Consider the following 48,043-nt stretch of genomic DNA (forward strand, 5'->3'; position numbering starts at 1 on the left):
ACTTGGCTGCTGGTGATGTTGCTCCTGTTGCATTGACTGCACCTGCAATCAACGGCTAATCTCGAAGTTTAGCTAAATAAGAAACGCCTCTCAGAAATGGGGGGCGTTTTTTCATGGGATAAAGAATACCAAATAGAGTTTAGTTAAGCGCTTCATTCTCTCTCTGTGACCTCTGCGCCTCTGCGGTTCGTTTGCTGCCATAACCACATCAAAACTTCGTCTATGTTTGTTGCTTCTTCCCCTGGTGGTATAGGGGGACGGTTGACCATAACAACTTTCAGTTTTAGTTCTCGTGCGGCGATAATTTTGGCATAAGTGGCATCACCACCGCTATTTTTGCTGACAATGGTATCAATTTGATGATGGGTTAGGATTGCTCTCTCATTATCCAGGACAAAGGGTCCGCGATCGCACAACAATATTCCCGGCGGTACTAAGGCATTTGGCTCAGGCGGGTCAATCATCCGCATCAGAAACCAAATTTGATTCAAATGAGTAAAAGCACCTATTTCCTGCCTACCAACCGTTAAAAAAACTCGTTGTGACTGATTTTCTAGAACATCTGCGGCTGATTTTATACTATCAACTTCAATCCAGCGATCGCCATTCACTTTTTTCCAAGGTGGGCGAATCAACTTCAGGCGGGGTATGTTTACTGAAATTGCCGCATCAGCCGCATTCACAGCCATCTGAGTTGCAAAAGGGTGGGTAGCATCAATCAACAAATCGATATTCATTTGATGCAGATATTTAGCTAGTCCAGTCACACCCCCAAAACCCCCAATTCGGAAATCACCCAATGGGACTGAAGGTTTACGGGTGCGACCAGCTAAAGATGAGATCACCTCAATTCCCTGGATAGTGGCAACTTTGGCAGCTAATTCAGCCGCCTCTCCGGTTCCACCCAGAATCAAAACTCGCATCATTTTATTTTTCTGGGTTTTGTATTCAAGGAAACAATAACTTTCTCTCTTTGTGTACTTCGCGTCCTTTGCGGTTCGTTAAGAATTACGAAATTAATTCACGAAGGAGACGAACCACAGAGGCGCAGAGAACGCAGAGAAATATTAAGCCAACATTAAAGCTACTTCTTTGGCGAAATAAGTCAGAATTAAATCAGCACCGGCTCGTTTCATGCTGGTTAGAGTTTCCAAAATGATCTTTTTTTCATCAATCCAACCCATGCGTGCAGCAGCTTTAATCATGGCGTATTCACCGCTCACATTATATGCAGCTACAGGTAACTGTGTAGCGTTGCGGACTTGATGGATGATATCGAGATAAGCTAGAGCAGGTTTCACCATGACCATATCTGCTCCCTCAGCAATGTCTAATTCCACTTCTTTTAAAGCTTCTTTGGCGTTAGCTGGGTCCATTTGATAAGTTTTTTTGTCCCCAAATTTTGGTGCGGAATCTAATGCATCGCGGAAGGGGCCATAATAGGCAGAAGCATATTTGGCTGAGTATGCCAAAATTCCCACATCAATATAACCTGCGGCATCTAAAGCCTGACGAATTGCGCCCACTCTGCCATCCATCATGTCAGAAGGTGCAACAAAATTAGCCCCGGCTGCGGCTTGGGAAACTGACATTTTTACCAATACTTCTACAGTGGGGTCATTTAAAATGTTACCCTGGTCATCGATTAAACCATCATGCCCATGATTCGTGAAGGGATCTAGGGCAACATCAGTCATGACAATAATTTCTGGAACTGCTTGTCTGATGGCTTTGACAGTTCGCTGTACCAGTCCATCTGGATTATAGCTTTCAGTCGCAGTTTCATCTTTTAGCTCTTCTGGAACTACCGGAAACAGTGCGATCGCATTAATTCCTAAATTATAAACTTCCTGAATTTCTTTTAACAATAAATCTAGAGAATAGCGATAACAGTCAGGCATAGAAGCAATTTCCACTTTTTGCCCTTCCCCCTCAGTGACAAACATCGGATAAATTAGGTCATTCACACTGAGGGTTGTTTCCCTGACCATTTTTCGTAAAGTTTCAGTCCGGCGCAGACGGCGAGGACGGTAACGAAGTACATTAGTGGGATCAGAAGAGTTCATGGATGGCATAGGTAGAATGGCTGAATAAATTATTTATGATTATACTCTTGCAGAAATCCCTTCTGATCGTTACATTTCTTGGTAATCAGGGCAACTTATATTACCAGGACTAGAGAATTATTTTACCAATGCGATCGCCTGGAATATTCCCAAAGGTAATTTATTTCTGTGGATTCATCTACCAGACCATTTATTGAGAAGCACAAAAATTTGCAGTTAAAGAAATACCAAAATATTAAAATCTATAACCAACACCACCTTGCACAGAAATAGCCGGGGTACTACTATCACGGTAAGCATCAAAAGCAATAATGGCGTTACCAAAAATCACAGTATTACTATTAGGGACAACATAATCAATTCCTGGTTGTAAAGCAAAACTGATTTTGTTGCCCACAGGAGAAGAAGTCTCACCATCAACTAAAACTAAACCTGCTCCCAAGTAAGCATCAGTTTGCCAATTCAGGGGGAGATCGTAAGAAACCGTGGGTACAACTGCGATATTTTGCCCCACTAAAGCTTGAGCGCGGAAAGAAATTGGTAATTTGAGTAGCTTGTAGCGAGCAGCCAAAACACCTCCTACTTGCGCACCATCAGTAAGACCAACAGTCGGACCGACACCAACATAGCTACCATAAGCTACCTGAGCCTGTGCTGGTTGTTGACTAATAGCCAGACTCAAAGCCGAGCTAGCCGCTAAAGCTGTAACTAAATAACCAATATGCTTCATTCCGGATACCTCACACCATCTTGAATTGATCAGTGATTTTCAATACTTATAATATCCCTATTCAAGTTCAATCAGGTGATAAATTACGCAATTCCCGATGCTGAGGGTAGCCGAAGTGCAATCCCCAATCCTACGGACAATTAGAATGCAGACCGCCTTGGGTACAAATATAAGCTATTTGCCTAGCATCTAAATTTTTAGCTTGAGAAAAATCAACTCCTTTAACTACCGCCGAAATTGAGCCTAAATCTGGCATTTGGACAAATTGATCTGCGGGATTTTGTGGCACAGGAGCGAGAACAGTACCTTTAAAATCAGCACCTGCGACATTTGCTCCCCGTAAATCTACAAAACTCAGATCAGCATTTTGTAAGTTAGTATTTTCTAACTTGGCAGAGCGTAAAACAGCACCAGTCAGCCGAGTCGCGCTGAGGTTAGCGTTGCTGAGATTAGCCCGATCTAAATAAGCTCCCGATAAGTCTGCGCCTCGCCAATCAGTATTAGTTAAGTTGGCGTAGGATAAATGTGTACCGATCGCAATTACCCGACTTAAACGCGCCGCAGACAAATTGGCTTCGTTGAATTTAGCATCACCGATATCAGCCCCTGTTAAGCTGGCTTGCTCTAGGAATGCACCCCGCAAATTAGCTCCTACTAGCTGGGTGCTGCTGAGATCAGCGCTAATTAAACGTGCATAGGATAAATTAGCTCTGTTGAGGGTAGCGCGGCTTAAATTGCTGCGGTTCATGATCACGCGGCTGAGATTAGCATCGGTGAAATTGGCTTGTTGCAGTTGAGCTTGACTGAAATCTGCGATCGCATCGTCATAAGTATCCCAGCGTCCATCCTCACCAGTTCCCCGGAAGATACTACCTTTAAAACTCCCTTGGGAAAGATTTGCCGACTTAAAGTTAATTCCCGACAAATCAACGTTATCTAAAACCAAGTTAAAAAATGAGCCTTGGGGAGTACCACCTTGACCTAATTCCACACGACTAAGATCAATACCTGCGGTTTGGGTACTGTAAACACTGAGAATTTTGTTGATTGTCTGCTGGTTAATATGTAACTGCTCTTGTCGTGGTTCTGCTTCTGGAGATCCATTGCTACCCAAAGACCTTAATTCAGCTGCTAAAAACTGATTCTTGTTTTTTAACTCCGGAATAGCTTTCACACCAACACTGGTTAAAGCTTGCTGAATTGTATTCTGGAGGATGGGGTTACTTTCCTTAACCAGAAGGTCTGTGAGAAATTGGATCGACTGCGGATCATTGAGACCACCCATAGCGAGAATGAGACTTTGGCGCTCTTCCGTGGTAAGACCAGAATTAGAACTCAATTTTTCCACCAGTACCAGAAACTTTTGGCTATTTATTTGCTGAGTTTCCCGCCGGGTTTGTTGGGTTTGAATATACACTTGGGTAGCGACTAAAGTTCCTAGCACAGCTACCATGCTGACTAATGCTACCCCGAACAAAGTCTTGCTGGGATTTTGCCGCATCTGTCGCCAGAGGTGAGGCACGTTTGTCGTTTCCCCTGTGACGGTTGACATAGACACAGGCGCTATTTTCTCCCCTGACTGGGGTGTTTGAGATTTATCACCCGGAACAGAGGCAGATAAAGGACGATTAGCATCAATTGTGTAAGTACCTCCCAACCAGTCATGGAAGGCACGACGACCCCGACGTGATGGTAAGGCCAGTCCTTCTCCCAGCACCATTAACACAGCTAAAAATGTGAACAATCCTAAATTTGGAAAAGCAAAACTGTAGCGCCAGAGAATATAGGCAATGGAGACAGGTACAGTGAATCTACCAATTGCTTCCCGCGCCACAACTGCGGGTAAACCAGGAGACTGGCCTAACTCGTTGACAACCCGCACGCCAAATTTCCGTTTAGGAAGGGTACTACCTGTTTTTCCCAGTAGATATAATTGCCACCATGAGAGGGTTGCAGGGGCTAACAAGGCTATAATCCACAAAAAATTAGTGGGGGCAGCAACGTTACGAATACCAGAGCTTACAGGCAGTGCTAAAGGTCGGGCGATCGCTCTTTCAGTGACTACTAATACTGGGTGAAGTGGTACTCGCTTGATATCACTTCTAGAATTGGCATAGACACCAAGTCCAAAAGGAACTAGACCACTAACAACCACTAAAGTCATTTCCGTAGCCCATGCAGCCAAACGCCTAGTATTTAATGGCTGTGACTTGGCTTTTTCTGGTTGATTTGACTGGTTAGGTTGACTAGTATTTGTACTCACAATTGGGGTCGCCATTGCATCGTTCCTTTGAATTTATTTTTAAACATTTAAAATAGGCTATTGTTTTTTCTGCCCATTACCAGATACAAAAAATTTGTACCCAAGATAGAGGAAGAATGCTAACAGTGCCAGAGTAATCACCGATGTAATTAATTTCATCACTGCTTGTAGCATCCCTAATCCCAATAGCACCCCCACACCTGCAACTATCAGTTTAGTTGTGCCGTTCAAATTCTCAAACCAAAGCTGCAATTTAGCTAAATGAGATTTAAAGTTGAGAAATTCCGACTGCAATGGTTGTGTTTTTTTTGATGGTTGTTCCACATCTCCAGATTTAGAGTTAATTTCAGCCTCTAGATTATGGAGGCGACGCTGGAAGTCATCTTGAGGTTGAGGATTCATAATCTTTTACCCTTGACTCTAAGTCACTAGTTCCACAACAAACCTACCAAATCCTGAAAATTATGTTTAGAGGATGTCTGAAAACTGACCTGTCAGCCCCTGGCTTCAGAGGGTGTTTAAACGTAAAAGTCCATAAAAATGATTGTGCGGCTTTGTCCACAGTGATATTATTTAAAATGAAAATAAGCTTCACTGCTATCTATCCTGGTACACAGCAACCCTAATAATCAGAATACATGAGGTGATTCGGAATAATTTCCGGAAAACTATGGCAGTATCTGCAAGTCACATCTCCACAATATGTTCATGCAGGTTTTGGTAGACCAGGAGTCAGAAATTATAGGCGCGTCAGAGTGATAATTATGGGAGTGAGTAGAGGCATAGTTGAAAGTTTCATCGTCTTTTGATTCAGTAAAAATCCTCCGTTTTCAGTTATGAGGTTAGAATAGGAACATAGACAGATGAGCTTCGTCTATTAGGCTAGACTCTTGAGATAAATATATAAATAGTCGGGAGCATAATAATTATGAAGACTCTTAGGCTGCTTACAGTTGTTCCCGTAGCTTTGGTAATGAGCTTGATGTTCAGTGAAACTAATTTGGCTGACGTTCCACGGCTACAAATTCAAGACAATTTAACTTCAGACCCACTAGTTTTAAATGGCAATTCTGGGGGAACAGTTCCTAGTAATTGCGGAAACATCTCAGATACACCCAATCAAGTTATTCAGTTAACCAAGCCACTGCCTTACTTACGTTTAACAGTTGATAGTCCTGGACAGCCAACGCTGCTAATTGACGGACCTGGTGGGCGTTTTTGTGTTTTAGCAGATAGTGACTCTGAAAGCCAGCCGGAACTTACTGGTTATTTCATGGCTGGAGAATACTCACTTTACGTCGGTGATTTATCTCAAAATCAGTATAACTATACCCTCTCAATTTCGCAACAAAATCAGCCAGTCCAGTAGTTTTTGTAGTTGTTGATGAGTATATGGTGTAGGCTGTTTAATAAATATTGGGCGGTGTAGGGCTGGGAAAAAATAGCTCTACAGCAGTATCATGGGCATTTACCAAAGCTTCTTGGGGATTCTGGCTAATATTTCTGGTAGTACTTCTATGACCATAAATGACCAGCTTTAGCATCAAGATAATGGCATCAATGATACAACTATCAGGGCTAATGGTTAAAGGACACTGATAAATTAGGCGATCGCATGAATAAACCATGCCAGTAATTATACTTCTATCGGAATTGGTAATAATTTATATAAATTCTTAATTAACAGGGTTTTCATATTTGCTTATCTAGGAAAATCTGTGTTTTAAAGTAATGACATTCTCCCGGCTATTTACTCTATGTCTAGCAGAAAAAAAACTATATATTTGAGTAGAATTTCGCCAATCTTCTGATCTAAATTTGCCATCTGGGAATATGCGAATACCTTAAATAGAAGGTAAATCAAAAAACCTAGATGTTAGCGAAGCCAGCAGTTAAGGGATGTCTGCATGACAGTTTTTCCTCAAATTGAAAAGTGAGTATAATCTTATTGACTCCATAATGATGAGGGGTAATTATAGTTTTACTTATTACAGAGAAAAACTTTTGTATATTGAATATGATATGCAAGGGATTAGGGAAATGAATCAAATTGTGATCAACGATACAACTCTGCGTGATGGGGAACAAGCTGCGGGTGTGGCTTTTAACTTAGAAGAGAAAATAGCGATCGCCCAACTACTTGATGCTATGGGAGTTCAGGAGTTAGAAATTGGGATTCCCGCAATGGGTGAAGCAGAACAACAGGCGATCGCCACAATTGTTGATTTAGGATTACAAGCTAAACTTTTGGGCTGGAACCGCGCCGTAATCTCCGATATTCAAGCTTGCATAGATTGTGGTTTGCAGCGAGTGCATATATCCATCCCTGTCTCTGAAACCCAAATAGCTGCTAAATTTCAGGGTAAATCAGCAGTAGTTTTACAAAAACTGCAAGATAGTATCAACTTTGCCCTTGATCATGGATTGTTTGTTTCCGTAGGCGCAGAAGATTCATCTAGAGCCGAGGTAGGATTTCTCTTAGATGTAGCCCTTTACGCCCAAGAATCCGGTGCATCCAGGTTTCGCTTTTGTGACACAGTAGGGATTCTCGATCCTTTCACCACTTACACACAAGTTGAACAATTGGTGACAGCATTATCCATCCCAGTAGAAATGCATATGCACAATGATTTTGGTTTAGCAACAGCCAACACCCTCGCCGGAATCAAAGCGGGTGCTTCATCAGTCAACACCACAGTCAATGGTTTAGGTGAAAGATCAGGAAATGCAGCCTTAGAAGAAGTCGTCATGGCTCTCAAACGCATCCATAATACTAATTTAAATATTGATACTTCTCGCTTACTAGAAATCTCCCGACTTGTAGCATCAGCATCAGGCTACAATGTACATCCTTGGAAAGCCATTGTTGGGGAAAATAGTTTTGCTCACGAATCAGGTATCCATGCTCATGGTGTACTGCAAAACCCTGATACTTACGAACCCTTTGCGCCAGAAGAGGTAGGGGGAGAGCGGCGTTTAGTTTTAGGTAAGCATTCAGGAAGACATTTATTGACTAATCTGTTACAGGAACAGGGTATTTCTCTTAGTCCAGAAGCAATGCAATCGGTATTAGATGCTGTGCGACAAGCTTCCATAAACAAAAAACGTAGTTTAAGCACCGCAGAAATGCTGGATTTAACACAAGCGTATCAGCAGACTCACATTATGGCAGGGAACAGGGAACAGGGAACAGGGAACAGGCTGGAAACTCGCTAATTGTAAGGGTTTCATGATCTGTTTCTGTCCTAACTTCCTTGGCGGTTGCTATATCTCTTTGTGAGGGTACGCTAAATTTCCTGATTTCTAATTCCTTTGTGTACTTTGAGTCCTTTGCGGTTCGTTCTTCCGATCTTGATCAAAATAGTCAGCACCAGAACCATATTTCCAAGCATCAATTAACCGATGCCAATAATATTGTTGTTCACTGGGCTGATTTTTTATCCATGTTTCTAATATAGGAGTTAACCGATATAAGCCAGTATAAATCCCTAAGTTACCGTAGTGTACTATCCAATCTAGTAAGCTGAGTAAACCAACTTGGGGAATAATTTTAGCAATTAATAGAGGATGAAATAAGCCAGTTTTTAACAGGGTTTGGGTCAGTCCCGAAAATTGCACCACATCTTGTAAAAATGGTTTCAATACTGGTGTACCCAGTTGTTGCATTTCTTGAAATACCGCCTGGAGTAGTTGGTTAATTTGCTCCGGGGGGATTTTTTGATTTATCCCCACACTCATGGCTTTCTGGAATAACCAGGTAACGGTGAGATTTGGTTGATAGGGTTGGAGGAGTGCTAAATTTTTGGCGGATAATTGATTTGTTTGCAATGCTTCATGTATCCCAAGTGTTAATCGCTTCAGGTGACGTACCATCGCCCCAAAACCACCAAAACTTAAGGGGGATTGATTCCCACTGCTATCTCCTACGGTTAACAACCGATTCCAAGGCGTGGTGATGGGACTTTGGCGATCGCTGGGAAAGAAGCCAAACAGCGCTCGTTGAAATTGCAATTGGTTTAATTCCACACCTTGATATTCTGGTAGTAATCGCAGATATTCCTCAAACAATGCTTCTAAACTTAGGCGTTGTGGTTCCGCATCCATGTAGGTAAATAAGTAAGTTGTTCTCCCATCTTTTGCGGGGAAGGCTTCCCAAAAGTATTGACATTGATTTTCTAGGGATGTGAAGGAAAATAATAAGTCGCCGGTGGTATTTGGGGGGAAACCTTGGGCGCAACTTCCCACAACTAAGCACAAAGCATCTGGTTTTTTACCTTGGCGTGCTTGCTTGGTGATAGGGGAAAAATTTCCCATTGCGTCGATTAATAAACGAGTGGTGTATTGGTTATTGACTATGACTCCCTGGGGATGAATGATGGCTTCAGTAAAAGGTGTGTTTTCTAACAAATTTCCGCCAAGGGAGATAAATCGGTTTTTTAATGTATCTAGGAGATAAATTGGGTCTACGCCGATATTTAAGACATCTTCTACCCAGATTTCTGTACCACTAGCAAAGCTGACTCGTGCTGGGTTATATTTAGTGGCGATCGCCTGTTCTAATTCTTCAATACTCAGCAAGTCTAATTCCACAAATACATCTAATTCTGGGCGAGAAATATTCCATTCCTGTTCTCTTCCCCGTAAAATTCCCCGTTCCATTAACGCCACCCGCAGTCCCTTCACCGCTAAGGCGCAACCAATTAAAATCCCTAAAGTCCCACCGCAAACAATTACATCCCAATCTATAGACTCCAATGGTTCCTGGCTTTCTTTAACTACTGTGGGGACGGGTGCTGTATTTTCTCTCAAAGATGTTAAGAAGCCATCAGCTTGGCGTAAACCGCCTAAAACATCGCCGGGTAATTGAGAGAGAATTGTTTCAGTTAAAGATGGAGACATATTAGATTATTCCAAGCCACTACTAGTTTTCATCGTACATTTCCCATACCTGTTTTACAGAATGGGGAAGCAAGCTATTAGCGGGAATGAAGTTGAAAGGGAAGCCGAATAAAAAGAAAACATCACCAGGACAACTGAATATCCCTTGGAACAATTGGGAAGCAACAGACCCAGAAATTCAGGAAGTGGCTGATAAATTTATTATGGCGAATTGCTATCAAAGACCAGGGGGGAGTGCCAGGTATCGAAAACCTGGAAACCTGGAAACTTCGTAGAAAAGTAGGCAATAAGAAATGTTTATGATTAACTGAAAGCTTTATAGGTTACAATCTACAAGTCTCTGCGCGAGAGAAGAAGAAAGTTGAGAAAGTTGGGCTTGCGTTCCCCATATATTCACTCCATCACTCCCTCCACACCATTTTTTGGGTAGGTGTCCCATTGGGGCTTTTATATTATACTTTACGCTTCCCCCGTCTGATGACCACTCTAATGCGTCTATGATCTTCCACCAATCTTTTCCCTGTGCTTCATAGATACGCTTTTGGACACTAAAACCAAAGCGACCCTCACTATATTGAATCCAAAGTTCGTCAATGGTGCGGAGGTCAGAACAAGGAAATTTTTCAATAGATTCAACATCTAAGCGGCCTTCACGTTCTCGGTTAGCCACCTTGAGCATCATTTTATCTGTTTCCTCATCAGCTTCCTGCCATTTTCCAGCAGCTAAATGTTCTAATAGTTGTCTGTATTGTGGCGGCCATTGGTCTTTAACAACCCTTATTCCTTCCCCATCATTTTTATTTTCTTGAGTCCAACAAGTAAGATGTTTATCATCTTTTGCTGGATATTGTTTTGCTTCTGTTTCTGTTGGTAATCTATAACGAATTAGGTTGTTATCCAAATTAGAATTTAAACTTAGCCAAGCACAAAACCGATTAGCAGCTTGAAAACTAATTCCCGTGACAGGTTGAATAGGATCAATATTATTGAGATCATCTGGTAAAAAACCTTGCTCAATAATATTTATCCCAAAAGTACCTTTGATAGACTCCTCATACTCTGCCCAAGTAATATAACTCTGATCGATTTCTTGGGTTTCATTAATTCTTAATAAGCCATTTAACCTTCTGGTTAATTTTACCTGTGCTGCTATATGGGCAATTTTTGGATCTTGAGATGCCAATCCAGTTTCCAGAATATTTTCAAGTTCTGTCTGTGTTTGTGGTTTTACCTTTTTGCTTTCTTGCAAACAATCATAAGCCAAAGTTAAGGAAGAAACTGTTTGATTTTTTAATGCTGATTCAATTAAATTTGTGGCATCACTTTGAGCAGCATAAAGGCGAATAGTTTCCGCCCACCAAGGATTATCAAAGTTATCAATTAATATTTTTTCTTGCGGCAAATCTTTCACCTGAGACGCAGCTAAATATTCCTGAAAACTCAAATGAGCAAATTCAAAAATACCTTGCTCTCTTTCAACTATTAAACCGCTTACATCTCCAATTTGTTCTAAAAAGTCTCCAGGTGTTAGTATAGTATTAACGATTGTTTGTAATTCCCCAGCAATCAAACTCTCAACTTCTGCTGGTTCAAAAGTGCGAGTTTCCCTTTGCATCAAATCCAGCGCTAAAACCTGCAATACTGATTTATTTTGTTCAGATGTCAGAGGTGCTTTAATTTTCTTCGCTGCTTGTCGAGTTCCCAAAAGCAAATCACAAATTTTCTGATACAGTTCCACCCTGCGTCCTGGTAATGCACTATTGCTATAGTGGACAGTAGCAATCATAGTCACTAAAAGCGGATTTGTTGCCATATTAGCAATAGCACGATTATTAATAATCCGGTCAATTAAATCTGCGGCCTTGTTCTCGGCTTTTGCTTTTACAGCTTGATTATTTTTCCCAGCGCGATTTCTAATTTCTGTTTGCAGATACCAACTATTAATAAATTGCTTCATCTGCTCTAAAGTGAATGGTAGAACTTTTAAAATAATTCCTACCTTATCCACAGGCGCACTACTATAACCATAAGGACGAGAAGTAATAATAAAAGCAGTTTGGCGATAAGTAGCCATTTGCTGGTTTACCCATTCACTTACCCGCGAACGTTCACTATCAGCAACTTCATCTAGTCCATCCAACATGACTAAACATTTGCCATTTTTCAACTGTTGATTAAACCAGTCTGTTTGGGGGTTGAGTTCAGCAAAAGCAGCTTCATTTTTCAGATGTTTAGTAATTAATTCAGGCAAAGTAGGAGGTTGTTGACTGGTAATTTCTTCACGTATATCTCGCAGGTACAATAACACTGGTAAAAATTGCGGTGCTTTATATTTTCTATGACCATTTTTGGCATAGGTCAAAGTTAAATGCTTTAGCAAAGTTGTTTTACCATATCCAGGGGGAGCAACAACAGCCATGCAGCGAAAACTATTTTGTTGAGAAATCGCAGCTAAAAAATCCCAAATTTCTTGATTTTCAGAATTTTGACCGGTGCGTTTACTCGAAACCATTGCACCATCAATATTTTCTAAATTACCTGTTTCAACTTTTAGCGGTACAAATACATCTTCTAAATCTAATACAGGTAAGCCAATTTTGAACCCCTCGGTTTCAAAGTCACAATAAAAATCGACTAATGCTTTTTTATACTTACTCTTAAACCCTGAAAGTTTTTTAATAACTTTTTGCGGTATATCGCCTATTATTTTACCTAACCATCCTCCAAGCTGTCCACCTTTTCCCCCTGGGTCGAGTGCTTTGATAAATTCAGCCTTAAATTCAGCCTTAAATTCATCACTGACGTTAACCCAAATGGAGTAAACAAAAGTAATAAAGCCGGAAATGACAGTTTGTATCCATTGTTCGTTAAGGAGAAAATGGAATGTGAAAACAGATCCCGCACCAGTAGGTAGCAATTTCAATGCCTGTGTAATTTTTTGCATCTGATGGACTTTATGGCAGATATTGATAAAGTTACGGTTAAATACGTCTTTAATAAAACATAAAACGTTAATTTACTTATGGTAATGTGATTTCCTGACTTTTACCGTTTTAATTAACTGTTCTCTGTTTACAACCTAAATCTGATACCAAGCCGTCAAAGCCACAGCCAAAGCATCCGCAGCATCATCTGGCTTGGGAATTTCTTCTAAATCCAACTCCCGCGCTACGGCATCTTGGACTTCAGATTTATCAGCATTACCATAACCAGTTAACGCTTGTTTAATTTGGGCAGGAGTAAATTCTACATAGGGAAGATTATGCTGTGCCAAAGCTAACAAAAGTACACCCCTGGCTTGTGCCACCAGAATAGTATTTGCCATGCGATAAAAAAATAATTTTTCCACCGCCACTAAATCTGGCTGCAACTCCTGTATCACCGTATGCAAATCGTCAAATAAAGTACAGAGGCGCTGTCCCATCTCCATTTTGGATGAAGTCTGGATAATTCCGAAATCAACCATAGTCACGGATGTTTCGGGAATTTTAGCCTGACTTTGCTTGCAAGCAATTAGCCCAAATCCCACAATAGCTAATCCTGGGTCTAATCCTAAAATGCGTTTTTCCATAGTCTCCTGCTAATGCTTCGCCTGTGACGCTGAGAGTGTCAATTTAGCAGCAACACTGGCAAGTTTGACGACTTGCTGCTAATCTAAAGTCCTTAAGAACTTCAGAATTAAACATTTGGTGTGAATACCAAGTGGTGTAAATTTGCTGTTAATTATTTAGTTTGTAGCACTGCTCCGAATCAGGTATGTCAATTGCTTTCCTCAGACAAGCCCTCAATGCCCTGCAAAAGCAGTCGCGCCGCCTCACTTCCTACCGTGTTAACCAGTGGTTCAAGTGGTTATCTCCTGGACTAGCCATCAAGCGCTGGATGTTAATTAGCCTGGGAGGTGTACTGCTGGCAATCTTGGGGTTGGCGATATCGGTGAAGCTAACCCCTATTTTTTGGACTATCGAGTGGTTTAGGAGTTTTCTGGGAGTAATTGCTGAAATTTTACCCCACTATATCAGTGGCCCTTTGGTATTGCTGGGGGGTTTACTTTTGCTGCTGTGGGGACAAACTCGCACCGTAGGCTCAATTACTCAGGTGCTAAGACCAGACAGCGATGAGGAGCTAATTGACGTGCTGTTGGCACATCGTCGCTTGTATCGGGGACCGAAAATAGTAGTAATTGGTGGTGGTACGGGACTTTCTACTTTATTACGGGGTTTAAAAACCTACAGTGCGAATATTACTGCTATTGTCACGGTGGCTGATGATGGTGGGTCTTCTGGGCGTTTGCGTCAGGAATTTGGCGTTTTACCACCAGGGGATATTCGTAATTGTTTGGCAGCTTTGGCGGATGAAGAAAAGTTATTAACAGAATTATTTCAATATCGCTTTAAGGCTGGGGACGGTTTAACAGGGCATAGTTTTGGCAATTTGTTTTTAACTGCCATGACTGATATTACTGGAGATTTAGAACGGGCGGTGGCGGCTAGTTCCAAGGTGCTGGCAGTCCGGGGACAAGTTCTACCGGCTACCTTGAGTGATGTTCGCCTCTGGGCTGAGTTAGATGATGGCCGACGGATTGAGGGAGAGTCTAGTATTCCGAAAGCTGGGGGAAAAATTGTCAAAATTGGCTGTATCCCTGCTGACCCTCCGGCTTTACCCGCCGCTATTAAGGCTATTAAAGAAGCTGACTATATTGTTGTGGGTCCGGGTAGCTTATATACCAGTCTGATTCCTAATTTACTTGTACCAGAAATTGCAGATGCGATCGCTGCATCTACATCTCCTCGCATCTACATCTGCAATATCATGACTCAACCGGGAGAAACTGACGGCTATACTGTTGCTGACCATATTAAAGCTATTGATGCTGCCTGCGGTGCAAGACAGCTGTTTGATGCTGTATTAGTACACAAAAAATCTCCGTCTGAGCAATCACTCAAGCGTTATGCGCAACAAAATTCCCATCCAGTATTCTTGGATAGAGAAGATGTCACCCTCTTAGGACGGCGAATTGTTCTAGCAAATATCTTGCATGAAGATGAAATAGGTTGTGTGCGTCACAATCCCCAGAAATTAGCAAGAGTGTTGTTGCGGTGGTACAGTGGAACTCATCATGGGAAGTAATAAAACGGAAAATATCCCATCTTGACTTGTCCATGAATATTTTACTTGCAGATACAGCAGCAACCCTCCGCTTGGGCATTACACTGGGGCAAAGTTTGACGGCTGGTAGTGTGATTTTATTAGCAGGTGATTTAGGCAGTGGGAAAACTACTTTGGTACAGGGAATTGGTCAAGGTTTAGGCATCACTGAATCAATTGTGAGTCCTACTTTTACTCTGATTAATGAGTACAATACTGGACGTATTCCTCTATACCATTTAGATTTATATCGCCTAGAAACTGCTGAGGTTATAGGGTTGAATATCGAAACTTATTGGGAAGGTATTGAGGTAATGCCGGGAATTGTGGCTATTGAGTGGTCAGAACGAATGCCATATCAGCCAGATAGTTATCTCAGAATTATATTAACTCATGGTGATGACGGTACTCGTCAAGCCCAAGTTACACCCTTTAATTCCACCATTGACTTAGAGAATTTTTGCCGATAGTCGAGGGAGAATTCCACACTCGTTCTATCTACCACTACCGCGCTCATCAAGGAAATTTACTAACATTGTTGTTTTCATTATCCAAAAATTAATGAAATATTCTTCAACATAAAAACTGGTTATGATTGACATCTACTAGCTTTTTGCTGCGGTTAGCTAGGATTGGCGTATTCTCGCAGATGGTGTTGTAGTAGATGAATGTAAATTGGACTCAAACCGCCCCAGAATCTGGCTTTTGCAGGTGATATATAGCAAACTGGCAGAATTTTTAATACTTGTCCTCAAAGGAAATCATATTCAGATGAGAAGTAACATAAATCTGGCCACTGGAGGATTATATTTGTGAATAGGGATGTTAGATGAATTTCTATAACTCAGTAAATACTGGTATTTTTTTCATCTGCTTACACTAAGGTTATTCCTATTGCTTCATTCCTTTGATTATCTCGATAAATAGTGATTAATTTTGTGGGATAGGATGCTAATTTGTCTGAACTTTCTGCTGTTTAATGCCAAATATTAAGATTTTGGGCAAAGTCCCGCAGGGAAATCTCAAACAATCACAAATTTCAGAATTAAGTTTTAAGACCGCACAAATTCAGTACCTAGAAAATTTTTATATGTATCAAACATAGTTTTCACAGAAATTTGCCCGTTTACTTAACCCTACTAATTCTCTACAGTTATTCCGAGAAAAAATCCGGATAGTTAAATACAAAAAGATTGTAATTAAAAGTTAAATGGTTAAATTTGCCGTTGTATTCCTTTAATTTATGTCCGGTCTGAGGATTTTCCCGAGTAATTCGGAATCTAACAACCAAAAGTTAGTGATTGTCAATTAATGAGATTAATTTATTCAACTGATTTATATCAGAAGTTATACTTATATATGTTTTGTATGTAGTCATAAATTTCATTAAAATAATTTCTAGAAACTAGCTATCTAGAATTTTGATTTGACTATAAAGACAATTTAATGTAATGAAAAGTATCACGTCATAATTTCTATGACGCGATCGCTAATAAAATATTATTGTTGTGACAAAAAAGTTAAAGCTTGCTCTCGTACTTCTGTATTTACTCGCCCTTGCTAATAAACAATTTCACCGCCGACAATGGTGGTGACAGCCCATTCTGTGAGATTCCAGCCTTCAAAAGGACTCCAATGACACTTAGTTAAAAGTTCCTCACGTTGCACTGGACAATATGTGTTTAAATTTACTAATACTAAATCAGCATCATCACCAGGTGCGATCGCCCCTTTATTGGGTATGCCATAAGCCACAGCTACAGCCTGAGACATCCATTTAACAACTTGGTAGACAGTACCAGGCAACTGGCTGTAAACAAGTCCTCCTTGTGTTCTAGCCCTGGTTACCGGAAATGTACCTGCGGATCGATGACTCCCGGCAACAAAGTTAACCCTTTTGCGTCAATTTCTGTAGTTGCTGTTGTTGTGGGTATTCAGGGTGCAACTTCAACTATTTGGCGATGGGCAAAGCCCCGCCTGCGGCGATCGCGCGTCAGCACATCCCCCACAATGAACTCACCATCAGGGAGAACAATGCTAGCGCCGCGAATCAATAAACTATGTGGGAATGACATGAGGTTAACAGAATTTAGAGAGATACTTATGCTTTTAGGTTAAACTTGATTGCGACCATAATCATTCATTTTTTCATATCGTCACGGCAAAATTAATTTTTAATTGATAAATTCCCCAAGTCAAATAGTGACTTCAACCAGGAAATCAGAATTTACTCGTTAAGATTAAAGAATATAGTCTTCCCCAACGAGTTCATCACCGCACTTCTCCCTTATCCCAGTAATTTCATGCGAAATCAAGTGTCTGATCACAACTCCACTCAACAACCCGATAATTCCTGGTTCGCCGAACTAGCTAGAACAATTGTATTAAGTATTGTCCTGGCTTTAGGCATTCGTACCTTTGTTGCTGAAGCTCGCTGGATTCCTTCCGGCTCTATGGAACCTACACTCAACGGTACTCCAAACCAGTGGGAGGCAGACAAGATAATTGTGGATAAGTTGAAGTATAGATTTTCTGAACCACAGAGGGGAGATATTGTCGTATTTTCGCCCACAGAAAACCTAAAAAACGAACAATATAAAGATGCGTTTATTAAACGTATTATCGGCTTACCTGGAGAAAAAGTAGAACTCAAGGATGGCCAAGTTTATATTAACAACCAACCCCTAAAGGAAGTCAGTTACCTTACCTCCGAGCAACGCACAGAAGTTGATGTTTGCACATCAGGATCAAATCAAGCCTACTTAGCCCAACCCGAAACTATACCCCCCGATTCATACTTAGTTTTAGGTGATAACCGTAATAGTAGCTATGATAGTCGCTGCTGGGGTGTTGTGCCTCGTGGAAATATCATCGGTCGTGCCGTAATTCGTTTTTGGCCGCTCAATCATATTGGTGGACTGGATAAGTCACCATTGTATCCCCAGAATTAACCAATAATACAATCCCTTCAGTACTGTTGATGGGTGGCGCACTAAATTTTGAGAGTAAGTTCGCCATTCTTCACTCATAGGTTAGTTCTGGGAAACACCCTAATTTCGAGGGATGATTGATCTATGCAGCTAATTTAAATACGCAAGAAATTTCCTAGACCGCCCACAGAATGATCATTTCTCAAAGGATCATCCAATCCCAAAGCTGAATTTATTGCTGAGAATTATCAATAAGTATTAATTTCTACTTAAAATAAAATCATCACAGCAAAATATTTGACTGTGGAGGCTTGACAGACTATTTCCACAGTGAGAACCTAAGTAGTAAGAAATCGGCATGAGAAAATCAAGACTTTTTCTATATTAGAGACTACTTTTTTTAGTTTCGTAAACGCATAATAGAAATGTGACTGATTTGTTAGATCCTTTACAATCTTTGAAAGCAGGAAATTGGTTCAAACTAATCTGCGGAGCCAGCTTCCAACATTTGCCGGCTGTCAGGAGTTTAGCATTAGCCTATACATTGGCAGGTGCTGACTGTATAGATGTGGCAGCTGATCCAGCAGTGATAGCAGCAGCCCAGGAAGGTTTAGAAGTAGCCAAGGATTTGTTTAAGGATGCAAAGGCGCGCGGTTATGGCTATAAAGGCAGCTTACCTTTGTTGATGGTGAGCTTGAATGATGGCGAAGACCCGCATTTTCGCAAAGCAGAATTTAACTCTAGTGACTGTCCCAAAGATTGTCATAGACCCTGTGAAACCATTTGTCCAGCCCAAGCGATCGTATTTAACAGGATAGATGACATTTCGACTCCGCTCAATGTAAACACTTCGGGAGTGGAAGCCCAAAAGTGCTATGGCTGTGGACGTTGCATACCTGTTTGCCCTTATGGTAAAATTTATACAAAGTCATATATGTCCACGACGACAGCGATCGCCCCATTAGTCATGTCACAGGTTGTAGATGCCATAGAAATTCATACGCAAGTCGGACATTTGACAAAATTTCGGCAATTATGGCAAACAATTTCACCGTGGGCAGATCAATTCAAGGTCATAGCCATTAGCTGTCCCGATGGCGAGGGCATAATTGACTACCTCAAAGCAATTACTGAACTAATTACCCCATTGCATGGGTCCTTAATCTGGCAAACAGATGGCCGTCCTATGAGTGGTGATATTGGAGACGGCACTACTTTAGCATCGGTAAAATTAGGGCAGAAAGTTTTGACAGCTAATTTACCCGGATATGTGCAGTTAGCAGGTGGCACTAACAGCTACACCGTTGCTAAGTTAAAGGCAATGGGACTGTTAAAAAGTTCTGAGTACCATCAGCACTATGTTTCCGGGGTTGCCTACGGTAGCTATGCTCGTGTGCTGCTGTCACCAATTCTCGATCAGTTAGAGAATCAGGAGGTTAGTCCAACCAGTGTGAAGGCGAAAGTGCGCCTCGAAGCCGAACCCGAATTACTCTGGCCAGCAGTAAAGCTTGCCCATTCCCTCGTTTCCCAGATCAAGTCACAGCAGGAGCGCTAATCCCTCGTTCACTTCGGCCGCGCTCAGTGTAACCCTTATCTCTAAAAACGTCACCATAGAAAGCATGACGATTAAAGAAGACCTTCAAAAGTTATTGGACATTTTACCCCAAGACCTGCAACAAGTCCTGGAGAGTCATCCCCAACGAGATAGTTTAGTAGAAGTGGTCTTGGATTTAGGTCGTTGCCCAGAGGCTCGCTTTCCTAATCAAGCTGAGTATCTGAGCGAAATACCCGTCACTCAAGCACAAATTGATGATTGCATTCAGCGAGTCGGAACCTTTAGCGGCGATAATCGAGCCGGAATTGAGTTAACTTTACATCGCATCAGCGCTATTCGTAACCGTAGCGGTAGAATTATTGGCTTGACCTGTCGTGTCGGTCGGGCAATATTCGGCACAATTGGTATGATCCGTGATTTGGTGGAAACGGGTAAATCAATTCTCATGCTGGGGCGACCAGGCGTGGGTAAAACTACTGCTTTACGAGAAATTGCCCGTGTTTTGGCTGATGATTTCCACAAGCGTGTAGTAATTATAGACACCTCCAACGAAATCGCTGGGGATGGTGATGTGCCTCATCCAGCTATTGGTCGTGCCAGGCGGATGCAGGTTGGTACTCCCGAACTTCAGCATCAGGTGATGATTGAGGCGGTGGAAAACCATATGCCAGAGGTGATTGTTATTGATGAAATTGGTACGGAATTAGAAGCTTTAGCGGCTCGTACCATTGCGGAACGGGGTGTACAGTTGGTTGGTACTGCCCACGGGAACCAAATCGAAAACCTGATTAAAAACCCCACTCTTTCTGATTTAGTTGGGGGTATTCAGGCGGTGACTTTAGGGGATGATGAAGCGAGAAGGCGAGGCAGTCAAAAGACTGTTTTGGAGCGCAAAGCTCCTCCCACTTTTGAGATTGCTGTGGAAATGTTGGAACGGCAACGCTGGGTAATTCATGAAAGTGTGGCGGATACGGTAGATACTCTGTTGAGGGGTCGTCAGCCTAGTCCACAAACCAGAACCGTTGATGACGAAGGTAAGGTGGCGATTACACGGCAGTTATCAGTGGTTAATGGTCGAGGTGGGCAAGTTGCCCCCAGAGAAGAATCTTTTCCACCAGCGCGACCAACTAATGGCTGGCGTTCATCAGGACAAATGGTAGCATTACCTCCTTTGTCTTTAGAACGGGAGCGGATGACTGGACGTAGTGAGTTTGACCGCTTGCTGGATGAATCCTTTAATCATTCCGAGAGTATCGATGTCAAGACTAGTAAGCACTCAGGGCCAAACGGTGAAGATTTGCCGTTACATATTTATCCCTATGGTGTCAGTCGCCATCAATTAGAACAGGTAATTGGTGTACTAACTTTGCCTGTAGTGTTGACAAAAGACATTGATACTGCTGATGCAATTTTAGCATTGCGATCGCACGTCAAAAACCACGCCAAATTAAGACAAATGGCCAAAGCCCGTCATGTGCCAATTCACATGATTAAGTCTAGTACAATTCCCCAGATTACCCGTGGTTTGCGACGGTTGCTGAATATTGAAGATCCGGAAATGACTGATGACCGAGAATTGCAATTGTTTCTACACAGTGGCACTGATGATGAGATGGATGCCCTAGAAGAAGCCAGACTTGCTGTAGAGCAAATTGTCATTCCCAAAGGACAGCCAGTGGAGTTATTGCCTCGTTCTTCCCCAGTACGCAAAATGCAACATGAGTTGGTAGAACACTATCGACTCAAGTCTGATAGTTTTGGCGAAGAACCAAATCGGCGTTTGCGGATTTATCCAGCGTAAAAGAGGCAGAGGGGCAGGGGGCAGGGTGCAGGGGAGAGGAGGAACGGTTGTTAAGTAATTGAGAGTTTAGAGTAATTTCTAACTCCCCCCTCTTCCTGCTTCTTCCACTGGACTGACTTTAGCTCGATAGAGTAGTTTGTCGCCTTGTAGATAGCCTGTGTAACGGACTTTCACGGTTTCACCTGGTTGGGCTGTTCCGGCGATTAATTGGTGGATTTGGGGATTATAAGGTACTTTTGCTCCTACTGGGGCGATCGCCTGTATTCCCCAATCCTGTAATAATCTTTCTAAGGGTTTCTGCACCAAAGGCACAATTTTAATTGCTGCTAACTGGGGATTTTCTTCAGCTTTCTGGGCTGCTGTCGGCCATTGTAATAATAAAGATTCCAGCAATTGTAAACTCGACTGCTGGAATTCTTGTTTTAATATTTCTCGTTGTTCTGCTAATTGCAGTTGCGATCGCTGGTACTCTATTTTTAACTCTGCAATTTCTTTTTCACTGGGGAGTGGGCTTAGGGTGAGTATAGCTTCCGACTGAGTATGAACTGCTGAAAAAGTTTCTATTAATTCACTCAAAGAAATCTGTAACACTTGGGATAACTTCAGCAGAATATCCACCCGCATCTGTACTAGCTTTCCCTGTCGCAGCCGCAAAATTTGACGTTCAGAAACACCAGCATCACGACTCAACGCTTTAAAGCTAGAAATATTTACACGCTGCATCAAAACTTGCAACTTCTGGGTGTCATTATTCATCTGCTTCTTCCCCCCTGCGCCCTAATCCCTATTCTTCCAATAAACTTCTCAACATCCAAGCGGTTTTTTCGTGGACTTGCATCCGTTGAGTTAATAAATCGGCGGTGGGTTCGTCGTTAACTTCTTCTAATATAGGGAAAATAGAACGTGCAGTTCTGACTACCGCTTCTTGTCCTTCCACCAGCAAGCTAATCATTTCCTTAGCTTTAGGAACTCCTGGAGTTTCTGGAATTGAACTGAGTTTGACATATTCGCTGTAGGTTCCCGGTGCAGGGTGTCCCAAAGCTCTGATTCTTTCGGCAATTAAATCAACGGCTAAAGCTAGTTCTGTATACTGAGTCTCGAACATTAAATGTAACGTTTGGAACATTGGCCCTGTAACGTTCCAATGAAAGTTATGGGTTTTCAGATATAGCGTATAGGTGTCAGCCAATAGACGAGATAGCCCCTCGGCAATTTTCGCCCTATTTGCATCGTCAATACCGATATTTACATTTTTGGCTGTTGCTTGAGATGACATATTTTTCTCCTAATTGCTTATATGTTTGAGAAATCTAACGTTTAATATCTATTAACTCATGCTAAGTGCATCTTGAGGACGCTAAGTGGAGCTTTACGGACTCTAGCAATAATTGTTTCTTTGCCTAAACGTTGACAAGCTTCATAACGGTGACAACCCGAAAAGCCATAATACTTTCCTTCAACTTCTAAGACATCAATGGGTTCTTTTTGTCCAATAGCTGCAATAGATTCCATTAAGGCTTGTACTTTATGAGGATCGTTTGTACGAGGTAACGGCCGTTTAATTTGATTCAAGGGAATTTCTTCAACTCTCATGATCAGGACTTTATTTAACTGCTTTTTTCTGTATCTTACTTAAGCATAATCGTTATGACTTTATATCGCAAGTAATTTTAGGTAAAAATTGGTAACAGTATGGTTAAATAACTTATCTTCATAGACCTTGGTTTTTTGACCTTGTTCTACTTAAAATTGAATAAATAGCCGTTAATACTTGGTAATGAATCCCTACGCTATCCTGAATCAGACCACACATCAGCGTGTTAGTGATGGTGTGAGCCGACCTCTACTAGAAAATTGCGAGAGTGCATCACATATCCTGATTGTAGTCTGGCCGCAACTTGGGGATTTTGATAGTCTGGAATATGCGTGGTGGTTACAGCGCGAAGCTAAAAAATTTTCAGAGGAAAAACTGGCTATTCGTGCGGTGGGAATTGGCGATCTGCTTTGCAGCAGCGCTTCGCTATCGCACCTCTGGAACAAAATTCTGTGAATATACAGGATTTCCGCCAGATAAGTTATTTCTTGAACCAAATGCAGAACTACACCGCCAACTCAATCTTTATTCAGGACTAAATTTTTCTCTCCCTGGACTTTCCCAGTCTCAGAAAGCTTGGCTAAATCTAATGTTAATGTGTGCAGGTATTGGAAGTCCTGGAACCCTTGCAGAAGTTTTTCGGGGATACAGGGGCGATCGTCAAGCCCCTCAACTGATTGAAGATGATGAAATGATTCAAGGTACTCCCCTACCTGCTTTTAAAGGCTCGTTTTTCCAATTAGCTGGCGGGACTGGGTTTCAACGCCCCTTTGAGTTAGCGACTCTGCGACTACGGAATATGGTGGAAGTTCTGAGTAATTGGCAGAGTTATGTACCTAATTCTGATTACTTAACTCAGCGCGGGGGAACTTTTCTATTTGATAACACAGGTCAGTTAATTTACGAACATCGAGACCGAGGAATTTTAGGCTTTGCGGCTAATATGAGTCAACCCCTATCATTTTTATCTAATATCTTTCCCACAACAATTTAACTTCTGCGTCTAATTCCCAATCCTTAAGTAAAGTTAAAAAATAGTAGGTTGGGTTAAGCAAAAGCGCAACCCAAAGAAAAGTCTGATAATGTTAATTTTTGGGTTTAACTGACCCGTATTACCCAATAATTGAGAAAGATTAGAAACTGATGAAGAGAAACGAGGAGAATACTATATGCAAGTAAGACAAGAAATTTTTGATACCTATTGGCGATTTGCTGCTAAGCGTCAGGAAGTATTTTTCAACAAACTTAAAAATGTACCACCACCCTGGACTAGTGATTCCATTCTTAATACTTATAAATTTTGTAATGCTTATCGAGTAAGTGATCGGGTTTCTCAATATCTGATCAAAAATGTCATTTATGATGAGAATAGAAGCAAAAATGAAGAAGAAGTTTTATTCAGGATTTTATTATTTAAAATTTTTAATAAAATAGAAACTTGGGAATATTTAGAGAACAAAATAGGAGATTATATTACACTGTCCAATTTTGATTTAGACGTATATTCAAATATATTACAAGAAGCTATGGAGCTTGGATATGTGATTTATACAAGTGCATATATGTCTTGTGCTAGTAAAGAGTTTGGTTATGATAAAAAACACCAAAATCATTTGGCATTAATTGATAAAATGGTTTTTAAGGATAGGGTAATTAATCCCATAGTAAAAGCTAAAAGTTTTGAAGATATTTTTCATATCATTGAATCATATCCATTATTAGGTAAGTTTATGGCTTACCAATTAGCGACAGATATTAATTATAGTGAAGTCATAAATTTTGATGAAAACAGTTTTACTATCGCAGGTCCAGGAGCAGAACGTGGTATTAATAAATGTTTTATTGATACCGAGGGAAAAAGTTATGCTGATGTCATTCACTGGATGACAGAAAATCAAGAAAATGAATTTCAACGTTTGGGTTTAAATTTTCAATCACTCTGGGGTCGTCCGCTACAAGCTATAGACTGTCAAAATCTTTTTTGTGAAACTGATAAGTATTGTAGAGCCGCATTTCCTGATTTAAAAAGTAATCGTAAAAAGATAAAAGCCAAATTTACTGCAACTCCTCAACAAATTGATTATTTTTATCCTCCCAAATGGGATATTAATGATCAAGTTCAAGAAACTTTAGCTCAGAGATTACCAACATTAGAAATTCCTCATTTACCAGATAATTGTCAACAGTTATCTTTAGAGTTAGATTCTTTCGTGAAACCTACATCTAAGATATCGGATAATTTATCAAAATTGCATAAAAAATATCAGCAGAATACTCAGAATAAAAAATTAAAAGCTGTGCAAAATGCAGATACAGAAAAATCTCATCAGTTGTGTTTGTTTTGATATGTTTTAATAATTAGAAATTTTGATTCATGAACGGGAAAGTATGGTCAAATGGAAAAATATGCAACAATTGATGGAAATTACCGCTACGTACTGGGACGTAAATGGGATAAAAATTTACAGCAAGTTACTTTTGTCATGCTTAACCCAAGCATCGCTGACCAAGAAAAAGATGATCCCACACTTCGTAAATGTATTAACTTTGCTAAATCTTGGGGTTATGGTTCTCTTGAAGTGGTGAATTTGTTTGCTTATATTGCTACAAACCCACGTGAACTTCGTCAGGTAGATGAACCTGTAGGAAAAGAAAATAATCACTATCTAGAATTAGCAATAAACAATACATCTAAAATTATTTTAGCATGGGGTACAAAAGGCAACTTAAAAAAACGAGATCAAGAAGTTATCAATCTTATTTCTGTCCAAAAACCTCTTTACTGTTTAGGGATAACAAAATATGGATATCCACGCCATCCTTTATATCTTAAAAAGAATACGCAAGCAATTATTTTTTCTCAAAATTAACTAATATATTGTTATCCATAAAGTCAAACTTTTTAATAGAAGGAATTTCATTATGAATTTTTCTGAATATCAAACAGAAGCACTGAATACAGATCAAATTCCTGCTGTTGAAGGGAGTGAATTAATCATACCCCTATTAGGTTTAGTTGGTGAAGTTGGTTCATTGATGACTGAATATAAAAAACATTTACGCGATGGTGATGCACACAAATTATTTAAAGAAGGAATTGCAGAAGAATTGGGAGATATGCTTTGGTATATTTCCAATATAGCTAGTAAATTCAACCTAAATTTAGAAGAAATTGCAGAACATAATCTGAGCAAGTGTAATGACCGTTGGGGATGGAGAAATTCATCACCAATAGATGATCAAAATACGATTTATATCTTTGATAATGACTTCTCTGAAAATGAAAGTTTACCAAGACAATTTGAAGTAGAAATTACAGAAATCAGTCAAGATAATTCAGTTAAAATGAAGGCATTTATTAACAAGGAACAGATAGGAAATGACCTTACTGATAATTCTTATAAAAGTGATGGATATCGCTTCCATGATGTTTTTCATTTTGCTTATGCTGCTGTTTTAGGTTGGTCTGTAGTTACTAGAAGTATTCTTAAACGTAAACGAAAAAGTAATCCTCTTATTGACGAAGTAGAAGATGGAGGTCGTGCAGTAGCTATTGAAGAAGGTATAGCAGCACTTGTATTTAGCTATGCTAAAGATCACGGTTTTTTAGAAGGTGTTTCAACATTAGATTACCAACTATTAAAAACCATCAAAAATATGACATCTCATTTAGAAGTTTCTTGTTGTTCGCTAGGAGATTGGGAGAGGGCTATTCTCATGGGTTATGATGTCTGGCGACAGGTAGAAAAAAATCGGGGAGGAACGGTAGTTATTGATATTGATGCAGGTTTAATAACTTATCAAATTGGTATACTTTAAAGTAAGAAGTCTAGTTTGATATTTTGCCTCTATTAATAGAAAACTTTCATTTAATCATATCTTGAGTAAATAAAAATGAGTTTTTGGTCATCACAAACTTTGCGTTCTCGTCTTCCTAGTTTAATTGAACCATTTAGTGACGATCAAATTGAGTCTGCATCATACCAATTGTGTTTAGGGGAAGAAGTTTATATTTCACCCCTTCCTGATACACCTCTAAAAGAACGGAAAAAGATTCCTCTTAGCGAGAAAGAAACTGTTCCTATCCCTCCAGGACAGTTTGCATTTCTGATAACTTCTGAACAAATTGAAGTTCCTAAAAATGCAATTGCATTTATTTCAATTAAATTTAAATTTAAGTCAAAGGGACTGATTAATGTTTCAGGTCTTCATGTTGATCCTGGTTATCGTGGAAAACTAATTTTTGCTGTTTATAATGCTGGTCCTCTTCACCTTCATATAGGAAGAGGTGACAGGGTATTTTCGATATGGTATGCAGACTTGGATCAAGATGATGAAAAGCCACGACAGAAGATAGGTTATGATTTAATTCCCCCTGATTTAATGAATGGTCCTGATTTAGTTTCTTCCCTTCCTTATTTGAAAACACGTTTGGATGATCTGGAGAAAAAAGTAGAGGAATATTCTATTCGACAGGCTATTTTATTTGGAATTGCTACTCCGATTTTACTTGTTTTTGTAAAGATAATAGTAGATATATTTATGCAGCCATTACTCAATATGATTAAATCTTCTCTTACCATCTATTAATTTTTAATTCCTTTAATAACCCGCAAAAAAATACCCCTCACCTCAGACAGATGAATAGGTATCAACATCTAGAATATCAGGGAGCATTCCCAAATGTGCAAATTTTCCCCTTCCAGAACTGCAAACACACCCTAAAAAAAAGACAGGCATTTTGCCTGTCATCAGAAGTATTAATTTAGCAAAGAGTTTAGAAGTTAAGTTCAGCAGCTTGAACTTTTTCAACTTGTTTCTTCTTCAGCACGAGCATTATTTGAGCTAACATTACAAGAGCAATGAATGCAATTAAGCCTTGAACTCTTGTAGAATCTTGCAATACGATTTCTACATCTTTTTGACCAAATCCACCGACGTTGGGGTTATTGGTCAAAGCATCACCAGCAGTTACAGATTGTCCTTCCGAAACAATCAATTCTGGACCTGCGGGAATAGTATCAATAGTAATATCGCCAGATTCTGTTTGGATGTTTACTAGATATTTAGCATTACCATATACATCTTCCTCTTTGGCAATTTTGCTAATTGTGCCGGTGGTGGAAGCATTGTAAACGGTATTATTGCTCTTTTCACCAGTAGGATAAACTTGTCCACGTCCCCGGTTCGCACCTAAGTGAACTGAATATTTACCGAAGTGAATATTTTTATCTGTGGCGGGGTTGGGAGAAAGTACTGGGAAGACGATTTCTTGATACTGTTCACCAGGTATGGGACCCACAAGAAGAACATTTTCTTGATCTTCGGTGTAGGGTTGGAAGTAAACATCGCCTACTTCTTCTTTCAGTTCTTCAGAAATCCGGTCTTCAGGTGCGATTTTAAAGCCTTCTGGTAACATCAGCACAGCGCCGACGTTCAACCCAACTTTAGAACCATCAGCCCCGACCTGCTGTATGTTGGTATCGTAGGGGATTTTGACCACTGCTTTAAATACAGTGTCAGGTAGGACTGATTGGGGAACTTCTACTTCTGCTGGTTTAGCTGCTAGGTGACAGTTGGCGCAAACAATCCGGCCGGTGGGTTCACGGGGAGTTTCAGGATAGGTTTGTTGCGCCCAGAAGGGATAAGCTGCAGCGGTTTGGGGCAGGGCTAGATCGCTAGTGAAGTAAAATGTCAAGGTAGCGATCGCTATTAGCAATGTTTTGATGATTGCTTTAGCAGTGCGAGTTAAACTCGCTGTGGTACGGGCGTTTCTCATCTCTATCAAGACAATGATTCTCTGGTTAATTGGTCATTGGTCATTGGTCATTGGTCTCAGCACTTCAGAAGAAAGTACTTAATTAAGACCACCAAGGTTCTTCATTGGTGCGGAAATCGGTTTCAGTCCAAGGGGTCAAGACAATTTTGTCCTCTTCTGTTTTGGCGTGTGCGAGAGCCAAAGATAGAGGTGCTGGTCCTCTGACTACCTTACCAGTTGCATCATACTGAGAACCGTGACAAGGACATTTAAATTTGTTCTCTGCTACATTCCAGGGAACAACACAACCCAAGTGTGTGCAGATTGCATTAATGCCGTAGTCGGTAATTGCTTCTTTGCTTTCAACCACGATATAGGTGGGGTCGCCTTTTAGCCCTTGAACTAGGGTGCGATCGCCTACATTGTGACTATCGAGAAACTTTGTGACACTAACATCGTTACCCAGTTCGTCTTTGGCTGTTGTACCACCACCAGCGCCGCCGCTAGCAGGTGGAATAAAGTAGTTGACGACAGGATACAATGCACCTAAAGCCACACCTGTCACAGTTCCAAAAGTGAGCAGGTTCATGAACTGACGACGGCTCATATCTGGCACGTCCATTGATTCTGAGAATTGAGCCATATTCTACGCGCTCTTTGTGTATTTTGTTAAGCATTCTTACAAGAGTACCAGTAGTTAAGCTACTCCTGTTTGAGTCGAAATGCCAACGCCTAAAATGATGCTAATTTTCTTTATTCCAAGATATATTCAGCATCTCTTCTGTTAGCATTACATTTCTTTATATGTCTATCATACTTGAGTTAAGGAACGTAACATCATAACTAAATGTAAAATCTAGTGGAGGAAAACTATGACAGGACAGGATTTACGAAAATTATTGCTGGAGAAGTGGGGATACTCCTATGATCTCCAATTTCGGCGCACTAAGGGTAAAATATTTCTGCAAATTATGTGGAAGTATCTTGAGCAAGCTTCTTTTCCCTTAACTGAGGCGGAGTACCAAGAGCATCTGGATAGCATTGCTAATTATCTTCAGGCTTTGGGTGGCACTTTGCAAGTTCAAACATTTATTGCCCAAACGCGCGATCGCCCCCGACTGGGTAAAGCTGTAAGTATTCCCCTGGATTTAGGTGAACGCGCCTCAGAGTGGATTGTGTGAGATGCTATTCCTAGCTCACGCTGAATACAAGGAACACGCGACTCAGTAAACACAGTTATGTCTGTCAGCCCTTGATGCGATCGCTAAAATCGGAGCCAGCAATTAATCAACACAGGAATAATGTTTAGCCGAAGTTTAAGTAAAGATTATGAGCGTCTCCCGCAAACCTCCGAGACGTTTATTTATATTGCGATGATATGTATTACGGTTAGACCACTCGCATGATTTTTGACTCACTTTGACTTTCAAACATCCTCTCACATAATACCCACAAGCAAAAGCTCACTTTTGAACTGAAATAATTCCCACAAGCTTGTGCCAAATCTTGCCCCGTAGCTACACCCAAACGCACACATAGCAATTGCAGCAATATCGCCATCAGATTCGATAGCAGAATTACTGTCAGCAAAGTGTAGCCAAACTTAAATCCCCTATCTGTTTGGCCTTGGAAGTTGCGAGAATTTCCGCTTGAGTTGAGCGCACATTATCTAAATGCACTACATGAGCATCAGAATGTTGAAAATGCTCTAAGTCTGGTTTTCTGCGTAAGTAATGGTTATAAATTTTATACTATCTAAAATGATAATCATTGTATAGTTGAACAACTGTTCAATTATTGTATTAAAATATAGGCAGTTAACTTTGTAGTTTTTTCTGTAAAGCTGTCATGACTCAAACCCCTTCTCTCAAAACCCAGTTTTTGCAAGTTGATGGTATGGACTGCGGCAGTTGTGCTAAGACGATAGAAGCCAGCTTGCAGCAATTGAATGGTGTAAGGGAAGCTTCGGTGAGTTTTACAACTGCAAAAGTGAAAGTTTTTTATGACTCAGATATCCTGAACAAAGCAGAAATTATCGATCGCATCACTGCTTTGGGTTATACGGTTAAACAAAATAGTGAGGTCAAGCTCCATAATCATGACCATTGCTGTACAGGCGACCACGACCATCATCACACCCACTCCCATGACAGCGAACATGAGCATTTTGAAGTAGCTTCTACTCAAAAACTACAGGCAAAAATTGGTGGGATGGATTGTGGCAGTTGTGTCAAAACAGTTGAGATTGGCTTACAGCAAATATCAGGGGTTATTCAGGTATCAGTCAGCTTTGCAACTGAAAAAATGCAGGTATCCTACGACCCGCAACAGGTCGATGAAGAGACAATCTATAATAGAGTTCGCAGTCTGGGTTATACAGTTGAACTAACTGATGAATTAAGTTCCCACCAACATGACCATCAAGACGATTCAGCCTCAAAACAAATTCAAAAACGCGACTCAGCAAACTGGAAATTTTGGGTGAATAACCGCCGGGGACAAAGCGTAATTTTAGCGGGAATAGGGTTAGTTCTGGGCTTAGTTGCTCAATATTTAGCATTACCTATTTGGATAACGCGAGCTTTTTATGGAATTGGTATAGTAATTGCAGGTTATCCGATTGCACGGGCTGGTTTGTTTGAGTTGCGCTTGCGTCGTGCTGATATGAATTTGCTGATGACCATTTCAGTTATCGGGGCAGTGATTTTAGGAGACTGGTTTGAAGCAGCATTAGTCCTGTTTCTGTTTTCTTTGGGTACAACATTGCAAGTGTTCACATTTGGTCGCACACGCAATGCTATCAGCGCCCTGATGGATTTAACTCCACCTACTGCTACTGTGAAGCGGGGGAATAAAGAAGTTACAGTTCCTGTGGAAAGTGTGCAAGTTGGGGAAATTTTGACAATTCGACCAGGACAACGCGTGGCTTTGGATGGTGTTGTTGTTTCTGGGATAAGTGCTATTGACCAATCACCGATTACGGGAGAATCAATCCCAGAAGATAAAGAAGTCGGGGATACTGTCTTTGCGGGGACGTTGAATCAGTCGGGCTTTTTAGAAGTTAAAGTCACTCATAATGTTAGTGATACGACCGTTGCTAAAATCATTCATTTAGTAGAAGCAGCCCAAGAAAGCCGCGCTCCTTCTCAGCAGTGGGTGGATCGGTTTGCAGAAGTTTACACCCCGATTGTAATTTTGATGGCGATCGCTATTACTCTAATTCCACCTTTGGCATTTGCTCAACCTTTTAACGTTTGGTTTTATCGGGCATTGGTAATGTTAGTAATAGCTTGCCCTTGTGCTTTGGTGATTTCTACCCCAGTTTCCATTGTTAGCGCCATTGGTGCTGCAACTCGCCACGGTGTTTTATTTAAAGGGGGCAATGCACTGGAGAAAGCCGGACATTTGACAACTCTGGCTTTTGATAAAACTGGTACGATTACCCAAGGATTGCCCATTGTCCAGAAGGTTTATGACTTTGGGAATGTAAGCGCAAACATGGTGTTACAAATTGCCGCTTCACTTGAGCAACAGTCAGAACATCCGCTCTCCAAGGCAATTGTAGCTAAGGCTCATGAACAAAAGATGGAGTTAGAAACACCTATTAATTTCATGGCATTACCAGGTAAAGGGATTCAGGCAAATTTTAATGAGCAGCGCGTTGCGGGGGTTCCCCCCGTTGTAGCGACTGCAAACCCAGAGGGTGAGATATTATACTTTGTTGGCAATCGAAGGTTATTTTTAGAGCAAAATATTCCCTTGTCTGATGATGCTGAATCCTTGTTGACTGAAATTGAACAACTCGGTCAAATTCCGGTACTTGTAGGAGCAAAGGAAGGGTTATTAGGAGCGATCGCACTTTCTGATGGTATTCGATTAGAAGCAACCGAAGCCGTGCGACAATTGAAACGCCTGGGACTAAAGCGGTTGGTAATGCTGACAGGCGATCGCACCAGTGTTGCAGGGCAAATTGCTCAACAAGTGGGAATTACAGAGTATCGAGCAGAATTGCTACCTGAAGATAAACTCCAAGAAATTCAACAGATGCGTCGTGATGGAGTGGTAGGTATGGTTGGAGATGGTATCAACGATGCTCCAGCCCTGGCCTCTGCGGATATTAGTTTTGCGGTGGGTGGCATAGATATTGCTTTGGAAACAGCAGATGTAGTGATTGTGGGAAGTGATCTCAGACGACTAGCTTATGCAATAGAATTGAGCCGTCGCACTGTATCCGTGATTCAACAGAATGTGATCTTTTCTTTAGTAACAAAGGGGTTATTTTTACTATTGGGAACCTTTGGATTTATTGGGTTAGCCGTAGCCGTTTTAGCAGATACCGGGACTTCTTTGTTAGTGACTGCAAATGGAATGCGCCTATTTAAAAGTAAGACTTTTGATAATTAGACAATGGTATATGATAACAGTTGTATTAGATAAAAAATGCCTATTTAAAATATATTGAGTTATATAAAATTTGTAACCCTGGTGGATTTATTGCTTAACGAAGAATGCTTGTTTTCAAGCATCTAAAATTAGGAAGCAGTAGAAGGTAATATTAGTAATGGTTTAGATTGGCTTGGTGAATTTGATCAGGTGTAATTTTCCTCTAATTTACTGTAATTTTCCTCTAATTTACACCTATTTTTTATCTCAAGGTATTAAAAATGACCAAAGTTTTTAGCAAAATTAGAACATATGCTTTCTATTTTTCAGTCATCACAAAGTAAAAACCCCCAGAAAACCTTAATTTTCAGGGAGTTAAATATATGCCAGGAACCGGACTTGAACCGGTGACACGAGGATTTTCAGTCCTCTGCTCTACCAACTGAGCTATCCCGGCTTGGGGATTTATGTGACCCACGATTAATAAATGTAGCACAACAATAATTGCTTGGCAAGGGGTTAAATAAAAAAAGTTTAAGGTGCTTTCAAATTCAACTTCACCGCCAAGAAAACACCGAGAAAGCATAAAAACTGCACCAGCACAATACTGGGGCCGGATGGGAGATTAAAAACACCGGAAACTATAATCCCAGATAGGCTTGTAGTAGAACCGATGATCATGGATAGCCCTAAAAATCGGCTAAAGTGATGACTCATCAGCTTGGCTGTGGAAGCAGGAATCACTAAAAAGGCATTAACCAGCAAAACACCAACGGAGGTAATTGCTACAGCCACAGAGAGGGAAAGTAAAATGATGAAACCATAGCGATACAGTTGTACTGGAACACCTTGTACTTGGGCTACATCGGCATTCAAGGTTAATAAAATTTGCTGTTGCAGGGTGGAAAATATAAATATGCTACTGGCTATCAGCAAAAGTAAGGTCAAAATTAAATCTGTATTGTTGATGGCGAGAATATCCCCGAATAATACTCTCATTAAGTTGCCACGATAACCCGGAACGAAGGCTGTCATGATTATGCCAATGGCTAATGACCCCGATAGCACTATACTCAGAACGCTATCACTGGCTAAATCGGTTTTATCGATGAAGTAGAGGACAACCACGCCAAATACTAGGGTAAAAGGCAATAGCATCCAAGTCGGGTTTAACTCTAGCAATACTCCTAAGACTACGCCGATTAATGCTGCGTGACCCACAGCATGGCTGAAAAAGGATAACTGGCGCAGGGTGGCAAAACTACCTAGTAATCCCCCCAGGATGCCCATTAATACAGCACCTGCGATCGCCCGTTGCATGAAAGGAAACTGTAACAAATTTACAAAGTCAAAGTTAGTGGCGATCGCTAGCAAGTTAAACTGGGAAACACTGAATAAATACATAATTACCATCTATAACCATTCGATTTTCTTGATGCTTTTCACCGTACAAACAAGGGTATTTGTATAAAAATTAGTAACAATAAATTAAATACTTATATATATACAGAGTTGTCGCCAAAATCAGATAGGAATCTTATAGACATGATCCGAACTAGTTAAAATATATATTCTTTTAGCCTTTTGGTATTAATGACAGAAAAATTTTTCTAACTATCAATAATAATTATGATAATTGAATTTGATTTTAAAATCACAGAATATTGAGTATAATTTAAGATAGATAATTATAGATAGTAAGATTGTGCAAGACTTAGCAGATCAGGTTCTCAGTCCCGAAAAAGCTCAACGAATGGCAGAATTTTTTAGCTTTTTAGGAGATCCTAATCGCCTACGCATCCTCTCTTTTTTGGCTAACAAAGAACTCTGTGTTAGTGATTTGGCGGGATTACTAAACATGAGTGAATCGGCAGTTTCTCATCAACTCCGCCACTTAAGGGCGATGCGTTTAGTGGGATATCGTAAACAAGGAAGAAATGTATTTTATCACCTCCATGATAATCATATTTTTCATCTTTATCAGGCTGTCGCGGAACATTTGGATGAACCAGATGCACTAAAGTAACGCCATATTTTTGTAACTTTCAGATATTAATGATGATGCTGGTAAGGAGTGAAGCCAGGTCCATAAGTTGCTAACAGATTTTGGGGCGAAAGTGCAATTTCCGGTTGACCAGTACAAACAACAGTTTGATTAAAGCAGAGAACGCGATCGCAATGACGGCTTACCATATCAATATCATGGGAAACTTGTAACACCGTCCAACCTTCTTCTCGCTTCAATTCATTTAACAAAGCATAAAAATCTGTTGTACCTTGAACATCAACCCCAGCAAAAGCTTCATCTAATACCAAAAGTTGGCGAGGAACGACCAAACAATAAGCTAATAATACCCGCTTCAATTGACCACCGCTCAGAGTTCCAATAGCTTGGTGCTTGAGATGATAAGCATCGGTACGCCGCAAAGCCTCGGCTATAGCTGCTGATTTTCTGGGATTTTTCTGCCAAAAAAATGAAGTCTGCTTGTTACTTTCATTCACCCATCCTAGTCCAACTAATTCGCTCACAGAAATGGGAAAACTGCGGTCAAAAATAAAATTTTGAGGCATATAACCCAAGCGATGACGCAAATTTTTTAACTTGGTAATTGGGCGACCAAAAATTTCAATTGTACCTGCACTGCGGGGAATTAAATCTAAAATCGCCTTCACCAAAGTGCTTTTACCCGCACCATTAGGACCAACGATAGCTGTATCAGTTCCTGGTAATAATTCAAAAGCAACATCTCGCACAGCTAAATAACTGTCTTGATATACATTTAATCCTTCGACTTTTAAAATAGGAGATGTCATTATTCCTGGATAATAAGTAATTATTAATTGTTCATGAATTTCAGAAAAATAATCATTAAATTATTTACAGCCAGCCTGTAGAGTTTGCAAGTTATTTCTCATTGCTTGAAAGTAATATTCAGGATTGCTATTCCCGCTAGCAGTTTCTAAAGAGTCCAAGTTACGCACAGTAATATTCAAATCTTCAGCAAGACTGGTTAATAATTTATTATCTACCCCTGGTTCGCTAAATAAAGCTTTGGCGTTATAGTTTTTTACAGCTTCCACAGCTTTCTGCACATCTGCGGGGGAAAGTTGGTCTTCGGGAAGTTGTACCACAGCCACTTGTTTGAGATTATAGCGTTGAGCTAAATATGGAAAGGCATCATGGAAAGTTATAAAAGTACAGTTAGGAGTTTGTTGTAAAGTTTGCTGAAATTCTTGATCTAAATTCTCCAATTCTTGAATATAAGCCGCAGTATTGGCTTCATAAATATTTTTATTCGTAGGGTCAGCCGCAATTAATCCATCTCGAATATTTGTTACTTGTTGTTTTGCTAAAACTGGGTCTAACCAAACGTGAGGATTTCCCTCAGCATGATCATGTTCATGTGCGTGGCTATGTCCGTCTTCTGTTACAGTTTCATCGACGGGAGAAATTTTATCTAAGGTTTGAATACCCTGACTCGCATCAATTTCAACCAAGTTAGGATTGTCGGCATTTTTGATAGTACTTTCCAGAAATTCCTCTAATCCCAAGCCATTTTTTACTAAAATACTGGCTGTAGAAATTGCTTTCACATCATCGGGTGTTGATTGGTAATCATGCACGTCCGTAGTTGGCGGTACAATAATTGATACATTGGCGACATCTCCCGCTACAGCTTTGGTAAATAAATAGGTAGGCAAAATTGTGGCTACAACTCCTATTTTTTCTCCCGTTGCTGCTTCCTGTGCTGGGGGTGTTTGTTCTGAGGTTTCTACTATATCTGTGTTTGATTGGTTACAGCCAACGGCAATTGACAAGGTGAGTAAAGCCGTTAAAGATAGGATACCTCTACTTTTTTGGGATTTTTTCGGTATCAAACGCTGCCACATCACGATTTTTCCCCTCTAAATTGATGATCACTTGACTTTTCTCAAATAAATATTTGAGAATGAGATTCGTTTTGATTATAGAATAAGTATCATTCTCACACAATAGGAGTAAAAAATATTTTGTATAAAAAACAACAAAATTATTTAATGTTTTATAAGATACTGCGTTTTAAGATTTCTCAATTCAATAAGAAATAAAAGTTTTTCACTGGTGGGGTGAGCAAAATCCTTAAACTCCTGTTAATATTTGGAAAATACTTTTTTAAAGAAGGTATTCTCTAAAACTTATTGTATGAGTGCAATCTACGATTCATAAGTGTGAGGAAAGAAATGCCAAAATTCTCAGCATACTTACTGTTTAGCCCTTTATTGGGCGGTGCTATGCTCTTTTTTAGCTCGGCTGTATATGCAGTGGAAATACCCACTACATCTGTCATAAGTAATTCAGAAATTTCATCTGATAAATTTACAAAAGCTCAGGTAATGGCGCAAGTTACCTCGGTTTCTCAGTTATCGGATGTGCAACCGACTGATTGGGCTTTTCAAGCGTTGCAGTCTTTGGTAGAACGTTACGGTTGTATTGCAGGTTATCCAGATAGCACTTATCGCGGTAATCGGGCGTTGACTCGATATGAATTTGCGGCTGGTTTGAATGCTTGTTTAGATCGGGTTAATGAACTGATTGCTACTGCTACTAGCGATGTGTTGACACAACAGGATTTAGGCACGTTACAAAGACTACAAGAGGAATTTTCGGCAGAACTCGCAACACTACGGGGTCGAGTAGATTCACTAGAAGCACGTACTGCGGAATTAGAAGCAAATCAGTTTTCTACTACCACTAAACTGCAAGGGGAAGTAGTCGCAGTTATTAGTGATGTTTTGGGCGGTGACAGAGTTAATAATCAAGATATTACTGATAAAAATACTACTCTGGGAGTGCGATCGCGGATTCAATTTGTTACCAGTTTTACTGGGAAAGATACCCTATTTACGAGAATCCAAACTAATAATATTTTAAGTCCTAACATTGGGACAGCAGAGGGTAACTTATTTTTCGCTGGTGATGGGACTAATAATGCGGTCATAGATGCACTGTTTTACAAGTTTCCTCTAGGTGCAAAAACAGAAGTAATTGCGATCGCCAATGCTGGTGCAGCAGATGACATCACTAGTACAGTGAATCTATTTGACGGTGATGGTAGTAGTGGGGCTTTGTCTACCTTTGGGACACGCAACCCAATTTATAGCCAGATAGGTGGTGCTGGTTTGGGTGTAACTCAGCAATTCGGCGATCGCCTATCACTCAGTTTAGGTTATTTAAGTGGCGCAGCTAATGACCCTTCTGACAAAAATGGTTTATTTGATGGTGCTTACGGTGCATTGGCGCAGTTAACAGTTAGACCAAGCGATCGCATTGCGTTAGGTTTAACTTATCTTAATTCTTACAAACAACCACTACTTACTGGTAGCAATGCCGCTACAACAGATTTCAATGGTGAAGCCTTCTCCAGCGATTCCTACGGTGTCCAAGCCTCCATTGGTCTCAGTGAAAAATTAGTATTAGGTGGTTGGGCAGGATACACTAACAGCCGTGCTTTAACGGGTGATGAAGGAGAAGCTGAAATTTGGAATTATGCCGTTACCCTGGGTTTTCCTGACTTGGGTAAAAGAGGTAACTTAGCTGGAATTATTGCTGGTGTAGAACCCAGAGTCACCAGTTCTACCATCCCAGGAGTGAGTACAGATAGGGATACTTCCTATCACCTTGAGGCTTTTTACCAGTATAAGTTGAGTGACAATATTACCATTACCCCAGGTATCATTTGGTTAACATCCCCAGACCATAACAGTAACAACGATGATGTTGTCATTGGTGCGCTCAGAACTAGATTTAGTTTCTAAATAGATTCGGGAGTAGTGAACACCTTTGAAAATTCCTAATTTTCGTTAATCCGTTAAAGGAGACCTAAAATTGATGTTTTGCGTCTTCTGTCTTTAACGACGAAAAAGACCAGCTTCCCACAGCTGGTCTCAAAAATGTTTTTCCGCGTTGTTTTCTCATGGAGTGAAAATTAAAATTGCGCGTTCCCAAAATTGACGGGCAACTTTTCTTAACAATATTGTAACAGTTCACACAGTTTTTTTATCAAAAATATAAAAAAAAGATATGACTGAGGAGAGTGCGCCTCTATCTTTAAGAATAAATCTAAAATACCGTGAGGAATAAAGAGGCAGGGGAGCAGTGTGCAGGGGGGAGAAGATTTTAATCACCAATGAATGCGGATTTAATAAAATATACTAACCTCACCCCCAGCCCCTCTCCTTGCTTTCGCGTAGCGTCTCCCTTTGGGAAAAGGAGAGGGGAGATTTTGAATTACGAATTACGAATTACGAATTACGAATTACGAATTAACTGCGGTTGTCCCCAGAGGATGCGCTCTTGTTTATAAATGGCAATACCTGGCTTGGCTCCTTTGGGTTTGTAAACGTGCTTGGGTTGAGTATAAACTACAGGTACTTGTTCGCTTTGACGGGCGCGACTGTAGTAAGCGGCAAGATTAGCTACAAATTGCAAATCATTTTTTTCTGCTACTGCGCCGGGTTCTAAACGTAGTAGTAGATGACTTCCGGGAATTTCTTGGGCGTGGAACCATAAATCATAGTCTCCAGCTACGCGAAAGCTTAATTGGTCATTTTGGCGATTGTTCCGCCCGATTAAGACTTCAAAGCCGTTGGGGGTATGGTAACGATGAAAGTTGGTGCTGGCTGTTTCGCTGTTGCTGCGACTGCGGTATCCTGGATCTTCTAAATATTTTTGTCCAATTAATTCGTCGCGGATTTCTTCTAAGGCTTGTAAGTCTGCTGTGTTTTGGTACTGTTCTATCTGAGCGATCGCCGCTTCTACTTGCTCTAAATAGCTAATTTCGGAGTTGACATCAAATAGCAATGGTTCCACAGCCGCACGAGCGCGTTTGAGTTTTTGGTGCTGTTTATAAAGCCGTTGGGCATTTTGGACGGCATTTTTATCTGGTTGTAGGGCGATCGCAACTGGCTGTTCTGTTTCAAAATCATTCAGGATAATTTCTATCATCCCTGGTTGCCATTTATGCAGATGAGACATCAATAAATCGGCTTTTGCTCGATATTCATCCGCTTGATCTGATTGCTGCAAGCGTTCAGAAAAGGTTTGGGATTTATTCCGTAATTTTACTAAAATATTATGTAATTTCTGGTTTAATTGATGCCGTAACTGAGCGAAAACCTGCTGATTTAATTCGTCAGTGTAGTAGCGATTAAGTAAGGTTTGGATATTTTTTTCTGCTGTAACTGCGCCCCAACCCATAACGGTATAACCATTCGCTGTCCAAGCTGGTTGAAATTTATTTAACTCCAATGCTTGTAACCATTCTTGCCATCGGGTAAATAGCCGTTGCCAGTCTTCCGGTTTGAGTTTATCTGTGGTAGTATCTGGGGCTAAATTCGCCGCCACTAACATAGACTCCACCAGTGCAGAACTCAAGCCGCTATAACTTTTTAATAACTGACGCTTAATTGCTCCTGGGACTAGGCTCACTCTTTCTTGCCAGCGTTCTGGGGATTCAGTCAAACTGGGAACAGGGCCAGTCAGCTTTGGTGGAATTTCATAAGGTTGTCCGGTTTGGATGGGGCGGACGCTAGATTGATGCTGACCAACTTGGTGGGCTGCTGTGATAATCATCTTGCTAGCATCAGTGAGGATGGCGTTGCTGTATTTGCCCATCACTTCCACATATATATGGTATAATGCCTCTTCTCCGGGACGGCGAGCAAATTGTAAATCTATAACACGCTCCCAAGGGGCGATCGCCCGAATGTCCACCAAGGCCAAACCACCCAATTGATGTACTAATTGTTGGCTAAAGGTGAAGGTATCTGGTAATCGTGGTGGTGGTTCGCCAATACAAATCCGCGCTCCTTGGGGATGCCAAGAAATTTCCAGCCAGTCCCTTTGTTTAAGGGTGCGTAATGCCACGGCAATAGTATAGCGATCGCGCTGATAAACTTGTTCTAATCGAGATGGCAACCAGTGAGCGCGGAGTTCGCTACAGGAAGCTGTAAGGGTCGTATAGTCAACTGGTTGCACAAGAGTTATAGTTACTGATTACTTACTGAACCAATGCCGGTTCTTTGACTTTTTGCTGTAAAATTTCGGTGTAGAGTTCACCTAGCTGAGTGGCTACGCCATCCCAACTAAATTTACTTTCTACCCGTTGTCTGCCAGCTTGACCTAATTTTTCTCGCAATTCGGGATTTAACACAATCCTGTCGATAGCAGCTGCAAAGGCGGCTACATTTTGTGGGGGAGCTAATAAGCCTGTGACTTCGGGAACTACGGTAAATTGCAGACCACCCACATCACTGGCGACTACAGGTGTACCACTAGCCATCGCTTCGATGGCTACAAGTCCAAAGGGTTCATAATGACTGGGAACGACACAAACATCAGCCGCAGCGTAGTAGGTGGGTAATATTTCTTGGCTGAGACGACCGGGGAGGATAGTAAATTCAGTCATCCCCAATTCATTAATTATATTCTCGATGCGATCGCGCTCAATTCCATCACTATTTCCAGGGGTGCTACCACCACCAATAATTAATTTCAGGTTTTTATCGCCACGTAATTGAGATTCGTTGACTGCACGCACTAGGGTTTCTATGCCTTTGCGTGGGTCGAAACGTCCTACATACAATACAAGTTTAGTCTCTGGAGTAATTCCTAAGTTTAATCTCGCTGTTTGGCGGTCAATTGAACCAAAGCGGCGAATATCTGTACCGCAAGGAATAATATCAATATAACCTGCTGTGGAAACGAGCGATCGCATATGTTGCTGTTCTTGGGGACTTGTCGCTACAATCCGTTCTGCTGTCTCCAATACTTGTTTTTCCACTGCCAATCTCTGATTAGCAATTAGGGGAATTGTTTCTATTGTGTTGTACTTAACGGCTCCTAAGGAATGGTAAGTATGAATTTGCTGACTACCTTGAATTTTTTTGAGTTGCATCCCTATCCAGCTAGAATGCCAGTAATTTGTGTGAACTAAATCATACTTGATCTGATTCTCTGTTTGGAATTTCAGGAAATTATCCAAAAATTCCGGCATATATTCTAAAAGTTCATCCCGTGGTACAAACTTGACAGCCCCGGCTTCTAGCCGAATAGTCCGACAATTTTCGCTAAATTCAACAATGGTTTGCTGCTCTACACTTACTTTGCGGGTAAACATATCAACTCGCCATCCTAGCTTTGCTAGTGCTTCACCGACATTACGCACATAAACATTTTGTCCCCCAGCTTCTTCCTTACCAATTTCAATCGCCGGATCTCCATGAACAGAAATTAAGGCAATACGTTTGTGGGTAGTAGCGTTCATACTTTGTTTGTTGGTAATTCCAGGAATGTATCGTCAAAGTTTCGCCGCGCAAACTTAACTCGATTATTTAGGAACTTTGAGTAATATTTATTTTATTTTAAATATGTCAAATATTTTCAGCTTTTGGCTACTCAGCCTATAGTGATTTGCACAGAAACTGTGTGTAATTTCCTTATATAGCAACCGCCAAGGAAGTTAGGACAGAAATAGATAATAAAACTCTTACAATTACCGAGTTTCCAGCCATTCGACTACGCTCAGGGCAAGCCTGTTCCCTGTTCCTAATCCCTGCTATACATAGATAATTATATTTATATCTAATGCTTGTCATAGATCAACTTCGAGTCATGAAAATGCGATCGCCATCTTTGGTAGAATTGCCTTAGATTACTACACAGAATCCTGTGAGGATGTCTGCTGTGTGAGTAAATATGGACTTCATCAAAAGTAGCGATCGCAGCTAAAAAAGGGGAGTCATACCCTGAAAACTGAAAAATTGCAGTTTTAAGTTATATCCCCACAGGCTCAATTTGTGGTTTGTGCCGCTAGCATTTCCTTGAGCTTTTCTAATTCAGAAGCCCAACGTGGATCTGGACGAATTGTATCTGAGTCAGCGCTTGTGCTGCTTTCCCGGACACCACCGCCGCCACCACGTCGTGATTTCTTCGCACCTTTCTCACGACGACTACCTTCTTTTTGGATAGTAGGAGCCGGATGACTTGTCGCAGCACCACCAGCTGCTTTAGGAGCTTGGTCTTCACCCTCCTCTCCTTTTGTTCGAGGTAATGCTTTTTCTAGCTTTATGGGAGTCTCTTGGAACAATTGACCATTATACTTTTCAATAATTTGATCAGCTTGTTCGTCATTGTTGACTGTGAGAAAACCGAAACCACGGCATTTACCAGTTTTACGGTCTTTAATCAGTTTTGTAGTCACAGCATCGCCTTCTTCGGCAAAAACTGCTTGTAGATCCTGACGATCTATTTCTTCTTTTGGCAAATTGCCTATATATAGGCGAACGGACATGAACTATACCTCCAGAGTTGAACGAACATGGCAAGGCAAGAAAACAATCACTTGGCTTTGGCTGTTAAATAGATGCTATTGACCAAGACTGCCGTAAACCAAATTTTTTACTCCAAACTGTCAACCTATACAATACAGTTTTTCGTTGGGATCAAGCTTGTTTAATACAAAAGCGCATACAACGCTCAGTTAATACCACCTTAATTCTAAGAATCGTAAATTTATAAGCCTTGACTTGCTCAAGTAAATATCTTCTTTGATGACCTTGCTCGCAGAACTGAATACCATTTCTTAGATTACCACGGTATTATCTACGTAGCTAGTTCAGGGCATACATTTTCAAGAATAGTATTATTATAGCGTAGCATAAATTACATTTTATTGCTTAACAAAGGTGAGTAGAAACAAAAACTAGCCATTGGCTGGTAGGTTTTTTGCTGTATGGGGAAAATAAAAAGGATAGGCTTGCACAGATTCACCAATTTCTAGATAACTAAGGGCTATTGCTGAGTTAATTCTTTGGTCGAAAATTTGTAGGTAAACTTAACATTAATTGTCAATAATTGCAAATTTCATTTACATTTCCTTGTTGATGGTGTATTCTATGGCTTTTGCATAGCAGCATTAGCCTGTCAGAAAAATGTATGCACCCCAAGCCTGTGCTGCAACTGCGATAAAAGTAGACCAAATGGGATGAGGGCTATGAATGGTTTTACCACTTTGAGTTTGCAACGTGTGAATATCAACCCAAGATGTGGCTCCCCGACGAAACCAACCTGTAACTATAATTTGTCGACCAATTAAATCTTGAGGATTAATGGACTGTCCTAAAGCAACGTGATGTAATTTCACTAAGCCTGTGCTGCACTGTAGGATCAGGTCTTGTCCTAAGCTATTACCAGCACCTCGCCGACCTAATAGCTTACCGACTAGCCGCACACTAATACTATCAATAGGAATAGCGGAGGGATGGGCTAAGAGGTTAGGCAGGTTTTGTTCATCTTGTACATTAGGGGTTTTGATGTCGGGGAAAAACGCATTCATCCGAAACACCATACCGATGCTAAAGCCAATGAGCAGGCAACCTATAACAAAATTCCCATCTTCGTATATCCACTTTAAATTTAAGACCTTGAAAGCAAAAGCGGCTTGCCAGGTCAGCCAAATCAGACCGGCAAACATCAAACCCAGGGGAATACCAAGAAAGGGAGCGATTTGTAATAAGAAGGATTGACGCTTTACCTGATGAGTGTATTTGCTAGTGAGATGGAGTTCCGGGTCTATATGCCAATGGCGGGAAATTTGATTGAGACGTAGGATGCGATCGCCAATTAAGGGATGGGTATTATTAATGGCTAACCAGTGGCGATAGGGATGTAAGGTGTCCCAGGTCAATATAGATTCAAAGGGCATTCTGCCGGCAATACTACCCAAAGTTAGACTTTGCTGATAACCTACTGGTATAAATAAATTTAAACTTTCTAAATGCCAATTGGTTTGTTCTGATTTTTGGACATCAACAGCTATTCCGATGGCTATTTTTAGTAAGGCGCGAGTGAGAGCATTAGGATTACCAGTAATTTCCGAGGCGAGGCGATCGCTATAGTAAAGCCGTAAACGGGACAACCATAAACCAATTCCAGTCAACAAACACCAAAATCCATAAATCACACTAGCCAAAATAGTTATTGGCTTATACCAAATTCTCTCTGAGTTCTTATTTCCCAATATGGATATTTGCTGATATAGCCGATGAATTGGTAGTGACAGCACCAACATTAGAGACATGACGACAAAATCTCCATGAGCAATATGTCCTAACTGTGTGCTGTAGATAGTGGCAATTTCATCATCTGCCAATTGTTCTAAAAGTCCCTGACTCACAACAATCCGGGCATTACGAGCCAGATTTCCATAAGTCAGCGCCACGGGAGCAGCTATGGGCAGAACTCGCAGTTTGGGTGACTTCCAGCGACGTTGTTGGCAGTAACGTTGGAGTACCCTACCGGTTTCTCGACTGTAGCCATGCAATACCTCTGGAGACAACTCTCGCTGTTGATAAAAGTTGCCTAATAGCCAATCTAATAACCAAGGTGATAGCCCCATAATGATCAATAAAATGATCAACAATAATGGGGTGGGGTCGCGGTAGAGAAACTGTAATGGCTGTAAGTAAGGTAGTTTGACTAAGGCAAAGTTAATCAATCCCGTTGTGAGATGGAGTATTGCTCGCAGTAGCCAAAACAAAGCTATCAATGTGCCAAGTCCTAGCAACCGCAAGGGAATTAACTTCGGTTTACGTAGTGGCTGCCAGACTTTAGCACGTTTTGCTTGTCGCCAATAAATATTTGCAGATGCAGCTGTTGCATAACTGCTATCACTCTCTGTTGTAGCAGGTGGTGATTCCATGATGGAGTTGCGGTATTCACCTGATTGCACATCAGATAAATTATCATCTCTTCTGGTTTTTGGTACTTTATTTTTTGATGTCGTAGTGGTTTGAGAATTTTCAAAAGCCACAAATCCTGTTGCAGAATTAGTGGAAGTCTGACTCTTTTTTTTGCGTTTAGTCAAGTGTGTGAGGGCAACTTTAGCCCATTCTTCAACTTGTGTATTTTTGCTGTGGGTGAGAGTCTGACAGATGATTGTAGCTTGGCGGATTTGCCCGGTGCGTGCGTAGGCCATGACTAAACCAACCCGTGCTTGTAAGCTAACTGTAGTATTTTTTTGATTACTAGCTATAGGTATAAGTTTGGCGATCGCAGTTTGGTAATTTCCTTGTTTGAGGGCAACTAAACCGGCCTCCAAAGAGAGTTCAGCATCTGAAGGCATAGAAATTTTGGCTCTCCAATCTCTACTAACTGATCCACGGTGGAATATAAGCGGGAATTTTTAATGCCGCGAACATCAATTACACTCGGTTAGTTCCATCAAGTCAAGTAAATATTTCTTCACTAATTATTGACCAGAATTTACCGGGATGATGGCGCTTAATTTCAACTTTGCATGATCTCCCGTAACTGTTGGTAATGCCATTGATAGCGGAAGACTAAAACTCGGCTGTCCATATTATTTAACTGTAGTGGGCTGGAAAATACTTGTCACTTTATTCAAAGCTTACCCAGCATCTTCAGAGGGGAATAACTCTAATATGGTTTCTACAGCATACTCGTTTTGTTAGGGGTTGACGACGGTGATTAAAAATCCGTTCACATCTGCGAAAATTTGAGAAAAATTAGGGATAACATTTACTTTCATCACTATGATCTGTGGGATGACTGGAAAAATATTCCCTTGAGGTATGGGAGAAACAAGGCGCAGACACTTTTTAAGTATCGTGATATCTTTTCAATGTTTTCTCTACTAAACCGGATAGGTGGGGGGATTTGATTTAAACGGGAAGGCGATCGCACTACCCAAAATTAAGAGAAAATGCGATCGCCGTTTTAGATTGGTGTAGTAGCTAATTCACTGCTGTCATTCCCGCCAAATCCAAAATTGGCGCAATTAAATCTTCCCGCTTCACCGCCATAATATGGACACCTTGGCATAATTCTCGCGCTATTAGCACTTGTTCCGCCGCAATTTTCATTCCCTCCTGAAGAGGATCTTTGGCTTGATCTAACCTATCAATAATGTTCTGGGGAATATTTACACCCGGAAGACACTTATTAATAAACTGAGCATTCTTAGCAGATTTCAACAGAAAAATTCCTGCCAAAATGGGTTTTTCATAATTAACGGCTACGGTATCCATAAACTTTTCTAGCCGCTCAAAATCTGTAATCATCTGACTTTGGAAAAACTGCGCTCCTGCTTCAATTTTTCGTTCAAATCGCTTTTGTAACCCTGACCAACTGGGAGACTGGGGATCTACCGCCGCACCAGCAAATAGGTCAGTAGCGCCATCGGGGAAAGGCCGTTCGTTACAATCAACGCCCTGATTCATTTTGCGAATTAGCTGTAGCAGTCGGACAGATTCTAAATCAAACACAGGTTTAGCATGGGGATGATCACCGACTTTCACCGGGTCACCAGTCAAAGCTAATATGTTGCGGATACCCAAAGCATGAGCGCCCATCAAATCAGCTTGTAAACCAATTCTATTGCGATCGCGGCAAGCCATCTGACAAATCGGCTCAATACCATTTTGTAACAAAAAAACCGACGCTACCAACGAAGACATCCGCAATACGGCGCGGCTACCATCAGTAATGTTGACGGCATGAACCCTCCCCTTAAGGGTCGCCGCCATTGAAATCATCTGTGTGACATTGACCCCTTTTGGGGGAGCTACCTCGGCGGTAACTAAAAACTCGCCTACTTGCGCGGCGCGACGAAATGAATTTAAAACTGTGGGATTTTGGGTATCCTGCATAACATTAATGTTTCTGTTTCCTTCAAGGCTATAACGAATTATGCCCAAAAACGAAACCTTTACCAAAAAATGGGGTGTAAAGTCCCGTCTCTTCAGGACGGCTTTCGAGAGCGTGATTTAGGCAAAGAATCTTGATGCATCATAGTCTGTAATCGTTGTAAAATAAATGGCAAGTTCTTCGACATACTTAAGGTATAGGGTTCGACCCAG

The 48,043-nt window shown here is 40.9% G+C and carries 41 protein-coding genes, 1 tRNA gene and 2 pseudogenes; 17 read left to right on the forward strand and 27 right to left on the reverse strand.

Translation table 11 applies throughout. The features are described from left to right. Positions 1–152 precede the first annotated feature (152 nt). From VB620_RS17920 to VB620_RS17940, 5 genes are all read right to left on the reverse strand, one after another. Positions 153–926 carry a cobalt-precorrin-6A reductase gene (locus tag VB620_RS17920; protein WP_323197511.1) on the reverse strand — a complete coding sequence of 258 codons (774 nt, stop codon included), beginning with the start codon at positions 924–926 and terminating at the stop codon, positions 153–155. A gap of 141 nt (positions 927–1,067) precedes the next feature. Then, positions 1,068–2,075 carry a porphobilinogen synthase gene (hemB, locus tag VB620_RS17925; protein WP_323197512.1) on the reverse strand — a complete coding sequence of 336 codons (1,008 nt, stop codon included), beginning with the start codon at positions 2,073–2,075 and terminating at the stop codon, positions 1,068–1,070. A 226-nt stretch (positions 2,076–2,301) separates the two neighbouring features. Continuing rightward, positions 2,302–2,796, reverse strand: coding sequence for a hypothetical protein (locus tag VB620_RS17930; protein WP_323197513.1), 495 nt, complete (start codon positions 2,794–2,796; stop codon positions 2,302–2,304). 130 nt (positions 2,797–2,926) lie between these two features. Continuing rightward, the gene (locus VB620_RS17935; protein WP_323197514.1) at positions 2,927–5,074 is read right to left on the reverse strand and encodes a pentapeptide repeat-containing protein; all 2,148 of its coding nucleotides are present in this window, start codon (positions 5,072–5,074) and stop codon (positions 2,927–2,929) included. 42 nt (positions 5,075–5,116) lie between these two features. Beyond that, the gene (locus VB620_RS17940; protein ID WP_323197515.1) at positions 5,117–5,461 is read right to left on the reverse strand and encodes a hypothetical protein; all 345 of its coding nucleotides are present in this window, start codon (positions 5,459–5,461) and stop codon (positions 5,117–5,119) included. A gap of 526 nt (positions 5,462–5,987) precedes the next feature. On the opposite strand from VB620_RS17940, the gene VB620_RS17945 reads away from it, so the two are divergent. Then, positions 5,988–6,428 (forward strand): hypothetical protein, encoded by a 441-nt coding sequence (locus tag VB620_RS17945; protein WP_323197516.1) that lies wholly within the window; start codon positions 5,988–5,990, stop codon positions 6,426–6,428. A gap of 37 nt (positions 6,429–6,465) precedes the next feature. On the opposite strand, the gene VB620_RS17950 is transcribed toward VB620_RS17945, so the two are convergent. Continuing rightward, entirely contained in the window at positions 6,466–6,687 is a 222-nt protein-coding gene (locus tag VB620_RS17950) for a hypothetical protein (RefSeq protein ID WP_323197517.1), read from the reverse strand. A gap of 412 nt (positions 6,688–7,099) precedes the next feature. Here VB620_RS17950 and nifV point away from each other — a divergent pair, with 412 nt between their 5' ends. Beyond that, the gene (gene nifV, locus VB620_RS17955; protein WP_323197518.1) at positions 7,100–8,275 is read left to right on the forward strand and encodes a homocitrate synthase; all 1,176 of its coding nucleotides are present in this window, start codon (positions 7,100–7,102) and stop codon (positions 8,273–8,275) included. Between the two features lie 87 nt (positions 8,276–8,362). Here the strand turns inward: nifV and VB620_RS17960 are convergent, their stop codons facing one another. Further along, positions 8,363–9,958: an FAD-dependent oxidoreductase gene (locus VB620_RS17960; protein ID WP_323197519.1), complete on the reverse strand. Its 1,596-nt coding sequence runs from the start codon at positions 9,956–9,958 to the stop codon at positions 8,363–8,365. Positions 9,959–10,044: 86 nt separating this feature from the next. On the opposite strand from VB620_RS17960, the gene VB620_RS17965 reads away from it, so the two are divergent. Beyond that, positions 10,045–10,233 (forward strand): hypothetical protein, encoded by a 189-nt coding sequence (locus VB620_RS17965; protein WP_323197520.1) that lies wholly within the window; start codon positions 10,045–10,047, stop codon positions 10,231–10,233. Between the two features lie 41 nt (positions 10,234–10,274). Here VB620_RS17965 and VB620_RS17970 read toward each other — a convergent pair whose 3' ends face one another. Together VB620_RS17970 and ruvC are read right to left on the reverse strand one after the other, a co-directional pair. After that, positions 10,275–12,902 (reverse strand): GUN4 domain-containing protein, encoded by a 2,628-nt coding sequence (locus tag VB620_RS17970; protein WP_323197521.1) that lies wholly within the window; start codon positions 12,900–12,902, stop codon positions 10,275–10,277. A gap of 135 nt (positions 12,903–13,037) precedes the next feature. Continuing rightward, positions 13,038–13,529, reverse strand: coding sequence for a crossover junction endodeoxyribonuclease RuvC (gene ruvC, locus VB620_RS17975; protein ID WP_323197522.1), 492 nt, complete (start codon positions 13,527–13,529; stop codon positions 13,038–13,040). A 185-nt stretch (positions 13,530–13,714) separates the two neighbouring features. Between ruvC and VB620_RS17980 the strand changes: the two genes are divergently transcribed. Next, the gene (locus VB620_RS17980; protein WP_323197523.1) at positions 13,715–15,085 is read left to right on the forward strand and encodes a gluconeogenesis factor YvcK family protein; all 1,371 of its coding nucleotides are present in this window, start codon (positions 13,715–13,717) and stop codon (positions 15,083–15,085) included. Positions 15,086–15,117: 32 nt separating this feature from the next. After that, positions 15,118–15,573: a tRNA (adenosine(37)-N6)-threonylcarbamoyltransferase complex ATPase subunit type 1 TsaE gene (gene tsaE, locus VB620_RS17985; RefSeq protein ID WP_323197524.1), complete on the forward strand. Its 456-nt coding sequence runs from the start codon at positions 15,118–15,120 to the stop codon at positions 15,571–15,573. A gap of 24 nt (positions 15,574–15,597) precedes the next feature. On the opposite strand, the gene patS is transcribed toward tsaE, so the two are convergent. From patS to VB620_RS20905, 3 genes and pseudogenes are all read right to left on the reverse strand, one after another. Further along, positions 15,598–15,705, reverse strand: a complete 108-nt coding sequence (patS, locus tag VB620_RS20895; protein ID WP_407674253.1) for a heterocyst-inhibiting signaling peptide PatS — start codon at positions 15,703–15,705, stop codon at positions 15,598–15,600. Positions 15,706–16,663: 958 nt separating this feature from the next. Beyond that, positions 16,664–16,900: pseudogene (locus tag VB620_RS20900) on the reverse strand (amidohydrolase family protein); the annotation flags it as partial. A gap of 137 nt (positions 16,901–17,037) precedes the next feature. Further along, positions 17,038–17,178 (reverse strand): hypothetical protein, encoded by a 141-nt coding sequence (locus VB620_RS20905; RefSeq protein ID WP_407674254.1) that lies wholly within the window; start codon positions 17,176–17,178, stop codon positions 17,038–17,040. A gap of 228 nt (positions 17,179–17,406) precedes the next feature. Here VB620_RS20905 and lepB point away from each other — a divergent pair, with 228 nt between their 5' ends. The 3 genes from lepB (at position 17,407) to VB620_RS18005 (ending at position 21,389) form a co-directional block, all read left to right on the forward strand. Then, positions 17,407–18,054 carry a signal peptidase I gene (gene lepB / locus VB620_RS17995; protein WP_323197525.1) on the forward strand — a complete coding sequence of 216 codons (648 nt, stop codon included), beginning with the start codon at positions 17,407–17,409 and terminating at the stop codon, positions 18,052–18,054. A 406-nt stretch (positions 18,055–18,460) separates the two neighbouring features. Continuing rightward, positions 18,461–19,588, forward strand: a complete 1,128-nt coding sequence (gene ldpA, locus VB620_RS18000; RefSeq protein WP_323197526.1) for a circadian clock protein LdpA — start codon at positions 18,461–18,463, stop codon at positions 19,586–19,588. A 64-nt stretch (positions 19,589–19,652) separates the two neighbouring features. Next, positions 19,653–21,389, forward strand: a complete 1,737-nt coding sequence (locus VB620_RS18005; protein WP_323197527.1) for a R3H domain-containing nucleic acid-binding protein — start codon at positions 19,653–19,655, stop codon at positions 21,387–21,389. 78 nt (positions 21,390–21,467) lie between these two features. On the opposite strand, the gene grpE is transcribed toward VB620_RS18005, so the two are convergent. From grpE to VB620_RS18020, 3 genes are read right to left on the reverse strand one after another with little or no spacing between them, the layout of a single operon-like run. Beyond that, the gene (gene grpE / locus VB620_RS18010) at positions 21,468–22,145 is read right to left on the reverse strand and encodes a nucleotide exchange factor GrpE (RefSeq protein ID WP_323197528.1); all 678 of its coding nucleotides are present in this window, start codon (positions 22,143–22,145) and stop codon (positions 21,468–21,470) included. A gap of 28 nt (positions 22,146–22,173) precedes the next feature. Beyond that, entirely contained in the window at positions 22,174–22,665 is a 492-nt protein-coding gene (locus VB620_RS18015) for a Dps family protein (RefSeq protein WP_323197529.1), read from the reverse strand. A gap of 56 nt (positions 22,666–22,721) precedes the next feature. Further along, on the reverse strand, positions 22,722–22,985 hold the full coding sequence (locus VB620_RS18020) for a sulfiredoxin (protein WP_323197547.1): 264 nt from the start codon (positions 22,983–22,985) through the stop codon (positions 22,722–22,724). A 181-nt stretch (positions 22,986–23,166) separates the two neighbouring features. On the opposite strand from VB620_RS18020, the pseudogene VB620_RS18025 reads away from it, so the two are divergent. From VB620_RS18025 to VB620_RS18045, 5 genes and pseudogenes are all read left to right on the forward strand, one after another. Next, positions 23,167–23,977, forward strand: a pseudogene (locus tag VB620_RS18025) (peroxiredoxin-like family protein). A 175-nt stretch (positions 23,978–24,152) separates the two neighbouring features. Beyond that, complete coding sequence (locus VB620_RS18030) at positions 24,153–25,328, forward strand: nucleotide kinase domain-containing protein (RefSeq protein ID WP_323197530.1); 1,176 nt, start codon at positions 24,153–24,155, stop codon at positions 25,326–25,328. A 51-nt stretch (positions 25,329–25,379) separates the two neighbouring features. Next, positions 25,380–25,853 carry a DUF1643 domain-containing protein gene (locus VB620_RS18035; protein WP_323197531.1) on the forward strand — a complete coding sequence of 158 codons (474 nt, stop codon included), beginning with the start codon at positions 25,380–25,382 and terminating at the stop codon, positions 25,851–25,853. Positions 25,854–25,905: 52 nt separating this feature from the next. Next, entirely contained in the window at positions 25,906–26,802 is an 897-nt protein-coding gene (locus tag VB620_RS18040) for a nucleoside triphosphate pyrophosphohydrolase family protein (protein WP_323197532.1), read from the forward strand. Positions 26,803–26,877: 75 nt separating this feature from the next. Continuing rightward, the gene (locus VB620_RS18045; RefSeq protein WP_323197533.1) at positions 26,878–27,573 is read left to right on the forward strand and encodes a dCTP deaminase domain-containing protein; all 696 of its coding nucleotides are present in this window, start codon (positions 26,878–26,880) and stop codon (positions 27,571–27,573) included. A 187-nt stretch (positions 27,574–27,760) separates the two neighbouring features. Here VB620_RS18045 and petA read toward each other — a convergent pair whose 3' ends face one another. Then, positions 27,761–28,762 (reverse strand): cytochrome f, encoded by a 1,002-nt coding sequence (gene petA / locus VB620_RS18050; RefSeq protein ID WP_323197534.1) that lies wholly within the window; start codon positions 28,760–28,762, stop codon positions 27,761–27,763. 82 nt (positions 28,763–28,844) lie between these two features. Further along, the gene (gene petC, locus VB620_RS18055) at positions 28,845–29,384 is read right to left on the reverse strand and encodes a cytochrome b6-f complex iron-sulfur subunit (RefSeq protein WP_323197535.1); all 540 of its coding nucleotides are present in this window, start codon (positions 29,382–29,384) and stop codon (positions 28,845–28,847) included. Between the two features lie 229 nt (positions 29,385–29,613). On the opposite strand from petC, the gene VB620_RS18060 reads away from it, so the two are divergent. Further along, positions 29,614–29,922: a DUF3067 family protein gene (locus VB620_RS18060; RefSeq protein ID WP_323197536.1), complete on the forward strand. Its 309-nt coding sequence runs from the start codon at positions 29,614–29,616 to the stop codon at positions 29,920–29,922. Positions 29,923–30,130: 208 nt separating this feature from the next. On the opposite strand, the gene VB620_RS18065 is transcribed toward VB620_RS18060, so the two are convergent. Continuing rightward, a complete protein-coding gene (locus VB620_RS18065; RefSeq protein WP_323197537.1) occupies positions 30,131–30,301 on the reverse strand; it encodes a divalent metal cation transporter in 171 nt (56 codons plus the stop codon). 288 nt (positions 30,302–30,589) lie between these two features. Here VB620_RS18065 and VB620_RS18070 point away from each other — a divergent pair, with 288 nt between their 5' ends. Further along, positions 30,590–33,145 carry a heavy metal translocating P-type ATPase gene (locus VB620_RS18070; protein WP_323197538.1) on the forward strand — a complete coding sequence of 852 codons (2,556 nt, stop codon included), beginning with the start codon at positions 30,590–30,592 and terminating at the stop codon, positions 33,143–33,145. Between the two features lie 363 nt (positions 33,146–33,508). Here the strand turns inward: VB620_RS18070 and VB620_RS18075 are convergent. Continuing rightward, positions 33,509–33,581: transfer RNA gene (locus VB620_RS18075), tRNA-Phe, on the reverse strand. Positions 33,582–33,658: 77 nt separating this feature from the next. Then, on the reverse strand, positions 33,659–34,528 hold the full coding sequence (locus VB620_RS18080) for a metal ABC transporter permease (protein WP_323197539.1): 870 nt from the start codon (positions 34,526–34,528) through the stop codon (positions 33,659–33,661). A gap of 349 nt (positions 34,529–34,877) precedes the next feature. Between VB620_RS18080 and VB620_RS18085 the strand changes: the two genes are divergently transcribed. Beyond that, complete coding sequence (locus tag VB620_RS18085; protein ID WP_407674257.1) at positions 34,878–35,150, forward strand: ArsR/SmtB family transcription factor; 273 nt, start codon at positions 34,878–34,880, stop codon at positions 35,148–35,150. A gap of 26 nt (positions 35,151–35,176) precedes the next feature. On the opposite strand, the gene VB620_RS18090 is transcribed toward VB620_RS18085, so the two are convergent. Together VB620_RS18090 and VB620_RS18095 are read right to left on the reverse strand one after the other, a co-directional pair. Then, positions 35,177–35,938: a metal ABC transporter ATP-binding protein gene (locus tag VB620_RS18090; protein ID WP_323197540.1), complete on the reverse strand. Its 762-nt coding sequence runs from the start codon at positions 35,936–35,938 to the stop codon at positions 35,177–35,179. A 60-nt stretch (positions 35,939–35,998) separates the two neighbouring features. Then, positions 35,999–37,015 carry a metal ABC transporter substrate-binding protein gene (locus VB620_RS18095; protein ID WP_323197549.1) on the reverse strand — a complete coding sequence of 339 codons (1,017 nt, stop codon included), beginning with the start codon at positions 37,013–37,015 and terminating at the stop codon, positions 35,999–36,001. A gap of 330 nt (positions 37,016–37,345) precedes the next feature. Between VB620_RS18095 and VB620_RS18100 the strand changes: the two genes are divergently transcribed. Beyond that, a complete protein-coding gene (locus tag VB620_RS18100; protein WP_323197541.1) occupies positions 37,346–38,920 on the forward strand; it encodes an iron uptake porin in 1,575 nt (524 codons plus the stop codon). A 493-nt stretch (positions 38,921–39,413) separates the two neighbouring features. Here the strand turns inward: VB620_RS18100 and VB620_RS18105 are convergent, their stop codons facing one another. The 5 genes from VB620_RS18105 to VB620_RS18125 form a co-directional block, all read right to left on the reverse strand. Next, positions 39,414–41,141, reverse strand: a complete 1,728-nt coding sequence (locus tag VB620_RS18105) for an Rqc2 family fibronectin-binding protein (protein WP_323197542.1) — start codon at positions 41,139–41,141, stop codon at positions 39,414–39,416. Positions 41,142–41,163: 22 nt separating this feature from the next. After that, complete coding sequence (locus VB620_RS18110; RefSeq protein ID WP_323197543.1) at positions 41,164–42,429, reverse strand: glycosyltransferase family 4 protein; 1,266 nt, start codon at positions 42,427–42,429, stop codon at positions 41,164–41,166. Between the two features lie 525 nt (positions 42,430–42,954). Beyond that, the gene (locus tag VB620_RS18115) at positions 42,955–43,455 is read right to left on the reverse strand and encodes an RNA recognition motif domain-containing protein (RefSeq protein ID WP_323197544.1); all 501 of its coding nucleotides are present in this window, start codon (positions 43,453–43,455) and stop codon (positions 42,955–42,957) included. Positions 43,456–44,079: 624 nt separating this feature from the next. Further along, positions 44,080–46,287 carry a M48 family metallopeptidase gene (locus VB620_RS18120; protein WP_323197545.1) on the reverse strand — a complete coding sequence of 736 codons (2,208 nt, stop codon included), beginning with the start codon at positions 46,285–46,287 and terminating at the stop codon, positions 44,080–44,082. Positions 46,288–46,918: 631 nt separating this feature from the next. Further along, the gene (locus tag VB620_RS18125) at positions 46,919–47,833 is read right to left on the reverse strand and encodes a methylenetetrahydrofolate reductase (protein ID WP_323197546.1); all 915 of its coding nucleotides are present in this window, start codon (positions 47,831–47,833) and stop codon (positions 46,919–46,921) included. Positions 47,834–48,043: the final 210 nt, after the last annotated feature.

Origin of the sequence: Nodularia harveyana UHCC-0300 (assembly GCF_034931085.1) — a bacterium.
GTDB classification, from domain to species: Bacteria; Cyanobacteriota; Cyanobacteriia; order Cyanobacteriales; family Nostocaceae; genus Nodularia; species Nodularia harveyana.

Coding starts and splice junctions, on each gene's coding strand:
- VB620_RS18090 (WP_323197540.1), bottom strand. CDS start 35,938: ATGACATCTCCTATTTTAAAAGTCGAAGGATTAAATGTATATCAAGAC.
- VB620_RS17960 (WP_323197519.1), bottom strand. CDS start 9,958: ATGTCTCCATCTTTAACTGAAACAATTCTCTCTCAATTACCCGGCGAT.
- nifV (WP_323197518.1), top strand. CDS start 7,100: ATGAATCAAATTGTGATCAACGATACAACTCTGCGTGATGGGGAACAA.
- lepB (WP_323197525.1), top strand. CDS start 17,407: ATGCGAAATCAAGTGTCTGATCACAACTCCACTCAACAACCCGATAAT.
- VB620_RS18115 (WP_323197544.1), bottom strand. CDS start 43,455: ATGTCCGTTCGCCTATATATAGGCAATTTGCCAAAAGAAGAAATAGAT.
- tsaE (WP_323197524.1), top strand. CDS start 15,118: ATGAATATTTTACTTGCAGATACAGCAGCAACCCTCCGCTTGGGCATT.
- petC (WP_323197535.1), bottom strand. CDS start 29,384: ATGGCTCAATTCTCAGAATCAATGGACGTGCCAGATATGAGCCGTCGT.
- VB620_RS17920 (WP_323197511.1), bottom strand. CDS start 926: ATGATGCGAGTTTTGATTCTGGGTGGAACCGGAGAGGCGGCTGAATTA.
- VB620_RS18125 (WP_323197546.1), bottom strand. CDS start 47,833: ATGCAGGATACCCAAAATCCCACAGTTTTAAATTCATTTCGTCGCGCC.
- ruvC (WP_323197522.1), bottom strand. CDS start 13,529: ATGGAAAAACGCATTTTAGGATTAGACCCAGGATTAGCTATTGTGGGA.
- VB620_RS17935 (WP_323197514.1), bottom strand. CDS start 5,074: ATGGCGACCCCAATTGTGAGTACAAATACTAGTCAACCTAACCAGTCA.
- VB620_RS18005 (WP_323197527.1), top strand. CDS start 19,653: ATGACGATTAAAGAAGACCTTCAAAAGTTATTGGACATTTTACCCCAA.
- VB620_RS18045 (WP_323197533.1), top strand. CDS start 26,878: ATGAGTTTTTGGTCATCACAAACTTTGCGTTCTCGTCTTCCTAGTTTA.
- VB620_RS18095 (WP_323197549.1), bottom strand. CDS start 37,015: ATGTGGCAGCGTTTGATACCGAAAAAATCCCAAAAAAGTAGAGGTATC.
- grpE (WP_323197528.1), bottom strand. CDS start 22,145: ATGAATAATGACACCCAGAAGTTGCAAGTTTTGATGCAGCGTGTAAAT.
- VB620_RS18100 (WP_323197541.1), top strand. CDS start 37,346: ATGCCAAAATTCTCAGCATACTTACTGTTTAGCCCTTTATTGGGCGGT.
- petA (WP_323197534.1), bottom strand. CDS start 28,762: ATGAGAAACGCCCGTACCACAGCGAGTTTAACTCGCACTGCTAAAGCA.
- VB620_RS18060 (WP_323197536.1), top strand. CDS start 29,614: ATGACAGGACAGGATTTACGAAAATTATTGCTGGAGAAGTGGGGATAC.
- patS (WP_407674253.1), bottom strand. CDS start 15,705: ATGTCAATCATAACCAGTTTTTATGTTGAAGAATATTTCATTAATTTT.
- VB620_RS18015 (WP_323197529.1), bottom strand. CDS start 22,665: ATGTCATCTCAAGCAACAGCCAAAAATGTAAATATCGGTATTGACGAT.
- VB620_RS18065 (WP_323197537.1), bottom strand. CDS start 30,301: ATGGCGATATTGCTGCAATTGCTATGTGTGCGTTTGGGTGTAGCTACG.
- VB620_RS18070 (WP_323197538.1), top strand. CDS start 30,590: ATGACTCAAACCCCTTCTCTCAAAACCCAGTTTTTGCAAGTTGATGGT.
- VB620_RS17940 (WP_323197515.1), bottom strand. CDS start 5,461: ATGAATCCTCAACCTCAAGATGACTTCCAGCGTCGCCTCCATAATCTA.
- VB620_RS17930 (WP_323197513.1), bottom strand. CDS start 2,796: ATGAAGCATATTGGTTATTTAGTTACAGCTTTAGCGGCTAGCTCGGCT.
- VB620_RS18110 (WP_323197543.1), bottom strand. CDS start 42,429: ATGAACGCTACTACCCACAAACGTATTGCCTTAATTTCTGTTCATGGA.
- VB620_RS17965 (WP_323197520.1), top strand. CDS start 10,045: ATGAAGTTGAAAGGGAAGCCGAATAAAAAGAAAACATCACCAGGACAA.
- hemB (WP_323197512.1), bottom strand. CDS start 2,075: ATGCCATCCATGAACTCTTCTGATCCCACTAATGTACTTCGTTACCGT.
- VB620_RS18085 (WP_407674257.1), top strand. CDS start 34,878: ATGGCAGAATTTTTTAGCTTTTTAGGAGATCCTAATCGCCTACGCATC.
- VB620_RS18030 (WP_323197530.1), top strand. CDS start 24,153: ATGCAAGTAAGACAAGAAATTTTTGATACCTATTGGCGATTTGCTGCT.
- VB620_RS17970 (WP_323197521.1), bottom strand. CDS start 12,902: ATGCAAAAAATTACACAGGCATTGAAATTGCTACCTACTGGTGCGGGA.
- VB620_RS18120 (WP_323197545.1), bottom strand. CDS start 46,287: ATGCCTTCAGATGCTGAACTCTCTTTGGAGGCCGGTTTAGTTGCCCTC.
- VB620_RS17945 (WP_323197516.1), top strand. CDS start 5,988: ATGAAGACTCTTAGGCTGCTTACAGTTGTTCCCGTAGCTTTGGTAATG.
- VB620_RS18080 (WP_323197539.1), bottom strand. CDS start 34,528: ATGTATTTATTCAGTGTTTCCCAGTTTAACTTGCTAGCGATCGCCACT.
- VB620_RS18040 (WP_323197532.1), top strand. CDS start 25,906: ATGAATTTTTCTGAATATCAAACAGAAGCACTGAATACAGATCAAATT.
- VB620_RS18035 (WP_323197531.1), top strand. CDS start 25,380: ATGGAAAAATATGCAACAATTGATGGAAATTACCGCTACGTACTGGGA.
- VB620_RS20905 (WP_407674254.1), bottom strand. CDS start 17,178: ATGTCATTCCCACATAGTTTATTGATTCGCGGCGCTAGCATTGTTCTC.
- VB620_RS17950 (WP_323197517.1), bottom strand. CDS start 6,687: ATGGTTTATTCATGCGATCGCCTAATTTATCAGTGTCCTTTAACCATT.
- VB620_RS17980 (WP_323197523.1), top strand. CDS start 13,715: ATGTCAATTGCTTTCCTCAGACAAGCCCTCAATGCCCTGCAAAAGCAG.